We start from the raw sequence: 47490 nt of genomic DNA, 5'->3' as shown, positions 1-47490 counted from the left end.
CATGGATCACTTCTGTATCCATCGCCTCTTTCACTGCACTATAAACCATTTGATGCTGTTTAACCAGCGTTTTTCCCTCAAACTCAGAAGAAACCACAACCGCCTGAAGGTGATCGCCACCCCCTGTCAAATCTTGAACCTGAACCATGGAACCTGGCAATTTCGACTGAATCATTGCCTCAACCTGACCTAGAGTGAGCATACACTTTCTCAATAGACGACCGTATGCTTTATTTTATCGAAAAATTACTGAGCAGAAGACGTCGATTGTTCAGTCGATTCATTTCCGGGTAGAGGAGAATCCACAAATCCCAATTCTAACAACTGCTGATAAGCCTTCTTCCCTAAGTCCCGAGTCGGAGCTTGAGAACGAATAATTTGAATCAACAAAGGGACTGCCAGTTCCGGTTGATTTTGAGCGCGATGCACTAAAGCCAGTTGATAAGTCGCATCATCCCGCATCTGAGCCGTCTGTCGAGCATTATTACGATGTTGATCCGCAACTCGGTTATCAATTCCTGAAAAGCTAGTCGCTAACTGTTGATAAAAATTAGACAACTGATTAAAAACCTGACGAGCTTCTTGTAGTTTGGTAGCAGCTTCAGTGTAATTTTCTCTAGCCACAGCTTGGCTAGCTTCTTCAAGCAGACGCTTACCCCCCTGTATACTCAGAAAACTATCGTCTAATGCCAGAGGACGCATCTCATTGGGGTCCATCGGTTGAACTCCTTCCCCTGAAACCGGATTAGAAAATTCAACAGATTCATCTATCGTTGGATTCTCATCTAGAGTTTCGGGCAAAGACTCCTGAGCCAGAACATTGATCGGCATCAACATCATCCCGAGCGCCCAAACCAAAACAGACCAATGGGCTGTAAAGCGGAGAGGGTAGACAGTTGCGGAAGATTCCATGGCTGAGAGAGCGCAATCGCGCAACGGCAAGTGGGTAAGTAGAAAGAATTTTATCATTTTAGCTTCCTATTTTAAGATTTTTTTAGATTGTCTACGCTCAACCCGCACAAGTTATAGTTTTGAGTGGCTCCGGATTTTCTCCAACGCCAACCGCTAACCATCCAGATTCAATCAGTCTAGGTGGTGAATGAGAATTTAGGTTTAAAAAAAGGTTACTTCATTATGACATCACCGGAGAACTCATTGAATATCAGCACCAGAGAACACAGAGGAATAGGAGTTTCAGAAGAAAAGATCGGTTCCATTTTACAGCGAGGCGGTGAAGAAATGAGCGTTGAGAAACTGCCGAATCGATTCACCGTACAAATGTCAATGGATGGACGAGCCTTAGAGGATTTCTCTCTAGGGGCAATTCCGATGGTTTATACCAGCAACACTCTCCCGGAACTAGAGGAAATCGAAGTCGCCCCCGATCAACTTGATCAAGCCATGGAACTGGTACGACAGTCCGGAAAAGTCGCCTTTGCCAGTCATGTCTACCGAGTAGAAAACGATCCGGGTATGGTCTTTTACCTCAGCGATCAAGTGACGATTCAATTTGATGAGTCTGTAGAGGAGGCGAAGCGCAACTCAATCGCCTCTGCTGTTGGCTTAGAATACCTCAAACCAATAGACGGAGTGGATAACGCTTTTGTTTATCGAGTCACGTCCAAAGCGAGTGAAAATCCAATCAAGATTTCTAATTATCTCAAGTGGAATCCGGAAGTTTTAATCGCTGAACCCAATATTATCGTCCGTTCTCAATCCTACTATCGCCCCGGCGATTCGCTCTACACCAAACAATGGTATCTCAATCACAATGGTGGTTCTTCCCAACTCGGCGTTAACTCTCATATTGGTGTCGAACAAGCTTGGGATGTTACCCGAGGCGTGCGATCAGTCGTTATCGCTATAGCCGATGATTCTGTAGACTTAAATCATCCCGACTTTCAAGGTATGGGTAAAATTGTCGCCCCCCTGGACTTGAAAGGCCGTGATCTTCTACCCATGCCCGAAGCCGCCTCCGATAATCATGGTACAGCTTGTGCTGGAGTCGCCCTGGCTGAAGAAAATGGTCGCGGAGTTGTGGGGGTTGCGCCCGGTTGTGCATTAATGGCAATTCGAACAACGGGTTATCTTGATGATGAATCCGTCGAACAAATTTTTAACTGGGCGATTCAAAGAGGTGCATCGGTTGTTTCCTGTAGTTGGGGGGCGAGTGCGGTCTATTTTCCCCTGTCCCTGCGACAAAGTGCTGCAATGACCAAAGCCGCTAAACAAGGGCGCAAAGGCAAAGGATGTGTGATTATCTTCGCCGCCGGAAACGCTAACCGTCCGATTAATGGTCTTCTCAATGAACAAGGCTGGCCAAATGATGTGATTAAAGGTCAGGTTAAATGGTTAGCCGGATTTGCGGTTCATCCTGATGTGATTGCAGTTTCAGCTTGTAATAGTCTTAATAAAAAGTCAGCTTATAGTAACTGGGGAACCGGAATTTCTGTCTGTGCGCCCAGTAATAACGCCCCTCCAGGAATGTGGCTACCCGAAACCGGATACATTGGTACTCCCCCGACCATTCGGACTTCTTTACAAGGGTTAGGCGTGTTTACCACCGATCGCATGGGTGCCGCCGGGTATGACCAATCAGATTTTACTCCCTATTTTGGGGGAACTTCCAGTGCTACCCCTGTTGTTGCTGGAGTTGCGGCTTTAGTCTTGTCCGCGAACCCCGATCTCACCGCCCAAGAAGTCCGACGAATTTTAGAACAAACGGCGGATAAAGTGGTTGATCCTGACCCCGATCCCCAATTAGGGGTTCGTCTGGGAAGTTATGATCGCAATGGTTATTCTCAGTGGTTTGGCTACGGTAAAGTGAATGCTTATCAAGCCGTGAGAATGGCACAAAGTCAACGAGTGACTTTTCAAAAACCTTCTCGGCGTATGGTTGAAACCAATAATCAAACCCTAGAAATTCCCGATGATAATCCCTCAGGCATTAAAAGCTCGATCATCATTTCTGAAACCTCTCCGCTGCAAGATCTTCAAGTCACCTTAGAAATTGAACATAGCTTTTTGGGTGATATTGAGGTGTGGTTGGTAGCGCCCAATGGGGAAAAAGTGTTACTCCAAAATCGGATGTTGGGTCGTCAAACGCAGTTGCAAAAGACCTATTCACTGCAAACAACACCCTATTTAAGGCAGTTTCTTAATCTTTCACCCCAAGGAAATTGGCAACTTTGGGTGATTGACTGCGCCTTCGGAAATACCGGACAATTAAAACAGTGGAAACTGGACTTAGGGCTTTAGTTCTTGATCAATAATCAAAAATAAATTGCCCCGACTAATTCCTGTTCAAAAGTCGTGAGGTCAGAAGTCAAAATATCCCCACCTCCTGAAGCCGGGCTGTTTCATTCCCGAGTTAAAAATTGCCGAGGGTGATGGGGTGCGGGGGTTAGTTGGGGTGACGGGGGTGACGGGGTGATGGGGAGAGGTATTTTTTCAACATGAAAAATAGCTTTTTATTAATAAAAATCCTCCCTACCTCCGGTCCCTGCCTACCTCCGGTCCCTGCCTACCTCCGGTCCCTCCCAACCTCCCCCTGCACCCAACCTCCCCATCTCCCAACCTCCCCACCTCCCCACAAATCAAGTTTTAGGGTTAGAACGCGCACAGTCCTGCCTCCTGAAGGGCGACTAAAAGCCTATTGCCTTTAGGCAGAGGTAGGTTACAATAAAGGGCTTGAAACGCTAATTGCCTCTGTAGAAAGTGACAGGGGGGAGGGGAAACCATGTCAGATTGGACTGAGATTTCAGGGGGTATAACTGCACCCAGAGGATATCAAGCCTCTGGTATCGTTGCGGGATTAAAACCATCGGGCGCACCAGATTTGGCATTAATATTGTCGGATGTCGATGCGATCGCCGCAGGAGTCTTTACAACCTCGCAAGTTCGAGCCGCCTGTGTCGATTATTGTCGCCAACAACTACAAGCTCGATCCAGTGCAAGGGCGATTTTATGTAATGCGGGACAGGCAAATGCGGCAACCGGAGAACAAGGATGGCTCGATGCGGTCGAAAGCGCCGAAGTCTTAGCTAAGGCCTTGAATATTGCCCCAGAATCGGTCTTACTGGCTTCGACAGGGGTAATCGGTCAACGCATTAAAATGGATGCCCTCAAAGCGGCTATTCCGCAGTTAGTGGCAGAAGCTTCAGAGTCGGGAGGAGAAGCCGCATCCCGTGCCATTATTACCACCGATTTAGTCACAAAATCTATTGCTCTAGAAACAACGTTTGGCGATCGCCCCGTTCGCATTGGGGGAATTTCTAAAGGGTCTGGAATGATTCATCCCAATATGGCGACGATGCTCGGGTTTGTCACTTGTGATGCAGCCGTTTCGCCTCCGCTATGGCAAGAAATGTTGAGTCGAGCCACTAATCGCAGCTTTAATCAGATTACCGTTGATGGGGATACCAGTACCAACGATACTTTGATTGCGTTAGCCAATGGTCAATCTCGTACTCCTGCAATTACAGGGAAAGGGCCAGAAGCAGATCAACTCGAAGCCATGCTCACCGCAGTTTGTGAACATTTAGCCAAAGCGATCGCTCGCGATGGTGAAGGGGCGACTTGTTTGATTGAAGTACAAGTCAGTGGCGCACCAGATGAACCCGATGCTCGTCAAGTGGCGAAAACGATCGTCGGATCATCACTGGTGAAATCAGCAATTTTTGGTCATGATCCCAATTGGGGAAGAATTGCCGCCGCTGCCGGACGGGCTGGAGTCAACTTTAAGCAAGAAGATCTACGGATTCAATTGGGAGATTTTGTTCTCATGGAAAAGGGTCAACCTTTACCGTTTGATCGAGCCGCAGCCAGTCAGTATTTGACACAAGCATCGGCTGGAGAATATCTCAAAAGTGATACCGTTTTGATTCAGGTGAAGTTAGGAAATGGTTCAGGCGTGGGGAAAGCTTGGGGATGTGATTTGAGTTATGACTATGTGAAGATCAACGCCGAATACACGACCTAACCCCTTAAGTCTGTTGTGAAGATGGCTACCCTGATGTTTTCTTAATTCAGTTCAATGCTTCAACAGCAAGTCTTTACTTCCTGTTGTTGCTGTCTGACGAAAACAGACAGGAAACAAACACCGATGACTTGCTGAGAGTGAGACTTAGATCAACGGTTCCATCTCTTCTGTGTTCTGGACAGAAATTGTCTGTGCTAAGTAAGGAGCATTTTTACGGTCGGAGTAGCGCTGGGTATGGTTAACCACTACACCTAAACAGGGGAGATGAAACTTATTGAGTTGAGCTAGTACATTCTCAGTGACAGATTGATGGGTTTTGGCGATTCCGACCACCATAATCAAACCATCGAGATGTCCGGTGAGAAAAGTCCCATCGGTATAGTCTTTTAACTGAGGTGTATCGTAAATTACCAGATCAAACGTCTTCTGAAGTTCATCGACGATATGCCGCATCTGAGCTGAACCTAAGAGTTTAATTGCCCCCGCAGTTGGTGTTCCCGCAGTTAAGGCAAATAGGTTATCTGCCATCGCCGACTGTTGAATGAGAATACTCGGAGCAATGCGGCTATCAGTCAGAAGATTGCTTAGTCCTTTTTGGTTCGGTAAACCTAAGCTTTGATGGAGTTGAGGATGACGTAAGTTGGCATCAACAATTAATACTTTTTGACCCATACTCGCAATGGTTTGAGCCAGATGTAAAGCAACCATGGATTTTCCATCTCCAGACTCAGCCGAACAAACCGCCAAGGAACGTAAAGGAGAATCTCCATAGAGAAAGCGGATATTCGCATAGAGCGCATCAAAAGCATCCATAAATTGAGAGAGCTTCTGCTCTGAACTCCCGAATAAGTTCAGAGCAGATTGTCGTTTCTGGCGGGGAATAATCCCTAAAATAGGCTGTTTGATCGCATCTTTGAGATCATCTATGCTGTAGAAAATATTGTGGAGTTTCTCGATTAAAAGGGCGAGAGCTAATCCAACCGCTAAACCCCCACCTAGACCCATGATTAACTTTTGCGATCCCCCATCACCTTCACCTTCTGTAACTTGGGGTGGAGAAATCACTTCCCAAGGAATATTATCTTGAGCTGAGTCTAGGAGTAGTCTTTCTCGCTGTTCGAGCAGTCGCCGGAGGTTTCCATTTGCGAGTTCAAGTTGTTGTTGTAATTCCGCATATCGACGAGAAATACTCGGGAAAACTTGAGCTTGTTGTTCAAACTGGGATTGAGATTGCTCTAGTCCAGCTAAACGAACTTCAAGCATTTGGATTTGATTGCTGACATCCACAAGCTGTCCAATCAGTTGCTGACGAATTGAACTTTGAAATCCTAAAACTGAAGAACTTGGCGAAATTGTTGAGGAATTTTCGCCTAAAACTCTTTGTGTTTCTTGATCCAGTAATCGCTGAATATTAGCTCGTTGTTGCAGGAGTAATTGCATCTCCGGCGTATTATTATTATAAACCGCAGACTGTTTCGCAATTTCGTTTTCAATTCCTGCTAAACTGGCTAATAATTGAGTTCGGTTGGGAGCTTCACTCAAGGATGAAGCCGCAATCGCTTCATCGGGGTTTAAATTCAGTTTAGCTTGCAAATTGTTGTACTGAGTTGTTAATTCTTGAAGTTGTCTTTGAGTTTCATTTCGTTGAGTCTCAAGTTGGCGAATTTGTTCATAGAGTTCTTCTCCCCGAGTTTGGGGATTAAAGAGTTGATAATCTTGTTGCAAGTTTTGGAGTTGATTTTGATAGCTATTCACCCGTCTTTCTAAGTCCGGGAGTTGAGTATCAATGTATTTTATCCCTTCACGAAGACCACTACTACGCTCCTCTACACTATATCTTAAATACCGTTCAGCCGTTTCTTGTAAGACTAGCTCAATCAAATCCTGATCTAAGCCTTCGTATTGAATTTCCAGAATTTTAGTTTGATCAAAGCGAATATTTTCCCCAGCCAAACGCTCAACGACTAAGCTCTTTTGAATTGTTTTCAGATTAAAGTCGGGATATTGCGTTTGAACCTGAGCAACAATTTCATCTAAAACTTCTGGACTTTGCAAAATCTCTAGCTGAGTGGGATAATCTAAGTTAAATAAATTATCGTTGGGATTTCCCTGGGTGCGGTTAAGTGTCAAAGGATCAGTCAACTTATCGGTTGAAGTTACCGGTTCGACCAACATCTGAAAATTACCCACGTAAGTTGGAGGTGGATCTTCAATAAACTTGTTAGCCGCAATGGTGGCAATTCCAGCTACCCCAGCAATCAAAATAATTTTTCGCTGAACTGTCCTTAACAAGGGGCCTAAACTCAACCCACCGCCAGTCGAAGAAGCTGTCAACTCCTCCGTCTCATCGGCAAATTGTGAAGCCTTTAGATCATCTGAGTCAATTGCTACAGTATCGCGCTGCATAATTACCTAGAACTTTAAATAGCCTTACTCTATCTTAATCGTTGAGCATTTGAATGACAGCATCAAAAGATGCAGTGTGGAGGGTTGAGATTCCCAAAGATCCTCACAATCTTGCGGGAATTACCCATGACAATTCAAAGCGTCTCTTCATAAAAACTTCCCCCCTAATCAACCTAATAATTAATTTCCAAATAGTCTCAAAAATGCACCCAGAGTGATAATATCTCTTACAGGTCTAAAAAATTCTGATGTGGCATCTCCAAAACGACTTAAACCAGATCGGCTGACCACGACAATATCATTGTTCCGTAAAATCGGATTATTTTGATCGTTTATTCCTTGGGCTAAATCAATAGTAATATTCTCCTGAGTCACTGAACCATCCGGATTTAGGCGAATTAATTCCACCTCTTGTTTACGAGCGCGAATATTATCAAATCCCCCCGCCGCGAGTATAGCCTGATTGAGAGGCGTATTGGGAGGGACTTGCAAAATACCAGGGTCTACCACCTCTCCAACGACATTAACATTAATCGCTTCTGGTGCAAAACTAGCAGTTGCTAAAGCTTCTACTTCCTGTGGATCAATCTCTGAAGCTGTCGGAATTACAATCGTATCCCCTTCTTGCAAAAAAGGATCTTGATTAATATCACCAGACTGAAGTAGTTCCCACAAATTAATCTCAGTCGTTTGTAAGCCTGTTCTTGTAATTCGACGGACTTCTACATTCCGAATATCGGCTGAGTTGGTAATTCCTCCAGCAATTTGAATCGCTTGGGTCACTGTCGGCGGATTGGAGTTATCATTTTCTGCACTCACCGTGTAAACTCCCGGACGAAACACTTGACCGACGACAACCACTTGTAACGGCTGATTTTCTGCTGAAACTAAACCCGATGAAACAATTTGACGAATCTGGGAAGAATCAATACTCACTGCTGTCGGGACATAAATACTATCCCCATCGAGTAAAATTGGGTCTTGGTTCAAACTTCCCTGTTCAAGCAACTCTTGCAGGTTTAACGTCACGACTGAACCATTGGGTGTCATCCGTCGAAGCTGAACACGACTTAAATCCGCCGCCTTTGTTAAACCTCCAGCCAACTGAATCGCTTGTGTGACTCGGGGAAGTTGTCCATCACCCCCCCCGGCTTGACCTGGAACTCCGGCCATCCGATAAGACCCCGGGCGACTCACTTCTCCCGAAATCGCAATCTGTACTGGACGAAATTCAATCAAACTCAGAGTAATCACGGGCTGTTTCAATAATGCACGATATCGCTCAGAGATGCGGGCTTGGGCTTGGGGTAAAGTCAGTCCTTGCACTTGAACCGTACCAATTCCGGGTAAGTTCAGTGTTCCATCCGTTGAAACCAGATATTCCCCGCTATACTTTTCAACTCCAAATACATCCAACCGCAGGCGATCACCTGTACCCAGATTATAGGTACTATCAAGTTGGGGTAACTCTGTCGCATTCGGAGTCTGATTGACGGGAGGAATCAACGGTCGATTTTGGGCAAAAACGGGTAACTGTAGATTCAGACTGAGAATCGTATATAGGGTTAAGTTGGTGACAGATATCCCAATCGATTGCATTTGCATTGTTCTTCGTTTCAAAAAATGATTTGAAGTCTACACCCCTATTTTTACTAAATTAGGCTTTGACCTGTTGATAGACGTCCAAATTAAATCGTCGGTCAGTCATTCTGCACATCTGCTGAACTAATATTAACCTCACTCTGAAATCTGACAGAGACATCAGGCAGCCCTCACTTGATCATGAATTTCTATCGAATCCAGTATAATCCTTCTCTTTAGTGATCGTCAGCCCTTTGCTGTGGTATTTCTACAGTGTCAGTTACAGCAATCTTCTGGCCCGGAGCGATCGCATCTGGATTAATCTATAATTTAACTGAGTTACTTTGGCGATTCTATCAAGCTTAGATTCCCACAAGGGAAAGACTGTGTAAAATTTTTTCGAGTTCATTAAAGCTTTTGTAAAGTTCTACAATTCGCTACTTCAATCGCTGATTCGGGGAAATGAGAGTTAAAATTTTACTAGCCAGCATTTCCCAAAATTTACCCTAAATCTATGGATTTATAGAGACAAAGAACGCTAACTTTATTTGATGATCATGGTTCTGGATAAAAACTTCTCTTGTCATCACCAATTTGACCTGATAAAATTTTAAGAGATAGACGGAAACTAGAGGTCAAGCATGAGCGGGTTCTTAATTGTTTTTATTTTGGGAATAACACTAGGATTAGCAATTCCAATTTTGGTCTTTGTTTTTGAATGTTTTTTGGCTGTATTGCCCAATCTATCTAAGCAGTTAACTCCGAATAACTGCCATCCGCGAGTCACAATTTTGATTCCAGCTCACAATGAAGAATTGGGAATTATTGCTACAATTGAACCTTTATTACCTCAGTTAAAGATCAATGATCAAATTATCGTAATTGCTGATAACTGTACCGATCAAACAGCCGACATTGCCCGTCAAACCGGAGTCACCGTTTTAGAACGCCAAAACCCCGACCAACGTGGAAAAGGCTATGCTTTAGACTATGGTTTGCGCTCCTTAGAAACTGATCCGCCTGATGTTTTAGTGATGGTGGATGCCGATTGTAGAGTTGAACCGGGAACAATAGAACAAATTACCCAAAAAGCCTTGGCTACCGGAAGACCCGTACAAGCTTTATACTTAATGGAAATTCCCGCTCAACCCACACCCAAAGATTCAATCTCAGCATTAGCATTTTTAGTCAAAAATCAAGTTCGTCCTCAAGGACTTGAACGCCTTAATTTTCCCTGTGCTTTAACCGGAACCGGAATGGCTTTTCCTTGGTCACTTCTGGGTCAAATCAGTGTTGCCAGTGGTAATATTGTCGAAGATATGCAGCTTGGTGTCGATTTAGCGATCGCAGGTCATCCACCTTTATACTGTCCCCAAGGGCGAGTAACAGGTATTCTCCCTCAACAGGAACAAGCCGCCACCAAACAAAGAACCCGTTGGGAACACGGACATCTCCAAACCATCCTGACTCAAGTTCCGCGACTCCTAAAAGCCTCCCTTCAGCAAAAACGCCTAGACTTATTTGTGATGGCTTTAGACCTGTTTGTACCGCCTCTGTCTCTACTGGTTATGCTGTGGTTAGGAATAACAGTTATTGCTACAATCATCGGAATTTTAGGTTTATCTTGGCAACCTGCTATTTTTAATGCTATTACAGGTGGACTAATGCTGGTAGCAATTGTAGCAGCGTGGTCAAAATATGGTCGAGAGCGCATTTCGGGTTGGACATTGCTGAGTGTACCTCTGTATATCCTCTGGAAAATTCCGCTTTATTTCGGTTTTCTCGTTAAACGGGAGAAAGAATGGGTTAGAACTGAACGAGATCAAGTCGGGGCTAATTTAAAGTAGGGATGGGTTCTATTTCCTCATCAAAAATATTGACGGCTCCACCCAACTCCTGACTCATTAATTGTGATTTGGGAACAGCTAACATTTCCCCCTCTTCTGACACCTGAAACCTGAAACCTGTCACCTTTAAAACAATGAAAATTGCCTATCTTGTTAACCAATATCCTAAAGTTAGCCATAGCTTCATCCGTCGGGAAATCTTGGCGGTTGAAGCTACAGGAATTGAAGTTCAGAGATTTTCGGTTCGTTCTTTAGAAGATGAATTAGTAGACGAAGCAGATAAACAGGAATGTACCAAAACTAAATTTATTCTCAAAGAAGGAGCAATCGGTTTATTTTTCAGTGTATTGTGGGTAATTATCACTCGTCCCTTTCGTTTCTTTTCTACCCTCGGACTCGCTTTCCAAGTGAGTCAAAAATCTGAACGGGGTATCCTCTATCATCTAATCTATCTGGCAGAAGCCTGTGTGATGTTACGATGGGTTTTAGAGTCACAGGTTGAACATATTCACGTTCACTTTGGGACGAATTCCACAACTGTTGCGATGTTTTGTCACGCTTTAGGAGGGCCAACGTATAGCTTTACTGTTCATGGCCCCGAAGAATTTGATCAACCTCAAGCCATTAATTTAACCGAAAAAATCAATCAAGCTAGTTTTGTTGTCGCTATTAGCTCGTTTGGAAAAAGTCAACTGTATCGCTGGTGTGACTACAAACAATGGTCTAAAATTCAGGTGGTTCGCTGTGGAGTTGATCACCTGTTTCTAGACCAACCTCACGTTCCCATTCCCGATGAACCGCGCTTAGTTTGTATCGGACGTTTGAGTGAACAAAAAGGTCATTTAATCCTCGTTGAAGCGGTTAGCCAACTCGCAGCCCAAGGAATTCAATTTAAGCTTGTATTTGTCGGAGATGGGCCGTTTCGCCAACGAATGGAAACTCTGATTAGTCAACTCAATCTCAAAGATTACATCGAAATTACAGGTTGGGCAACAAATACACAAGTTAGAGAACAAATTTTAGCCGCTCAAGCCCTGATTTTACCGAGTTTTGCAGAAGGACTCCCCGTTGTGTTGATGGAAGCACTGGCTCTAGGACGTCCGGCTTTAACAACCTATGTTGCTGGAATTCCGGAATTGGTTGAACCGAATAAAAGTGGTTGGCTGGTTCCATCCGGTTCGACTGAAGCACTGGCCGCAGCCCTGAAAACTGTTTTACAAACCCCTCGTGAACAACTTGAAGAAATGGGTCGATATGGAGCAGAACAAGTCGCTAATCAGCATAATATTACCACAGAAGCCAACAAGTTAGCCGAATTATTTCGTCAGGTTTGCCAATAATAAAAGGTTGATTCTTCTTCTACGCCTTGGATATGAAACTGATGATCGGGTTTCCAGTCTCCGATCTCAAAATCTCGTGAAATAATGCGAGTTCCTGGTTGGAGTTGGTCAAACTGAGGTTTGAGTTTGAGGTTGAGGTGAGGTAACAGATAAACGTAGACAACTGTTGCTTCGCCGATCTCACTTTCAAATAAATTTTGTAAACGAAATTCTACTCGCGGACTCACTCCGGCAATTTTAGCATTCCTGTTTGCTTCTTCTATTCGTTCTGGATCGATATCGATTCCGACTCCTCTAACACCATAGCGCCCAGCCGCTGCGATCGCAATTCGTCCATCTCCACAGCCGAGATCATAAAAGACATCCTGTTGGTTTAAACTGAGTCTATCGAGCATCGCCGTGACTAATTCTGGCGGTGTGGGAAGATAACCAATATCAAGTTTAAGAGAAACCATAAAAATCTAGAGTTTGTCCAATATTCAAGTCAATATTTTGTAGGATTAGAGGATTAGGGGTTAAGATTTAGTCACCTAACACCTGTAACCTGTTCACTGTTTTTAGCCCTATGCTTCCCTTCATCCGCAACGATCTCGCTCAATTTCAAGCTTATGCACCTCATCCGAGTGGAGACTCTGGGAGTCCAGTCGCATCTGAGATTATTTTAGATCGTTTAGATACCAACGAATGTCCTTATGATCTCCCCTTGGAGTTAAAACAAAAGCTGGCTTGGGCGTATCAGCATGAGATTGAAACAAATCGCTATCCGGATGGTTCTCATACTACACTAAAAGATGCGATTGTTGATTATGTCAATCGGGGGATTTCCGATGCTAAAATCCCTGTTAATTCTGCTAATCTTTGTGTGGGAAATGGTTCAGATGAATTAATTCGATCTCTGTTGATTGGTACCTGTTTAGGAGGAGAAGGTTCAATTTTAGTCGCAAATCCGACTTTCTCAATGTATGGGATTTTAGCAGAAACGTTAGGAATTCCGGTTGTAAAAATTGGGCGTTGTGAAGACAATTTTGAAATGGACTTAGCCGCCGCCCAAAATGCTATTGAACACCCGCAAAAAGCACCGATTCGAGTTGTATTTGTGGTTCATCCCAATTCCCCAACAGCGAATGCTTTAACGGAAGCAGAAATTAACTGGTTAAAAAGCTTATCCCAAGACGTTTTAGTTGTTATTGATGAAGCTTATTTTGAGTTTAGTCAAACAACTCTATTGGGTGAACTTCCTCAACATCCAAATTGGGTGATTTTAAGAACTTTTTCTAAAGCCTTTCGGTTGGCGGGGTTACGGCTTGGATATGCGATCGCGCATCCTGATTTTATTGCTATCTTAGAGAAAGTGAGACTTCCCTATAATCTCCCCAGTTTCTCTTTAATTGCGGCTGAATTAGCGTTGAGTTATCAAGATCAGTTATTAACTGTCATTCCTGAAATTCTGGCTCAACGTCGTTTGTTAATTGATGCCATTATTCAACATCCCCAGTTAAAAGTTTGGCCGAGTAACGCCAATTTTGTTTATGTTCGTCCGAAATCTGTAGAGTCTGAAGATTATGCTCACGATACTGATAAAATTCTAGATCAGATCCTGCAAAAACTCAAGTCTCAAGGAACATTAATTCGTCATACTGGGGGCGGATTACGCATTACGGTAGGGACACCTGAAGAAAATCAGCGTACAATAGAACGGATTAATTTGCTTTCAGTCTATTCCTAGAAAAATTGGGGCGGAAACCTCGTCCTTTAGTGAAAAAACAGAAACAAATCATCTAGACAAATCAGATTAAAATTATGCTAATAATTGTAACAATTTCCGGTGCCTTCCTATACCTTAATTCCCGAAAATAGACTGCTATAATAAAAAACCCGCATCGCTACCTAAAAGAACTCAGTTCGAGATTTAAAGGTTATGATGCTAAAACTGAACGGACATCAAAAACACCATCCGTGTAAAGTTGTCTGTTCAGAAATTTGTTGTACTCTAAATTCATCTATGATCTTATGGCTGTCTCTCCATCCAAACCTCAACGTTCAATTCAAGCTTGTAATTGGCCGATTGCTCAACTTCCGGGGTTAACCTCAAGCAATCAACAGCTTCTCAATGAGAAATGTGAAATTACCACAACGACTGAACTTCTGCAAAAAGGCCGCACCCAAGCCCAAAAAATGATGCTCGCGAATGTCTTACAAACCACCCTACGAGAAGTCAGTAAATGGGTAGCGATGGCTGATTTAGCGAGAATTCCCAGTGTCGGATGTAAATATTGCGGACTGTTGCTTCATGCCGGAATTGGCTCAGTCACTCAGTTAGCACAAATGCCTGTTCACCGACTCCACCAACAAGTTCTCCGTCTGCACGTGATCACCATGCAACGGCGCGATCTTTGTCCGTCTGTAGCTGTGGTGCAACGATGGGTGCAGGAAGCGCAGTCGTTTTAGACCGATAAATCGGGGCTAACCCAACACATTATACTTGAGTGAACCCAAATTTTTCGCGTTTGGGTTGCCCACAATTTATCCGATTTTTTATTCCCTTTTTCCTGACTTTTCAGATCCAAAAATCCCTTAAGAACTGGCTTCTGTATTTAATACCCCATTGAGAAAAATATCCGCTAAACCTTCAGCAATTTCCTGCATTGCTCTAGGATTTGCTCCGGGTTCAATTAACGTCGTGTAACTAAATCCAGCCACCGCAAACATTCCCAAAAACACCTGAGCAACAATTCGAGGATTCATCGGACGATAAGCCCCTTTTTCCATCGCCGTCTCAAAAAAAGCTTCCGCAACATCCGTCATTTTAGCAATCACTTCCGACTGAATGCGATCCCGCAATTCCGGGTGAAATTGAGCCTCTAAAAAGCAAACCCGCATTAAATCTGTATTTTCGTGTAAACTTAACATTCGACGGCGCATCACTTGCGCGACCGCTTTATAACTGCCCATTTCACTCAATTCAGTCAACAAGTCGGTGAGTATTTCAATCCATCCTTCCGTCGCCACTTCAATTAAAATCGCCTTTTTGTTGGGAAAATGGCGAAAGATTGTTCCTTCAGCAACACCTGCCGCCTGTGCTAAATCCCGAGTTGTTGTGCCATCATAACCTTTATGGGCAAATAATCGCTGTGCCGCTTTTAAAATCCGAGCCGAAGTTTCTGTTTCCAACTGAGGAGTATGATTTAAAGTTTTCATCGTTTAATCGTTAAATATCTGATGATTTGTCGAAAGAGAGATTTGGAACCGTTATCAGTGGCGGTAAGTCTAGATCGCATGATACCGTTCCCACATTCAGCCCATGGGTTCTGTATTCTCAAAGCCTGAGTTTGCTGTATTAGCCTATCATTTGTGATCCAGCAAAATGCTTAAATGACAAAACTCTTCATGCTTTGAATGTTAAAATTCGTCTGAAAGTATTTCCTTACGAGACTGAAGCCTATGTTTCCGAGTTGGCGTGTTCCCCTTTGTCTTCAGCATATCCCAAGCACCCGAATTTGGCGGGGATTTGTTGGCACCCTATTGATCGGTTTATTGTGGGGATTGTCTACAACCCCTTTACTTGCTGATCAAAATCCCACCCGTTCGGGCGCTTCCATTCAGCCCTATCTTGATCAGGTGATGGATGAGGTGAGTGAGTTTCGTCTTGATAATGGGATGAAATTTATTGTTCTTGAACGCCATAAAGCCCCGGTTGTTTCGTTTCTCATTTATGCGGATGTGGGCGGCGCAAACGAACCGACAGGTCAAACGGGAGTGGCTCATTATTTAGAACATTTAGCTTTTAAGGGAACAAAGCGCATCGGAACAACGAATTATCAACAAGAAAAGCCTTTACTTGAACGCATGGATCAGCTTTTTGAACAGATTCAAGCGGCTGAAAAACAAGGCAAATCAGAACAAGTTTCTCAGTTAATGACTGAATTTGAAACGGTGCAAGCTGAAGCTTCAAAGTTTGTTAAACCGAATGAATTTTCTCAAATTGTTGAACGAGCGGGTGGTGTGGGATTAAATGCCGCAACTTCTACCGATTCAACCGTTTATTTTTACAGTTTACCTGCAAACAAACTAGAATTATGGATGTCTCTAGAATCGGAACGTTTTCTTGAACCCGTTTTCCGAGAATTTTTTAAAGAAAAACAGGTAATTTTAGAAGAAAGACGACTCCGAACTGATAATTCGCCTGTCGGTCAAATGATTGAAAAGTTCACCGCAGAGGCGTTTAAAGTTCATCCTTATGGTCGTCCGGTTATTGGTTATGTAGAAGACTTAAAGGCGCTGGATCGAGACAATGTAGAGGATTTCTTTGAGAGTTACTACGTTCCTAATAATCTCACCGTTGCGATTGTGGGTGATGTTTATCCCACTGAAGTCAAACAACTTGCTCAAACTTATTTCGGACGCTACAACGCCAAACCTGAACCGCCAAAAATACAACTTGTTGAACCTCCTCAACAGGAAACGCGAGAAGTAACGATGAAATTGCCGTCTCAACCCTGGTATTTTGAGGGTTATCATCGGCCTGCATTGTCTCACCCCGATCATGTAATATATGAAACGATCGCCAGTATTCTCAGCAATGGTCGCACCTCTCGCCTCTATCAAACTTTAGTCGAAGATCAACAAGTGGCTTTAGCGGCAGAAGGGTTTAGTGGTTATCCGGGTGATAAATATCCCAATTTAATGTTATTTTACGCTCTGACTGCTCCCGGTCACTCTGTTGAAGATGTAGCGGTTGCCTTGCGAAACCAGATCGAAAAATTGAAAACTGAACCTGTTTCTCAAACGGAATTAGAACAGGTAAAAACCCAGGCAAGGGCGAATTTATTGCGATCGCTAGATTCTAATATGGGGATGGCTTTTGCCTTACTTGAATATGAGGTCAAAACCGGAAATTGGATGAATTTATTCCAACAATTGGATGCCATTTCTAAGATTACTCCGGCTGATATTAAACGGGTTGCTCAAGAAACATTCCGCCCGGAAAATCGCACGATTGGTAAATTATTATCCCAAGAGTCTTAGGCTTAACCTGCCAAAAATTACTCTCACTCACCTATCTATTCCCTATCTAAACGATTTCGACGACTCATCAATTATGCAAGCCCAAGCCAAATTTAACCTAAGAAAATCAAAACGATATCTATTCGGACTGCTATTCGCCACGATGTTGTTAATTATCACCTGGCGTTCTCCGGCAGTTGCTTCAACCGCCAAACATTACACTGAACTGGATTTTCCGCCTTTACCTGAAATTCAATTACCCGAATATACCCGCTATCAACTTGATAATGGAATCACCGTTTATCTAATGGAAGATCGGGAACTTCCTTTAATTGGAGGAACCGCATTATTTCACACCGGAAGTCGATATGAACCTGCCGATAAAGTTGGACTGGCTAGCTTAACGGGAGAAGTCATGCGAACCGGAGGAACAGTTGATCATACCGCAGATGAGTTAAATCAAATCCTCGAACAAAAAGCCGCCGCTGTCGAAACTGGAATTGGTACAACAGCCGGAAGTGCAGGTTTTAGTGCATTGAGTGAAGATTTAGAAGAAGTTTTTGGACTGTTTGCAGAAGTTGTCCAAAAACCTGTTTTTGATGCTCAAAAATTGGAATTGGCTAAAAATCAACAAAAAGGTGGAATTGCCCGGCGAAATGATAGCCCCGAACGCATCGCTGGACGAGAATTTCAGAAGTTAATTTATGGCAAAGATAGTCCTTATGCTCGTACTGTTGAATATCAGACCCTCAATAATATTCAGCGAGAAGATTTAGTCGAGTTTTACCAGAAATATTTTCACCCCGAAAACATGATTTTAGGGATTTCGGGTGACTTTGAAACGGATAAAATGAAAGCATTAATTGCTGAAAAATTTGGCAACTGGAAACCCGCAAAAATGGGAGAAATTCCACCTGAACCCAACACAACTCAAGCTCATCAAGGGGGAATCTATTTTATTAATCAACCTCAATTGACTCAAAGTTATATCGAAATGGGTCATATCGGAGGAGAGCGAAATAATCCCGACTATCCCGAATTAATGGTGTTAAATGGGGTATTAAATGGGTTTGGTGGACGGTTATTTAACCAAATTCGCACCAATCAAGGGTTAGCTTATACCGTCTATGGTATTTGGAATGCTAATTATGATTATCCCGGTGTTTTTATTGCGGGTGGACAAACTCGTTCTGATGCGACTGTTGACTTTCTTAAAGCCGTTCAAACTGAGCTTTCTCGAGTCCAACGTGAACCCGTTAAACCGGAAGAATTATCCTACGCTAAAGAGTCAACCCTAAACTCCTTTATCTTCAATTTTGAATCTCCCGATCAAACCTTGTCTCGCTTAATGTTGTATGAATTTTATGATTATCCTCAAGATTTTATCTTTGACTATCAACGTCAGGTTGAAGCCACAACAGTTGAGGATATTCAACGAGTCGCTCAAAAATATCTCAAACTTAACAAAATAGTGACTTTAGTCGTTGGAAATGAAGCCGAAATTCAGCCCCCGCTATCGACTTTAGATAGTGAAACCAAAATTACGGCGATTGATATTAGCATTCCTGAACCCAGTTAATCACTGAAAAGATTGATCGAGTTATACCCAAATCATTCAATTCATCGGTTATTCATCAGGGGAAACAAGGTTTGCGCTCTAAATGTAATCGCAGCTTAAAGTTCACAGTATTGAGAGTAGAAATAATCTGACTGCTTTGTTGTTTATCTGTTTTCTAGCTTTCCTATGCCATCACCTATCGGACATTCATTGGCGGGTATTTGTGGGTATATTCTCGTCCAACCTCATATCCCCAAATATCAGCGACTTTCCTGCTTATTTACGTCCGTTTTTATTGCCAATGCACCGGATTTAGATTTCTTACCAGGAATTTTTTTGCAAGCAGATCCTGGAATGTTTCATCGTCAAGCAACTCATAGTTTGATTGTAGCAATTATTGTTGGTGTCTTAACTGCTTTAATTGCTCGATATCTGAAATTTAAACACTGGAATTGGTTCGGTTTATGGACAGGGGGACTCTATGCGAGTCACATCTTTCTGGATTTAATGGTCGCAGATGATGCCCCTCCTTTTGGAGTACAATTGTTTTGGCCGCTTACTTCCGATTATTTCATTTTACCCTTGACTATTTTTGGCGGATTTAACTATGGAGGTTCTGGATTATTTGGCTTTTTGTTTTCCCTTTTTAGCTTCCAAAATCTGATTTTTGTTTTACAAGAAATTGTGATTTTAGTCCCCTGTATTTGGTTTGTTTGGTACGGACAAAAACATCTCATAAAAAAGCCTACCTAAAAAGATAGACTGTTTTTTCTAGTTGATGACTCTTTTTCAAAACATTAGGAATCGGCTTGCAATTCATCCAAACGTGCTAAAACTTCTTCACTATGAATTGCAGGTCGAACTTTCACATATATTTCTCGGAGTTGACCTTGGGGATCAATAATAAAACTATGTCGCATTGAGAAAAAGTTTAGCCAAGAACCGTAAGCTTTACTCACACGACCATCGGTATCTGCAAGTAAGGGAAATTTTAACCCTTCTGAATCACAAAACTCAGCATGAGAATCAACATCATCTGCACTAATTCCCAAAATTTGTACATTTCGATCTAAATATTTGGGAAGATCTTGTTGAAATCTTCGCGCTTCTAATGTACATCCTGAGGTAAAATCTTTAGGATAAAAATACACAACCACCCACTGACCTTGATAATCAGAAAGAGAAATTTCTCCATCTCCGGTATTTGTGGGTAATGTAAACTCAGGAGCGGGTTGGTTTATGGTTGGTAGGGTTCCCCCCAAAGCCAACGCTGGAGACGTGATATTGAAACTCAAGACCGCCAAACAAGCGGCTAGAAATAAACGGATTAAGGTTCGACGGGACATGATGACTTAAAATGGGAAGGTACTTTACATAAGTTTACACAATTTAGGAAAATAGACTCAATCCTAATTTTGCGGTTGATCCTGATCTTGTCTTTTAATGATTGAAGGAACTTAATTGCTCTAGTTCCGGTCAAGATGAAGGCGTTAACCTCTGGAAGTTAATATTTTTACCACTTCTGAAGGCTAAACAAATTGACAACTTTAATTGCAAACAATTTACCTTAAAAAATGGAAGATCTACCTGTATTAACTGGCTCTGCGGTTGCGATTATGATTATTAACGGACAACCCGTTGTTATTCAAGTTAATGGTGATAATGCTCCGATTACGGCTGGAAATTTTATTGATTTAGTTGAGCGAGATTTTTATGATGGGATTTCATTTCATCGTGTCGCTCGTGAACCCAATCCCTTTGTTGTTCAAGCGGGTGATCCCAATAGTCTTGACCCCAATTTTCCAGAAAATCAGCTTGGAAGTGGCGGTTTTATTGATCCAGTAACAGGTCAAGAACGGACAATTCCCTTAGAAATTTTGCCTCAAGGTGCCACAGAACCGATTTATGGTCAAACCTTTGAACAAGCTGGAATAACTGTTCCTCCTGTATTACCAAATACTCAGGGAACTATCGCCATGGCGCGTACAAATGACCCGAATTCTGCCTCCTCACAATTTTTTATTAATTTATCAGATTCTGACTTTTTGGATGGAAATTATGCCGTTTTTGGGGAGGTCATTCAAGGGTTTGCAGCAGTCGATCAAATTCAACAAGGCGATCGCATTCAAGATGCAGAAGTTGTTGCGGGAATTGTTTCTAGTCGAGAGTCTGCTGTTATTGCCGATCCTCTATTGTTAAACAACTTTATTAATACGGTTAATCTTACCAGTTTGCCTTTGAATTTCTCCTTGTTTCCTAATGATTTTGATGCCGACAATCAAGTGACAATTACCCCAGAAGATGCTCAACAAGCCACTTCAGGGATTTTGTTGCGCGGGGGTAATGATCAGGCGACAGGTTCATCGATTGCTGATGTGATTAATGGCAATCAAGGGAATGACACGATTAGCGGAGAAGGCGGAGATGACTATATTTTTGGGGGTCAAGATAACGATCTCATTAATGGTGGTGATGGTAATGATATTGTCAATGGAAATCGCGGACAAGATGTAATTTCTGGGGGGAATGGAGATGATTTTATTCGCGGAGGACAAGACAATGATGTTTTAAATGGAGACGGAGGAAATGATTATTTAATTGGGGATTTAGGATCGGATACAATGACTGGAGGAGTCGGTGCAGATACCTTTATGTTAAGAGTCGATGAATCGGCTGGAGTCAGAGATTTTAATGCCGTTGATCGGATTGCTGATTTGAACGTCGGTGAAGGCGATCGCATTGCGATTATTGGCGATATTAGTGCTTCAGAACTTAGCTATAATATTGTTCGGCAAGATACCTATATTTTCCGGACTAATGGAGACTTTTTGGGCATTGTCCAGAATGTTCTTCCGGATGCTGTTCAAAACTCAGTTGTTATCGTTTCTCCGAATGATTTAGGTTTGACAATTGGGTAGAGATTGGGTAAACTTAGTATAGATTTAAAATCACATCTAAGTTGATAATTTTTTGCTTTGGTTTGACTTCAATCTACATTCGTGGGTTGGAGTCAGATGGCTGATAATCCCAATAAATTAGGTGAAATCATCAGATATCGAAGTCGGTTGTCGTCCATAAAGAGGATTGAGAAAAGGTATGAATCTTCAGAAATTGGTCATCATCCTATTCTTGGCAATTGGATTAATATTCGGGGGAATGACTCCGGTTCAAGCCTCAAATTCTCAAGCTCTCAATCGACTGATAAAAAGTAAGTCTTGTAAAACATTTCTTTGGAAAACCTGTGATTTTAGAAATGCCGATTTGCGAGGTTTAGCATTATCTGAAGTCAAACTTTCAGGCGCCAATTTGAGAGGGGCAGACTTAAGAAATGCCGTCCTTAAATCTGCTGATTTATCCGGGGCTGATTTAAGAGATGCTAAACTCACAAAAGCTAACTTATTTAGAGCGAATTTACGTCGGGCTAATTTAGAAGGGGCTGATTTGCGAGAAGCGGGGTTGTGGGCGGCAGATTTAACCTTAGCAAATCTCACTCACGCTAACTTAGAAAACGCTAATTTATTACAAGCAAAACTGTGGGGAACGAACCTAACCGCAGCTAATTTAAAGCAAGCCAGTTTACACGGTACTAATCTTCAATATGCAAATTTAGCACATAGTAACCTCAGTAATGCTGATTTGCATAGCTATTATTTTAGAGAATCTCAAAACATCACAAATCTCAGTAATGCTAACTTAGAAGGTGCCAACTTAAAAGATACAAATTTGAAAGGTGTCCTGATGCGAGGTACAATCATGCCCGATGGTCATATTAACGAATAGGGACGTATAATTCTAGTCAGGCTGAGAAAACGTTACAATTTGTTAGGAAAGATAAACTGTATTCTCACTCATGCTCGACAGCCTCCAAACCGAACTCTATGAAATCGCCCAATATGCCAACACCCTCGTCAAAACCCAATTAACGCAACTCAGTTGGGTGAGTGTGGGGATTATTTTATTAGCGGGCTTGCTGACTAGCCTCACTCCTTGTATGCTATCTATGCTACCGATTACCATCGGCTATATTGGCGGCTATGAAACCCAAAATCGCCTACAAGCCGCAGCCCAATCGACTTGGTTTGCGTTAGGATTAGCGACAACTTTAGCAGGTTTAGGAATTCTCGCAACAGTCGTCGGACAAGTTTATGGTCAGATTGGTATTGGCTTACCCATAATTGTTAGTATTGTTGCGATTTTAATGGGGTTAAATTTATTGGAAGCTTTACCGATTCCCCTACCTGCTCTTGATACAATGGAATGGATACCTAAAAACATTCCCAATGGTGTTCGTTCCTACTTTTTAGGACTGACTTTTGGTTTGGTCGCTTCTCCCTGTAGCACTCCCGTTTTAGCAACATTGTTAGCTTGGGTTTCGACTTCAAAAGATTGGGTGTTAGGCGGAGTTTTTCTCCTGGCTTATGCGGCTGGATATGTAGCACCTTTAGTCTTAGCAGGAACCTTTACAGCTAGCATCAAAAAACTGCTTTCTCTACGGCAATGGTCAGGTTGGATTACTCCTGTGAGTGGAGCGTTATTAGTCGGATTTGGTGTGTTTTCGCTGTTATCTCGATTTGTTCCGATAATCTAGCCCAATATTAAAATACAGAAAAAATCTCATAAAATGACAGCAAAAGAATTATTTTTATCTAAACTTTCCGACTGGGGAACAACGCCTGTAAAAGTTTTGCAGAAGGAAATTTTACCCGTTCTAGCCAACTTAAGATTAGCAATTGTATTATTACTCGTGATTGCGGTTTTTAGTGTATCTGGAACCGTTATAGAACAGGGTGAATCTCTGGAATTTTATCAAGCAAATTATCCAGAAAATCCTGCTTTATTTGGGTTTCTGACCTGGAAAGTTATCGCATTAATTGGCTTAGATCATGTTTATCGAACTTGGTGGTTTCTGACGCTGTTATTACTGTTTGGGAGTAGCTTAATTGCTTGTACGTTTACTCGACAACTCCCTAACTTGAAATCTGCCCGACGCTGGAATTATTATCAAAGTCCGAAACAATTTAAAAACCTCGCATTAAGTGCAGAAATTGAAACAGGTTCTCTAGAAACGCTGAAAACGCTATTACAAAAACGTCGTTATCGTATCTTTGAAGAAGATCACAAACTCTATGCCCGCAAAGGATTAATAGGACGTATCGGGCCGATTATTGTTCATGCTAGTATGATTTTAATTTTAATCGGTTCTTTAGTGGGTTCTTTAACCGGGTTTATCGCCCAAGAAATTGTCCCCAGTGGAGAAACCTTTCAAGTTAAACGGATTATTGATGCAGGGCCATTTGCCGCCTCTCAAGTTCCTCAAGATTGGTCAGTTAGAGTTAATAGATTTTGGATTGATTATACTCCAGACGGAACAATTGATCAATTTTATTCCGACTTATCAGTTATTGATAATCAGGGTTCAGAAGTTGACCGTCAAACGATTCATGTCAATAAACCCCTAAAACACAACGGTGTCACCTTTTATCAAGCAGATTGGGGTATCGCTGGAATTAAGATTCGGATGAATAGAAGCCCGGTTTTACAACTGCCAATGGCACAATTAGATACAGGCGGAAATGGGCGAATTTGGGGAACTTGGATTCCCACAAAACCAGATTTGAGTGCAGGTGTTTCCCTTTTGGCAAGGGATTTACAAGGAACGTTATTGTTGTATGATAATGAAGGTCAACTGGTGTCAACCTTGCGCCCTGGAATGTCTACTCAAGTCAATGGTGTGACCTTATTTGTAGATGAAGTGGTTGGAAGTACCGGACTTCAAATCAAAGCAGACCCCGGAATTCCGATTGTTTATTTGGGGTTTGGGTTGTTGATGGTGAGTGTATTAATGAGTTATGTTTCTCACTCCCAAATTTGGGTTTTAGAAGCGGATAACCGTTTGTATCTTGGGGGAAAAACCAATCGGGCTAAAGTCGTCTTTGAACGAGAAGTGATTGATATTTTGGATGAAATTCAACCCACATCCGACAACGAAAAATCATCAGAAACCGCCCCCGTTTAACCAAAATATGGAATACAAAATCCCCCTAAATCCTGTGTTCCCAATTCTGGGGAGGCTCTGGGGGATAAAGCATTGGTCGCAAATATTTAAGTATTTTATCTAAGTTTTAACCTAACTTTCTCCCAGTTCTGGCTTTCTACGTTTGGGAGGAATTTTACTCGAAATTTGATGAAGATTCCAAACTTGTTTAACCTGTTGTTTGCGCCAATGTCGAATAATTTTGAGGCTAGCAAAATAGGTCAAAATCCCACTTGTTATCCCCATGACAAAACATCCAAATAATAAACAGATGGCAAATTCTGCCCCAACTGCTAAAATATCTTCTATTGAGTGTAAACTTTCCCAATCCTCAAATAAGGGTTGTTGAGAACCGAGCAACAATCGTCCAAGTTTGTAGGTAAATAGATAAATCGGTACATAAGTTAAAGGATTACTCACCCAAGTTCCTGCTGCGGCTAAGAGTTTGTGACCTCGAAACACCACGGCCAGAGAAACACCCATCAAAATCTGTAAGCCAAAGAAAGGAAACCATCCCGCAAACACGCCTAATGCTAGCCCTCTCGCCAAATATTCCGGTCTTCCCTTCATCGCCATGACACGTCGATAGAGACGGCGCAGCCATCGTCCACAATATCGATAAAGAAGTTTAAATCTTCGCACTACAGACTTCTGTAATTGGCGTAGTGAGTTTTTAAACCGGAACACGGGTGATTTCTCCTGGTTTTTACTGCTCTTATTTTAAGAAAATTCTCATTATTCTGCCAGTTCACCTTATACATTTGGGTAACGTTCTGCAAACTGCTCTGTAATCAATGAGACTATAGAGAGAATACACTACTATTTACCTTGATTCCGAAGAATTCAGCGCTCAGGAGTGAACATAACGTGCCAATATAGTATAAGTCCAGTCCGAAATTGACCGATTATGGGTAAACAGCGAGTTCTCTCAGGCGTTCAACCAACCGGAAACCTTCATCTCGGCAACTACTTAGGCGCAATTCGCAACTGGGTTGAAGGTCAAAGTCAGTATGATAATTTCTTCTGTGTGGTCGATTTGCACGCCATTACCGTACCGCACAACCCCGCCACCTTAGCGACTGATACCTACACCATAGCAGCTTTGTATTTAGCTTGTGGCATTGATCTAGAGCATTCTACTATTTTTGTTCAGTCTCATATTAGCGCTCATAGCGAGTTAACATGGTTGCTCAACTGCATTACGCCGATTAACTGGCTACAAGATATGATCCAGTTTAAGGAAAAAGCGATTAAGCAAGGCGAAAATGTCAGTACGGGTTTGCTTGATTATCCGGTGTTAATGGCTGCCGATATTTTACTCTATGATGCGGATCAAGTTCCTGTCGGAGAAGACCAAAAACAACATTTAGAATTAACTCGGGATATCGCCGCGCGGTTTAATCATATGTTTGGTCAGGATGAAGAAGAAATCCTCAAAATCCCTGAACCGATGATTCGTACTGAAGGCGCCAGGATAATGAGTTTAACCGATGGGACTCGCAAAATGTCAAAATCAGATCCTTCTGAGTTGAGTCGGATTAATTTACTTGATCCTCCAGAAGCCATCACCAAAAAAATTAAGCGTTGTAAAACGGACTCGGTAAGGGGTTTAGAATTAGGAAATCCGGAACGACCAGAGTGTAATAATCTCTTGATGTTGTATGGGATTCTTTCTGGTAAAACTAAAGATGAAGTTACAGCCGAATGTCAAGATATGGGTTGGGGTAAATTTAAACCCTTGTTAACCGAAACAACAATTGAAGCCCTCAAACCCATTCAAGAACAGTATAAAGCGGTAATGGATGATCGCACTTATTTAGACTCTGTTCTCAAAGACGGTCGAGAAAAAGCAGAAGCAGTGGCGAATGCAACGTTAAAACGAGTGAAAACAGCATTGGGTTATTCGACTCCGCTTTAAGTCGCAACACACTCAAACCAATGAGTTGATCAAATGAGAAGCATCTCGGTAATTTTAGAGGTGAAGCCGAGTTTTGAGCAGAACAATCAAACCCTAATTAATCTAACATTCACAATCAATTAATGAATTATTTTCGTACAGCCTGTACAACCCCCGGAGAATTTATTATTACCGCAGAAATTGCACCGCCAAAAGGGGCGAATCCGACTCACATGATTGAGATGGCAAACACTCTAAAAGGTCGGGTTCATGCGGTTAATATCACTGATGGTAGTCGCGCTGTTTTGGGGATGAGTTCGTTGGCGTCTGCTATTATTTTAAAAAGTCATGGCATTGAACCCATTTGTCAAATGGCTTGTCGCGATCGCAATCGAATTGGTTTACAAGCCGATTTGTTAGGGGCGGATGCGTTAGGAATTCGTAATATTTTAGCCCTCACAGGTGATCCTGTTAAAGCAGGAGATCATCCGAAAGCAAAGTCAGTTTTTGATTTTGAATCAGTACGATTATTAACCGCAATTCAAAAGTTAAATAACGGTACAGATTGGAATGATAAAGCGTTACCCCATGGGGCGACAGATTTATTTGCGGGGGCTGCGGTTGATCCCCAATCTCCCAGTTTGTCTGGCTTAAAAAGTCGATTTGAACGCAAATTAAAAGCCGGGGCGCAGTTTTTTCAGAGTCAATTAATCACTGATTTTGACTGCTTGGATAAGTTTATGACCGAAGTTGCAGCAGGCATTGACCAACCGATTTTAGCCGGAATATTTTTGTTAAAATCTGCTAAAAACGCCCGATTTATTAATAAGTATGTTCCCGGTGTGAATATTCCTGAATCAACAATAGAACGCTTAGAAAAAGCACCCAAACCTCTACAAGAAGGGGTGATGATTGCAGCAGAACAAGTGAAACTTGCTCGTCAACTTTGTCGGGGCGTTCATCTGATGGCAGTTAAACGAGAAGATTTGATTTCTAAAATTTTAGATGTAGCAGGAATTCCACCCTTATATTAACCTGCTATAACGCCTTTTAATTGTGAATTGGAGGAGATGGGGAGATCTTGACTTCTAACTTCTGAATCTGAAATACAGAAAATAATGCTACAGATACTTGATCTCCCTAAATCCACCTTAAAAAAGAGGGAGTTAGTGACATTATTAAAGAGAAACAGGATTAGAACGACTCTAGAAATTACGATAACGTTTTGACTTCGACTTCTAGCCAAAGCTCTAACTGAGTGAATAGAGGTTCTAATTGAGATTTGAATTCAAGCCAGAGATTTGCGTCTTTTAGAACTTTGTTAGCTTTTTGTAAACTTTTGGCTGCATAACTTTTGTCGGGTTCGTCTTCCCGAACTGCTTCTTGAGCATTTTCTAGGTAATTTAGAGCTTTTTCCTGCTGTTTTTCGGGTAAACCTGAATTTCTAAAAATCGTCTCAATTTTCTGGATTAACGCTATAACTTCTGTAATAGTCAGTTGTTTTTCAGGGTTATCTGAATTGAAGTTTTGACTTTGAGTTAGGTCACGTCCGGCTTGACCCAATTGAACTTTTGAAAAAGTCCCGCCACTAAAGTTCATTGATTGAGATTTAGGTTGTTCAGACATAAATTGATAGGGTGAATTATCTGTAATTTTTTGTTCTTTTGTTTTCTGAATATCAGAATTATAACGTCGAGGTCGATATCGAATTTTTGGGGTTTCTGACTCCGGTATTCCTTCTAAATTTAGAGAACCACTAGCGAACTCAAAACATTTATCATAGGATTTTCCTGAACCCAAAGCCTCATAAAATGCTGTCGAGAAATTAATCGCTGCTACATCTCCAATTGCTTTATTCATCCCCACAACACAATCAATATATTGATGAATGACTTGGGCTTGTTCCTCGCTGTAGCAAGCATTGAGAACAACACATTGAACTTCAGTTTGAAACTGTTTAAAAAGTTGGGCTAAGGCTTCACTACTGACAAGTTTAGTTTTGCCAAAATCATCTTCTAAAACGAGTCCATCACTCCCTGAACCATGACCCGAAAAGTGAACAATTACAGGTTCATAGTCTAATAATGCTCGTCGTAATTCTTTGACTCGAACCGCTGACTCACTGACAACTTCAAACTGTTCTCGATTTTTTGACTGTTTCAATGCTTCTTTGATTTCGCGGATTTCTTCTCCTAAACGTAACTGAACAGAATTTTTGGGATTGGATAATAAAATCAGTATTTTCTTCATGGTTTAACCTCTTTGATGTCACGAGTTTAGTTAGAAATACTGTCAGAATTTAGTACAGTTCCACACTTGGAACAAAAGTTAGAGTCAGATAGATTTTCATGTTGGCAATTTCCACAAATTTTATTAGAGACTGATTCGGGTTCTAACGCCTCAACGGTTTTTAAAGTCTCAACTTCTTCTGAATTAACCGGATTTAATTCTTGTGTAGTGGATGAATTAATTAGGTCTATTGACTGAGAAATCTGAACTGAACTTTCTGGAACTTGTTCCGGTTCAACTTGGGCAAAATGTTCGAGTAGCATCCGGTGAATAAAGATATAACCGCCCCCAACTTTTTGCAGGAATATTAGTTCAGTGGCGTAGTCTAGAAAACGAGCATAATTCCAGGGTGCAACACCTTTTTTGTAAAGCATTGAACGCAGAGTAAAGTGTTGAATGACAGCATATCCTCCGCCAAAAGCTAGCCCGATTGTTAGACCAAATGGTATAGTCAATACTAAATATTCCCACGTGATACCATTAGAAATTTGCTCTAAAATCTCTACTATTTCAATACCTAACAATCCTAGTATTCCTGCTACTATAGCTATAATTAGCCCAAAAAATAGAGCATTAAATGCTGATTTCTTTAATCCTTGATTGGCAACCTTTTTAACCTCTATTTCCGCTCCTTTTAATCCTTGAATAAGACTATATGATAGCCCGAAAATCAGCCCGAAAATCAGCCCGATAGTCAGCCCTTCATTCCACTGTCCACTCTGCCCTACACTCTGCCCTACAATCAGCCCGATAATCAGCCCGATAATCAGCCCGAAAATCAGCCCTTTTTTTATGCTTTTTTTGAATTCTTGACTCGACCATTTTAAACTTTCAACCGTTTTAATTTCCCCTCCAATCAGCCCGAAAATCAGCCCGAAAATCAGCCCGATAATCAGCCCGATAATCAGCCCGATAATCAGCCCGAAAATCAGCCCGATAATCAGCCCGAAAATCAGCCCGAAAATCAGCCCGAAAATCAGCCCGAAAATCAGCCCTGAAGCTAACGCACTAATAATCCGATAAAAGATACGTTCACCCTTTTTTTCTAACCAAGTAAACTGTATTTTCTCAATCAAAAACACAGTTTGAGACTCTTGCACCATCCGCGTCGCCAGCCAGGTCAGCCAATATTTAGTTTGCTCTGGCTTATATTTGTTGTTTTTAGATCGCCCATGACGATCAAACATTCCCTCAATATAAGTCTCAAAAAGATGGCGACGACGTTCTTCAATGGAACCGAATTGCTGTAATTTTTCAACAGAGAAACCTTTGTAAGCCATGCTGACAATACTGAGCGTCAGGGGAGATTTCATCATCTCTTGCATGGCTGTATCTTGTTGCAATAGGGTTTTGACTCCCTGAAGTTGTTTCCCTGCTTTGTCTATATATTGATTAATATGTTCTGAGGTTAGAGGTTGAACGCAGATAGCACCCCGCACTTGTAGACGATTTGAGAGGGCTTGATAGTCTTTAATTCGACTACAAACCACCATCTCCGTTAGTCCATACTCTTTCAGATTCAGAAATTGGTTGATGGCTTCTACACAAGCTTCTCGATGTTTGGCTCGCACCTCATCCAAACCATCCAGTAAAAGTAATAATTGTTGGTCTTGAACCCATGCTTTACCTAGAGACTTGGAAACGCCATAGTTGCTCTGAAGTTCATCCACCAACCAATCGGCGATTTTTTGCTGCTTTTTCGCCCAAGAAGATAAGTTAAAAACAACAGGTATTGGCCGATTCAAATTGTCCGAAGTTCGATCAATTAAATCCCGCGTTAATTTCAACAATATCGTTGTTTTTCCGGCGCCCGGTTCACCCAAAATTAGCAGCGTTCGCCCCTCTCCCATGCGATTAAATGCAGTAGTGATTCCTCGACTTGTAGATAAAGGTTTTTGTGATTGCTCTGGAGAGATTTGAACATTACTGAAACGACGCTCTACCAAATCTGGTCGTTCTTCCAGTCCGAGGTCAATTATCGCCTTATTATGCAATGACTTTTCTAAAACATTCTCTACCCAAATCTCTTTAACTTGGCTCAATAGTTTTTGTCGGAAGCGATATTCTTGTTGGGTTGGGGGTTTTACTTCTCGACGAAACAAACCCGCAATACTGATACCTTGATAAACTGTCGTAGTCTGAATTAAATCTCGTCCAGCTTGACCAACTAGACCTTCGACGGAAGCCGAACCGTCAAAATTTAATCGTTGGTTGGGACTGGGTTGTTGACTCATAAGTACCTTATCTTAAATGGACACAACTGATTTTGACGATTGTTCCGGGATTTTATGTGAGAATATTTTAATTATCCTCCTTTGATTTTGACGATTGTTCCGGGATTTTATGTGAGAATATTTCAATTATCCTCCTTTATCTCTTGAAAACAATGGCATTTTGTATCAATTGTGACTTTAAAATAATTAATTTAGTAGGCTGCTTGAGTGATCGTCCTCTCCATGTCCGCCCCTCGTCAGTTTTTGCATTTTTTATACAATCATTGAATTTGTGTTGTTCAATATTGGTATAGCGTCTTGAAGTGGCGATCGCAGGAGAGATAGTCCCCAAGATCAATAGACAGGTAGCTACTGCAAGTGTTGCTGTCAAACGAAGTTTACTCTAATTAAGAAAGTTCATGATCATTTTTGATGTTAGGTTTATCTGTTGGACTGCAAATAGAACATTTGCACTTAGCTTCAGAGTTGGGGTTCTGAACCTCTCTAAAGCTGTTGTATCGAGAATATCGAGATCAACTGTACACAAGCAAATCAAAAATAAAAATGCTGAATTCCCCTTGAGTATTGAATTTGAACAATAGGGGAAATGATTTCACTTCGGGGAATACCCGAACTTTTCACCCAATTTTTGATAAATTTTTCAAAATTAGCAATTTTTAAGGCATTTGGACATTCTTAAGACCTGTCTGCAAAGTTAATTTCCGACAGTAAAGCCACCATACAGAGATACATCCAAGAAAGGTACTCACCCATCGATTAGTTTTTTACCTAGCCAAAAGTACAGGTATTACTGACCCGGGGTTAGGGGCTATCCAATCAACTTAGACTTTTCCGACTATTACTTTTTCAGTTGACTTATTATTGAATTGTTACTAATCTAAAAAAAACGATGCAATGGTATAACGAACCGCCCCAATGGACAGAAGATCAAAATAAAATTCAAGTGTTGTCTGGGGCTAAAACCGATTTTTGGCGAACAACCCATTATGGTTTTATTCGGGATAACGGTCACTTTTATTATCAAGAAGTTTTGGGAAACTTTACCGCAGAAGTCAAAATTATTGGAGAATATCAAGACCTCTATGATCAAGCAGGGCTGATGATTCGTCAGGATGAAAACACCTGGTTAAAATGTGGGATAGAATTCGTTAATGGGGTACAACAGGCGAGTGTCGTTGTGACTAGAGATTATTCTGACTGGTCAGTGGTTCCTTTATCTCAAAACCCGGAATGGATCATTTTGCGGTTAAAACGAAATGCAGAAGCCGTAGAGGTTGAATATTCTCTCGATGGCGATCGCTATATCCTGCTACGATTAGCCTATCTGAGTACCCAAGAAAAGCTACAAGTTGGGTTGATGTGTGCCTCACCAGATGGAGAAGGCTTTTCAGTCACCTTTGAAGAATTGAAGTTCTCTGAGTTGAGTTGATCTGCGAGTCGTTGGCGAAATGATTTCGAGATTTTTACCACCATACAGTTAAAAATGATAGTGTGATCAGATCCAAGCCTGAACGACTCGTGTTAAAATCTAGTCGAGATAGGGAGTGGCTTTTCCTAACCTCAGAGCGTTGAAATATTGCCGGAGAAGATGTAACGGTGATATGGCGCTCAGGTTAAAGCATTTGACAAGCAGAGCCAAAAAACACCAAAAGTCAAAAACGAGATCCTTCTGCTGTCGGGCAGCCAGTGGAAGTCAAATCAAAATGCCTGTGGACTCGGTCTGACGGGGGCTAGATTTCTCTGAAGTCTAGTCTAGTTAAGAGAGGTTGAAGCAAGAATCTCCAAGCAAGCGCAAAACTTGTCGGTGAGAGTGTCAATAACTAACTAACAAGTAATTCACAAGGGAGGATATTGAATGGCTCAAGTGGTCGTCGGGGAAAGCGAACAGTTGGAGTCAGCCCTGCGTCGGTTCAAACAGAAAGTCTCTAGGGCGGGTATTTTTGCAGACATGAAAAAGAACCGCTATTTTGAAACACTCGCCGAAAAACAAAAGCGAAAGGAAATAGCCAGACATAGAGAACGTCGCAGAATGCGGAACTCTCGAAAACGGTTTGAACAGGTTCGTTAAAATCTCTGAGATGGAATGATCATCCAAACTCAATTGTTTGATTTGCCCTCAGATGTGAAATCGAGAAGAATATGCAAAACATTCGGATGCTCAACTTCAGTGGGCAAAATATTTGCGTTCTCATTTCGATTTGAAAGAGGGCGAGTCGGTTCTTGATGTCGGCTGTGAAGATGGAAAAATAACTGCGGATGCCAGCAGATTCTCTCTACCAGGAAAAGTCGTCAGAATCGATAGTTCTTCCGAAATGATGCCTATGCAGCACAGAGTTATCCGCTATCTGAGTCTGCAAATCTTTCTTTTGCCTGTCTCGATACGCGATCACTTCGGTTCACTGCCGAATTTGATGTCGTATTCTCCAACGCTGTGCTGCATTGGGTTGATCATTCTCCAGCCCATAACCCTAAAATGATTAATGTTAAACCCGGAACACTGGATGATATTCGTTGGCTGCAACCTGTGGGCAATTGATGGACTCGCAGCACTCAAAAATGGGTGATTTTGAGTGATCAAATGCTCAATTATGAAGCACAACCCCAAGATTACTCAGAACTGTTTGAACTATTTTACGATCAGTCATAAAAGTTAGTCAAACTTTAGTAGCTAATATGACTTCTTTTAATATTCATTTTAATCTTATACTAGAGAATCTCATCTTTTTTGTACTGGCAACCTCCTTTCTAGGAATTGTCGGTTGGGCGTGGAGAAATGCCAAGCCTTATAGTTTACCGACACCCTTACCGGGATGGTTTAAATTTTGGTTTGGTACGGTGCAGATTTTAGGACTATTACCTCCTTTAGTTGTGATGCTAATTTGGGGAGTTTGGGGAGACTATCCCCTTGTCTTCAGTGTGTTTGCGTCCTATTTTCTGATGCTGGCTTTACAAATTCTAACTGAGTATTTGACCTTGAGAAAATTTCCCTCGGTGGTCTGGGTAATGGTGCCTTATTTATATTTACCTTATCGAATTTATCAATTTTACGAAGGTTTAACTCTATTGGATTCTGAATCTGAATTATTTTGGGTCCGAACCGTATTAATTCTTGAAATCATCCTCTGGATTGGAAATTACGCTTTAGATTTAGCCCAACTTCCTCGGCTATTTCGTTGGGAAATCTCAGAAAATCAACAAACATCTTGAGTGAAAAATCTTCTGAGGATCAGTTTGAAGTCTTCTGACAACGAGGACAAAAATGAGCCGACCGCCCTGCCAATTTTAAGCGTTCGATAGGCGTTTGACAAACTCGACAGGGTTGACCCGCTCGATTATAAACCCAAGCTTGTCCTGCATAATTGCCGTTTACGCCTGCAACATTAAGGAAGTTACGAACCGTTGTTCCACCCGCATCAATAGCCGTTTTTAGAACTTGAACCAGTTGGGCGTGTAGGGTTTCAATTTGTGCGGGTGTTAGTTCTGCACAACGAGTCGTTGGTGATATTCCACTCAGGAATAGAGTTTCATCAGCGTAGATATTCCCCACCCCCGCAACCAGTTTTTGATCGAGTAAAGCCGTTTTAATCGGGCGCTGACGACGGTAAAATTGAGTGGTGAGGTATTTTATCGAAAATTCCTCTGAAAAGGGTTCATGCCCTAATTTTTGCAAGCCTGTGACAATCTTTGAGACTTCGACATTTGGGGGAATTCCCCACATTTGACCAAAAGTGCGTTGATCAACAAAACGAAGTTCTTGTCTATTCGGAAAAAACAATCGGACTCGCGTATGTTTGCTGAGAGGTTCATCTTGACTCACCCACAACAGTTGACCTGTCATTCGTAAGTGAACCGCTAAACCACCATTAGAGAAGGTTTGTAAATCGGAAAATTCTAGGTTTTGGGAATCGTCAGAATTGGGGTTAAACTGCGTCGAGAATTCCGCTAATAGATATTTACCCCGTCGATACCACCCGGCGATCGCTTGTCCCGATAATCCGGTAATAAACTCATCAATAGAAACAGGGTGAGCAAGAGTACGTTTCAGTAACACTTCCCCACCCTGAATAGTTTGGTTGCGGGACACTTGATTTAGGCCCCGTTTAACCGTTTCAACCTCGGGTAATTCAGGCACAGACTAATTTTCTGTTCCTGAATTGGGATCACCGACGACATGGAGTTGACCACTACCTTGACCGATGAAAGGCGAGTAGAGGACACCAGAATGGGTGATCGTGAGGTGAGACTTAACCACTACTTGACTTCAACCACTTCACTTTCGGCGAAGTTATTGGTGTTGATGCCGGAGTAGTTTACTTTCTCAAAACGGACAATCACGGGGTATTTGATACCGCTTTTGTCAACGGAAGCGACAGTACCGACTTCTTGAAACCAGTAGGACTCTTTCCGCAAAATACGAACTTTAGAACCACGTTGAACCATTAGCTTATCTTCCTCGTTTCTAAATTGATGAATAAAGCCTTGTATTGTTCAGGGTACTACTGGATCTGCTATCTCAGTGCAATTGAGTCTTTAAGTTTTATTGCTGATGTACTTTTACTCTACCCAATGCACTCGCACAAAATGGGCTGAACGACCCCACAAATCTTGCTCAATGGAGGTTTCATCCACTTGTAAGTTGAAGGGAATAGCAGTGGTCAGATATCGCTGCGCCCAACTCCCTAGTTCAGGAGCAAGCTGAGTGGCAACCCCGGCGGCAACCCCTAACCCTAAAAGTTGTTCAATTGGCCCTTTGGGTAAAGCAAGGTTGATTCCCATCGCTAACCCTCCCGTCAGCATCATTCCCACAGACAGATTAGTGCCGCATCGGGGATGAACAGCCAGATGCCATTCTCCGGCTGTCAGACGTTGCTTTGCTGTCTGTACCGCTTGTCTGAGTCGGCTGGTCTGAACCCGTCCGTAGAGATAAAATCCTGCGGCGGTTGACATTCCACCCAAGCGATCTTCTTCTCCAGAGATGCCGCCATTTGCCCATTCACTCAACACCCAAACGGTGGCGTGTTCGAGTGCATGAACTTGTCGAGTGATCAAAATCTCTTTCACACCCGGAACAAAGTTCAGTTGATGCAGAAGATCTCGATCTTGGGTTGCACTCGGCGCAAACTCAAAAGGAAATGAGTCGGTTGAGGTTGAATGTGATGTCGCAGTTGTCATCGTTTAAAGTTCTCCATCATGTCAATTGGCAAGCCCAAGTCCGTTAAGAAGGATTCTCGACTCGCTTACCATCTCTAAAAGTTCCGGGTAGTCGTTTACCTGCCGTATCAATTAGAGTTCCAGGGCCGTGAGGAATACCGCCGCGAAATTCACCTTCATAACGGAGTCCATTCGGGAAAGTACAAGTGCCTTTACCGTCGAGGGCTTCATTAAAAAATTGTCCTTGACAACGGCTACCATCTTTGCGGGTAAAACTTCCCTGACCAAAGGGCTGTCCGGCAAAGAATTCGCCTTGGAAGCGATCGCCATTGGTGTAGATAAATTCTCCCCGACCATCGGGTTGACTGCTGGTTTGTCCGCTACCGACCTCTCGGACAATTTGAAACTCTCCAACATAGCGATCGCCATTAGAGAAAATCACAGTTCCGTTGGTAATATTGCCATCTTTAAAGACACCAACAATGCGGGCATCATCGGAAAAAATGAAGACTCCTTGACCATTAGGCAAACCATTGCGAAATTCACCTTCATAGCGATCGCCATTGGCATAGACATAAATGCCTCGTCCATCCGGTCTACCATTGACAAAACTACCTTGGTAGTTGTCACCGCCTTCATAATTACACTTGACTGAACCGGTCGGCAATTGTCCTTCACAGACGGGAGGGCGTGTGTTTTGTTCTTGAGCGCTTGCCGGAATAGAAGTGAAGATCTCAACTCCCATTCCGATACTCGCTGCGATTAAAGTCAAAAATCCTAGCTTTTGAACTAAGCTAAACATAACTCCTAGTGCGGTTGAATTTTTTTATAGTTTTTGACAGACAATCAAGGGGAAGTTCGACTTGAGCGGATGTTGGGGAACAGCCCTGATAAACTTACCCCAGCTCCCTATATTCCCGGTGTAAAGATTGACTCTCATTCGAGTTTAAATGATTTCTACTGTAGTCACTTTTAGGAGGGATGATCAGGAGTTTCAGACAGACTTAGGAGGGCTGCATAAAATTTAGCTGCTCGTCTGTTGGTTCAAATGTACCCACTTCTACAGCAACTTCGACACCATTTTGCTCAAAAATCACAATCGGATCACTACCGACATTAAATTTCACTCGTTTGACTAATACCTGTCCATTGGCGATTCGTTGTCCGACACTCACGTAGCGACTGGTGGGTTCAGTGGGGGCTTTTAAAATGATTCGGGTTTCGTCACCCACTTGCATCACACCTGTGACTGAAATGGCTCTGGCAATCTCTACCGAAGGCGGAGGAGGAAGTACAGGAGTAGGTGTTGTGGGAGTAGGTGTTGTGGGTGCAAGTGCTGTTGGCGGAGGTGTGGGAGGAGCATTGGGATCACGCCATCGGGGTAGGGGTTCGGTTACAGGCAGCTCGGGTAAGGTCGGCACTTGAGCAACAGTCAAATTCGGAATTTGGGGGGGTTTCGGAGGCGGGGTCGGTAAAGTCGGCGAGGTCGGTAAAGTCGGCGAGGTCGGTAAAGTCGGCGAGGTCGCTAAAGTCGGCGAGGTCGGCGAGGGTTGAGCTGGTCTGCCCGGTTGTCGAGGCCCTCTGGGTGTTGTGCCTGGGGTGGCTTGCTGAGTTCCGGCTTGAGGTAGACGTTGAGCGACTGGGAGTTCGGGTAGGGAAGGCACTTGTCGCCCGGTGAGATTTGGAGAAATCGTTCCTTGACCTTGATTTCCATTTGTCGTTTGCGCTTGGGCGGCAGCAACAGTCCACTGAGGAGGGACTGCGGCAATCGGAACATCTGGAATTGTCGGGACTTCTCGGGCGGTAAGATTTAGAGACTCTGCGGCATCTTCTGGATCTGGAGTTCGCTGAACAATCTGAGGGGTGAGTACACCAAACGGATCGCTCACCGATTGATTCGGGACTCCTGCTGGGGCTACGGCAGTACCGTTTCCATTGGTACTCCCTTTAAGCTGAAGCAATCGTTCTTCGGGTTTGGTAGACTGAATTAAACCTGCTCTGGCAGCAGTTTCTTCTTTTTGCTGTTCGACTAAAGGTTCTTCAAATGCTCCTTTTTGGGGGTCTTCGGCGGTTTCTTGTTCGTCTGTTTGTTCGGTTCCTTCTGTTGCTGTTTCGGTTTCGGCGGGTGAGCTTTCTGCTGAGGGAGTTTCTGTTGTCGGTTCACTCCCTTGTTCTTGAGAACCACATCCACCCGTCCAAATTGTCAACAATCCTAATGCGACCACTAACCATATTTTACGCATTGCCCGTCCCTGAAACACGTTCTGTAATAATTTTAAGGATAGCCAAAGTCTAACCGATTCAGCCAATTAGTCACAGTTCTCCAGGATGCAAGCTCCCCGAGCTGCTGTGACCGTTGGTCAATTTATAGAAATTTAACAAAACTGTTCTCAGAGTCAACTGTTTACCGGACGTTTCCGTGTTAGGCGAACGCCGACCAAGAAACAGTGCTTGCAGTTAACCGCGTGCTGCGTCAAATCGCAAAGGGGTGATCAGGAGTCTCGGACTGGAGAGATACCCACAACTCAATCGGTTTGATTGGCAGTGACATCCTCCCCTCCTAACTGCGAAGCGCAGTATAGAAGGGGCTTCCCAACTTCGCAATTGAGAGTTGCTGCCTCATAGGACTTGCATCCAAGTATCCTCCGCAGCCAGCAAACGCTAGTCCAAGCGTCTGTTTTACCCGATTCAAAATGTTAATTCCAGAGTTCCAATCTCGGTCGATAACTAACTTGCAGTGAGGACAATTATGAAGTGAACTACCTACGCAGACGCTTCGCTTTCTAGCGTAGGCTTCCAGCTTCTTGATCAACCTTGGTCGAAGCATCATTAGATTGATCATTGATCGGAAGTTGCCGCACAGAGGACTTTCGTCCTTTGGTTGGTCTTACACTTTCTCCACTGGCAGTCACCCCCGTCCCAGGGGCGAGGAATTGTCGATCTGGGTCTGCCGCGATAACTCTCAATCCCTCATCTCTGATATTGAGAGCCGCGTTGATATCACGATCATGTTGGGTGTGACAATGATTGCACTCCCAGTGACGAACATCGAGTGGCAGACTTTGAACAACATTCAGACAAACATTACAAGTCTTTGAGGACGGAAAAAACCGATCTATTTCCAGATAGGTTTTTCCGTCCTTTTTTGATTTGTAATCAACAAAGTTTAAGAACCTTCCCCAACCACAGTCGCTGATTGCCTTGGCTAGATTGTGGTTGCGTACCCTTGCGGGTGAGCCAGTCGCTTCAAGTCGGGTTCCCCGCCCAACGCGCTGGCTCACCATGCCCTTTACGTTGAGATTTTCAGCAATTATGACTTGATTCTCGTTCACAATTTTGCGAGACAGTTTATGCAGGAAGTCTTGCCTCGCAAAGAAGATTTTCTCGTGCGCTCTTGCTACCAATTTCCTGGCTTTATTCCGGGAATTGGAACCTTTTTGCTTGCGAGATAATTTCTGCTGCTTTCGCTTTAAATTACGTTCATGTTTTTTAAAGTGCCGAGGATTTTCGTATTTAGACCCCTCGCTTGTAATCAAAAAGTGGGTGAGTCCCAGGTCTAATCCTATCGCTTTTCCTTCTTCAGAAGTCTGCGGTTCAGCTTCTTCGTTCTCAAATAAAATTGAAGCGTAATACTTCTCCGTTCTTGTCTTTGTTATTGTGACTGTTTTGATATTGCCATCAAATTTTCGGTGAATATTGGCTTTGATTTTGCCAATAACAGGAAAACTTAAATGACTGTCAACAATCTTGACGTTCTGAGGATACTGGATCGATTGCTTTTCATGGCGGCTCTTAAATCGAGGGAACTTGGCTCGACCTTCAAAGAAGTTAACAAAAGCTCTGGAAAGATTTAAAACAGACTGCTGTAAGCATTGTGAATAGGTTTCCTTTAGCCAGGCTGTTTCTTCTTTCTTTTTTAGAATTGGTAACTGTTTCTTCAGTTGCATTCCTGAGATTCCCTTGCCTGTTTCTTTATAGGCTTGGTTGTTCAGCTCCAGGCAGTAATTCCACACCCATCGGACAGAACCAAAAGCTTTTGTAAGAGCTTGTTTCTGTTCATCTGTTGGATATAGTCTGACTTTTGCTACGTTTCTCATTATGCAAATTAGAGCGAATGCAATTTATTATAACTCAATCTGGAGAATTAACAACCTCAAGGGCGATTCATCCCACACTGAAACGCAGTGTCAGGTGTGGGGCTTCTCGCTGTGAAGCTAATTCCTTAAGGGTCTTCTCAACCCTTCCACCACAACCAGAACACTCGATACTCGTGCCTCTAGGGTCATCTCCAATTGCCCACTTACCGCGTTTTACCACCACTGCTTGCAGGATATTCAGGAAACTTCCCCAGGCTGCATCCAATATCGACTTAGCCAATCGGGTTCTTGCCAAGCCCTTAATGTTCAAGTTTTCAAACGCTATCAGGTCGTACTGGTCACACAGCCTGTGAGCGACTTGATAATGAAACTCTTTTCTCTGTCTGGCAACGTGCAAGTGAAGACGAGCAACTTTATTAGATTGCCGCTGGTAGTTTTTAGAGCCTTTCTCCATTCTTGCCAGTTGCCGTTGTTGACGAGCTAACTGTTGTTGAGACTTCCGGTAAAATTGGGGAATCTTTACAGCTTGCCCGTCAGATGTCGCTAAAAACTTCTCTAAACCAACATCTATGCCAACAGCAGACTTAATTTCATCTAGATTTCGGCAGGAGACCCACGCCATAAGTCTGAGTTGGCGATGGGAGGAATGCCGACCAAAGCCATGTCTCACGGTTTTTGTGCTAAACTGTGAAACATGACTGAAAAAGCCTACCGACACCGTTTGTATCCGACTTCTGAACAGGAGAACCTGTTGAGGAGGACGTTGGGCTGTGTGCGATTGGTGTACAACAAAGCACTAGCAACACGCACTGAGGCGTGGTATGAAAAAAAAGAACGAGTAGGCTACTCTCAAACTTCTTCAATGCTGACAAGCTGGAAAAAAGAGGAAGAATTAGACTTCTTAAATGAAGTGAGTTGTGTTCCACTTCAGCAAGGATTAAGGCACTTACAAACTGCGTTCACTAACTTCTTTCCGGGTCGGGCGAAATACCCGAATTTCAAGAAGAAACGTAATGGTGGAAGTGCAGAGTTTACGAGCGTCAGCCAAAAAGTTTAAAGAGGGTCAAGTCTATATTGCAAAGTGCAAAGAACCTTTGCCTATTAGATGGAGTCGTCAGCTTCCCAAAAATTGTACACCATCTACCATTGCGGTCAAATTAGATCCGAGCGGGAGATGGTTTGTTTCTTTGAGGATTGATGACCCAACGAATCAGAGATTAGAGCCTGTCAAAAAACAGATAGGAATCGATCTTGGAATCACCAGTCTGTTCACAACTTCCGACGGAGTTAAAGTTTCCAACCCCAAACACTTTGACAAACTATATAAAAAACTCCGACTCGCTCAAAAGTCTTTAAGCCGAAAAACCAAAGGTTCAAAGAATAGAGAGAAAGCTAGAGTTAAAGTAGCTCGTATTCAAGCTAAAATTGCCGATACTCGTCGTGACCATTCGAGCAAACTAACCACCCAACTAATTCGTGAAAATCAAACAATTGTAGTTGAGGACTTGGCTGTGAAGAACATGGTTAAAAACCACCCTTACGGGTGAGCCAGTCGCTTCAAGTCGGGGAACCCGCCCAACGCGCTGGCTCACAAGTTAGCTAGAGCAATCAGTGATGCTAACTGGGGTGAACTTGTCCGACAACTTGATTACAAAGCTGAGTGGTATGGACGAGAATTAATCAAAATAGATAGATGGTTTCCCTTAACAAAGCGATGTTCTAACTGTGGATACATCGCCGAAGAAATGCCATTAAACATCCGGGAGTGGGATTGCCCAAAATGTGGGAGACACCATGACCGAGATATTAACGCTTCGATAAAGTGCGATTCGTTCAGCCTAAACCTGGAAACAGGGGGACGGCTGGCTTCAGTTAAGTAACCCATACAGGGTGGAGTACGCACTTTAATCCTTAACTGATGACAACTTCATAATCTTATAGGTGAGTGTAAGTACCCTAGAAAACACAAGTCCTATCCCTTTGGTACTAGGGTGAAAACATATTCTCTAGGGTAGCGACTAGCCATCAATCCCTAAAGCGAGAATAAAAGCAGAAAGTAACCACTAGCCTTAAGTAAGTTACCTGTGAGTAAGTCACCATGAATAACGCAAGTGAAGGATATGTCCGAATCACCGTTAATGCGAACCAGCGAAACAAGGCTGCGCTGGGAGTCCCAAAAGGGCATAGTACAGAGCGATAAGAGAGTTTTTATCGACTTATCAGTACCACTCTAAAACTCGGTGAAAAATATCCATTCTAAAGTGACAAACCAAAGATTATGAGGAACGAAGTAACCCACCTGTTCACTCTCATTGAAGGTCGATTTGATGAGTAGTCAGCTAAGACGTAACTTCTATCAACATGATAGGTAGCAGTTGGGAAAGATTGAGTCAGAAGCCAAAGCCTTATGGTAATGATGAGGATATGCTGACGGACTCACGGTTTGATGAAATGTAGAGGTACAAGTAGGATTAAAATGCCTAAAACAGATTCAAACAAGAAGACTGTAGGATTAATACTCGGACATGAATCATCTGAGGATATCAACGCACAATTAAATTGGGCAATGATTGAATGGGATAATTTAGAAAAACGAGTATATAAGGTCCAGAAGCGCATCTACAAAGCGTCTAGTCGTGACGATGTTAGGACAGTTCGCAGACTCCAAAAACTTCTAATCTCATCCTGGTCAGCCAAATGTTTAGCGGTGCGTCGGGTAACACAAGATAACCAGGGAAAGAAAACCGCAGGTGTGGATGGTGTTAAATCACTAACCCCAAAACAACGGTTCAACCTGGTTAATGAATTAAAACTAGGGTCTAAAGTGAAACCAACTCGTAGAGTTTGGATACCCAAACCAGGGAAGGATGAAAAACGACCTCTAGGAATACCGACCATGTATGACCGTGCATTACAGGCACTTGTCAAGATGGCTTTAGAGCCTGAATGGGAAGCAAAATTTGAACCAAATTCCTACGGTTTCAGACCAGGACGCTCATGCCAGGATGCTATCGGAGCAATATTCTCAGGAATTAAGCAGAAAAGCAAATTCGTTCTTGATGCCGATATTTCTAAATGCTTCGATAAAATCAACCACGAAAGATTGTTAGAGAAACTCAACACCTTCCCAACACTCCGCCGTCAAGCAAGAGCTTGGCTAAAATCAGGAGTAATGGACGGTAAAAAGTTATTCTCAACAGAAGAGGGAACCCCTCAAGGTGGTGTTATAAGTCCATTATTGGCAAACATAGCACTACACGGAATGGAGGAAGAAATCAACAAACTAGCTGACACCTTCAATATGAAGCGACCTGATGGAACTCAACTAAGTAAGAGAGACAAAAGGAAATCAGTTAACTTCATTCGCTATGCGGATGATTTTGTGATACTCCATGAAGAACTTGAAAAAATCCTAATCTGTAAAGAGCACATATCTAAGTGGTTAAAGGATATTGGATTAGAACTTAAGCCTAGTAAAACTCGAATAACCCACACATTGAAGGGTATAGAAGAGGAAAAACCTGGATTCGACTTTTTAGGATTTCACATCCAACAGTATAAAGTTGGAAAATACCAATCTGGTAGAGTGAAAGATAAGAAAGAAGGAAAAGGGAGATTATTGGGTTTTAAAACCATCATAACCCCCAGTAAAGAAAGCCAAAAAAGACACTACAAAAAGGTAGCAGAAACGATAGAGAAATATAAGGGACAATCCCAAACCATTTTAATATCAAAACTCAATCCTATCATCAGGGGTTGGTGCAATTACTTCTCTACCGTAATAAGTCAAAAGGTATTCGAGAAACTAAACCACCTAATGGTATGGAAACTCATTAAATGGGGGATAAAACGTCACCGAAACAAAGGAAAAAAATGGGTTTACCTCAAATATTTCCGAAAAATAGGTAACGACAACTGGACTTTTGCAACTAATAGGGAAGGTAACAACCCTATGATATTACTCAAACACCAAGAAACGGAAATAAAACGCCATATCAAGGTTAAAGGTAATGCAAGTCCTTATGATGGTAATCTCATTTATTGGAGTACAAGAATGGGCAAACATCCTGAAATGCCAAAAACAAGAGCAACCCTCTTAAAAAGGCAAAAAGGAAAATGCGCCCACTGCAATCTGTTCTTCCGTGAAGGGGATGTAATAGAACTCGACCACATTACACCTAAATCGAAAGGTGGAAAAAATGAGTACAAAAACTTACAACTATTACATCGACATTGCCACGATGAAAAGACCTTAACAGATGGAAGTTTGGAAAGGTCTGGTAACAAAACTGACTGTAAAAGTGTCATACCAAAACCACTATGGAACATCCCAAATAACTACATTTGGATTGACGATATGCTGGTGACGACGTACTAATGACAAAGCTCATTAAACTGAGGAGCCGTATGATGGGAAACTATCAAGTACGGTTTTGGAGAGCAGTGGAGGGGGCGACCTCTTCACTGACTTTAATTATTTTGGCGGCAGGACTTGCCGTGTCAGCGCCAGTCGCTCATGGGGTTTCCCCCATGAGCGCGCTGGCTTGCCTGTGGAGCGACCGTAAGAGCCGAACAGAGTAAATCTGTGAAGCCCGGTGCTAAGAAGCAGGAACTCAAATAGTTATATTTGGGAATCCCGCGCCAAAAACAAAGTGTTGGCGTCGGGAGGATGTCAACTACTGGTAACAGGTCAGGAATTGTCCCATCTTCCAGTGAGAAGCTGACATACCAACCATCAGCCTTCCTAAGTAATGTGGCTTGCTTAATTGCAAAACCGTCAGGGATTGGACGATGCAGGACAACTTCAATCTCGCCAATCTTCGACAGCTTCAGGATATTGCCTGTTAGATGTGCGCCTGCTTTTGGGCAGTTCACTCTAGGAAAAGTAAACGAGCAGATGTCACCCCGCTTCTTAAAACGTGGGCGACCTCCTCGCTTACCATTCTTATCGGGAATTAACCAACGCTTACTCGCTTTGTCCAATCTCATCAAGTTCTGCTGCTGGCAGTCGGCATAGATGTTTTTGTATTCAGGAAATAGCTCTTTAGTTTGTTTTAACTCTGATGCTTGTGAGTAATAATCAACTTTTTCGGGGATATCACCTATCGGTTCAGAAACAATACTGCATCGGTCAAACTGGCATCGAGTACGTCGGAGCCAATCGAGTCTTTGACCGAGTGCGTAATTATAGTGCCGACGCAGCAACTCTCCCCTGACTTCCATTGTGGACGCCTGCTCGAGAGTTGGCTTGAGACGGTACTGATAGGTGATTATCATGATCACATGGAATTAGATTGGCATAGCTGAAAACTCAATATTCAAGCATTGAGTCTTGAGTAGAGGACGATGATTTCAACTGGAGTTCTATTTCTCCTAATCTCTAGTTATATATCCCTAATTCTACAGGAATCGCTAATTTTTTGTGTCTTTTGTATCAGTATTCAACTGTTTTTTGAGAGCGTCGATGGTATGATATCGATGACACCACTTGTAGATAGGATAACTTTGCATGGCACCAGTGTCTGTATCTCCCGTTGTACTCATCATTCTAGACGGCTGGGGCTATCGTGAACAGACGGACGGAAATGCCATAGCGGTAGGTAATACGCCTGTCATGGATAGTCTATGGACTGCTTATCCGAGAACACTAATTCGGGCTTCGGGAAAAGCAGTGGGCTTACCAGAAGGTCAGATGGGAAATTCTGAAGTTGGTCATCTTAATATCGGAGCGGGGCGCATTGTTCCCCAGGAATTAGTCAGAATTACGGATGCTGTAGAAGACGGTACTTTGCTTGACAATCCAGCCTTAGTTCAGGTCTGTCAAGAAGTTCGAGAGCGAGATGGAAAATTACATTTAGTCGGCTTGTGTTCTGATGGTGGGGTTCACTCCCATCTTCAGCATCTACTAGGATTATTAGATCTCGCTCAAAACAAAGGCGTTTCTCAAGTTTGTATTCATGCGATTACCGATGGTCGCGACACCAATCCTAAAGATGGCATCAAAGCACTTCAGCAAATTCAAGACCATATCAATCAAATCGGTTTAGGACAGATTGTGACTCTCAGTGGTCGTTATTATGCGATGGATCGCGATAATCGTTGGGATCGCATTCAAAAAGCCTATTTTAATATGACCGTCGATGGGGAAGGAACCGAACTCTCAGCCGTTGAGGTTTTACAGCGTTCCTACAATGAAGGAATAACCGATGAGTTTGTCATTCCGACTCGTCTGAAACCCGGAACGGTAGAAGCTGGAGATGGAGTTATTTTCTTTAATTTCCGCCCAGATCGAGCGCGACAATTAACTCAAGTCTTTGTCGATCCCAATTTTAACAGCTTTGAACGAGAAATCATCCAACCCCTAGCCTTTGGGACTTTTACCCAATACGACGCTAACTTTCCCGTTCTTGTGGCTTTTAAACCCCAAAACCTCAATAATATTTTAGGAGAGGTAATTTCCGCTCACGGTTTAAAGCAGTTCCGCACCGCTGAAACCGAAAAGTATGCCCATGTCACCTACTTTTTTAATGGGGGTTTAGAGCAACCCTTTGAAGGGGAAGATCGAGAGTTAATTCCCTCTCCGGCTGTGGCTACCTACGACCAAGATCCAGAAATGTCCGCAGACGAAGTGACGGATGTAGCGATTGAGGCGGTGGAAAAAGGCATTTATTCGCTGATGGTGATTAACTACGCTAACGCGGATATGGTGGGTCATACAGGGATGATCGAGGCTGCCACTAAAGCCGTCGAGACTGTGGATCAATGTTTGGGACGTTTAATCGAAAGTATTAATAAAGCGGGTGGAACAGCAATTATTATCGCCGATCATGGCAACGCGGAATATATGCGCGATGAACAGGGTAATCCTTGGACTGCTCACACCATTAACCCCGTGCCGTTTATCTTGATAGAAGGCGAAAAGCTAAAAATTCCGGCACATGGTACGGATGTTCATCTCCGAACAGATGGCTGTTTAGCGGATATGGCTCCCACAATTCTCGAAATTCTCAAACTTCCTCAACCGGAAGAAATGACCGGACGTTCGATGATTTTGCCTGCGGGTTTTGAAGT

Annotated in this window: 37 protein-coding genes and 3 pseudogenes; 22 read left to right on the top strand and 18 right to left on the bottom strand. The window is 42.7% G+C overall.

The window, feature by feature from the left end:
• On the bottom strand, nt 1-202 hold a 202-nt coding region (locus tag L8106_RS25095), incomplete at its 3' end, for a BolA/IbaG family iron-sulfur metabolism protein (RefSeq protein WP_009787324.1).
• A 44-nt stretch (nt 203-246) separates the two neighbouring features.
• Complete coding sequence (locus tag L8106_RS25090) at nt 247-912, bottom strand: hypothetical protein (RefSeq protein ID WP_009787323.1); 666 nt, start codon at nt 910-912, stop codon at nt 247-249.
• Nucleotides 913-1134: 222 nt separating this feature from the next.
• Between L8106_RS25090 and L8106_RS25085 the strand changes: the two genes are divergently transcribed.
• Nucleotides 1135-3258 (top strand): S8 family serine peptidase, encoded by a 2124-nt coding sequence (locus L8106_RS25085; protein WP_039897197.1) that lies wholly within the window; start codon nt 1135-1137, stop codon nt 3256-3258.
• Between the two features lie 481 nt (nt 3259-3739).
• Entirely contained in the window at nt 3740-4981 is a 1242-nt protein-coding gene (gene argJ / locus L8106_RS25080) for a bifunctional ornithine acetyltransferase/N-acetylglutamate synthase (RefSeq protein ID WP_009787321.1), read from the top strand.
• A gap of 144 nt (nt 4982-5125) precedes the next feature.
• Here the strand turns inward: argJ and L8106_RS25075 are convergent, their stop codons facing one another.
• Nucleotides 5126-7387, bottom strand: coding sequence for a polysaccharide biosynthesis tyrosine autokinase (locus tag L8106_RS25075; RefSeq protein WP_009787320.1), 2262 nt, complete (start codon nt 7385-7387; stop codon nt 5126-5128).
• A gap of 180 nt (nt 7388-7567) precedes the next feature.
• Entirely contained in the window at nt 7568-8992 is a 1425-nt protein-coding gene (locus tag L8106_RS25070; protein WP_156803821.1) for an SLBB domain-containing protein, read from the bottom strand.
• A gap of 617 nt (nt 8993-9609) precedes the next feature.
• On the opposite strand from L8106_RS25070, the gene L8106_RS25065 reads away from it, so the two are divergent.
• Both L8106_RS25065 and L8106_RS25060 read left to right on the top strand, forming a co-directional pair.
• On the top strand, nt 9610-10815 hold the full coding sequence (locus L8106_RS25065; RefSeq protein WP_009787318.1) for a glycosyltransferase family 2 protein: 1206 nt from the start codon (nt 9610-9612) through the stop codon (nt 10813-10815).
• A gap of 134 nt (nt 10816-10949) precedes the next feature.
• Nucleotides 10950-12155: a glycosyltransferase gene (locus L8106_RS25060; protein WP_009787316.1), complete on the top strand. Its 1206-nt coding sequence runs from the start codon at nt 10950-10952 to the stop codon at nt 12153-12155.
• On the opposite strand, the gene L8106_RS25055 is transcribed toward L8106_RS25060, so the two are convergent.
• Nucleotides 12140-12610, bottom strand: a complete 471-nt coding sequence (locus tag L8106_RS25055) for a cyclopropane-fatty-acyl-phospholipid synthase family protein (protein WP_009787315.1) — start codon at nt 12608-12610, stop codon at nt 12140-12142. The two genes, L8106_RS25060 and L8106_RS25055, sit on opposite strands and share 16 nt — an antisense overlap.
• A gap of 110 nt (nt 12611-12720) precedes the next feature.
• On the opposite strand from L8106_RS25055, the gene L8106_RS25050 reads away from it, so the two are divergent.
• Nucleotides 12721-13881, top strand: a complete 1161-nt coding sequence (locus tag L8106_RS25050; protein ID WP_009787314.1) for a histidinol-phosphate transaminase — start codon at nt 12721-12723, stop codon at nt 13879-13881.
• A 284-nt stretch (nt 13882-14165) separates the two neighbouring features.
• Entirely contained in the window at nt 14166-14603 is a 438-nt protein-coding gene (locus tag L8106_RS25045) for a DUF4332 domain-containing protein (protein WP_009787313.1), read from the top strand.
• Between the two features lie 126 nt (nt 14604-14729).
• On the opposite strand, the gene L8106_RS25040 is transcribed toward L8106_RS25045, so the two are convergent.
• The gene (locus L8106_RS25040; protein ID WP_009787312.1) at nt 14730-15353 is read right to left on the bottom strand and encodes a TetR/AcrR family transcriptional regulator; all 624 of its coding nucleotides are present in this window, start codon (nt 15351-15353) and stop codon (nt 14730-14732) included.
• A 243-nt stretch (nt 15354-15596) separates the two neighbouring features.
• On the opposite strand from L8106_RS25040, the gene L8106_RS25035 reads away from it, so the two are divergent.
• From L8106_RS25035 to L8106_RS25025, 3 genes are all read left to right on the top strand, one after another.
• The gene (locus L8106_RS25035) at nt 15597-17180 is read left to right on the top strand and encodes a pitrilysin family protein (RefSeq protein ID WP_009787311.1); all 1584 of its coding nucleotides are present in this window, start codon (nt 15597-15599) and stop codon (nt 17178-17180) included.
• Nucleotides 17181-17253: 73 nt separating this feature from the next.
• Nucleotides 17254-18738, top strand: a complete 1485-nt coding sequence (locus L8106_RS25030; protein ID WP_039897194.1) for a pitrilysin family protein — start codon at nt 17254-17256, stop codon at nt 18736-18738.
• Between the two features lie 165 nt (nt 18739-18903).
• Nucleotides 18904-19470 (top strand): metal-dependent hydrolase, encoded by a 567-nt coding sequence (locus L8106_RS25025; protein WP_009787309.1) that lies wholly within the window; start codon nt 18904-18906, stop codon nt 19468-19470.
• Nucleotides 19471-19514: 44 nt separating this feature from the next.
• Here L8106_RS25025 and L8106_RS25020 read toward each other — a convergent pair whose 3' ends face one another.
• On the bottom strand, nt 19515-20063 hold the full coding sequence (locus L8106_RS25020; protein WP_009787308.1) for a peroxiredoxin: 549 nt from the start codon (nt 20061-20063) through the stop codon (nt 19515-19517).
• 228 nt (nt 20064-20291) lie between these two features.
• On the opposite strand from L8106_RS25020, the gene L8106_RS34365 reads away from it, so the two are divergent.
• The 4 genes from L8106_RS34365 to L8106_RS25000 all read left to right on the top strand — a co-directional run bounded on the left by L8106_RS34365 (nt 20292) and on the right by L8106_RS25000 (nt 24733).
• On the top strand, nt 20292-21635 hold the full coding sequence (locus tag L8106_RS34365) for a peptidylprolyl isomerase (RefSeq protein WP_009787307.1): 1344 nt from the start codon (nt 20292-20294) through the stop codon (nt 21633-21635).
• A 178-nt stretch (nt 21636-21813) separates the two neighbouring features.
• A complete protein-coding gene (locus L8106_RS25010) occupies nt 21814-22497 on the top strand; it encodes a pentapeptide repeat-containing protein (protein WP_009787306.1) in 684 nt (227 codons plus the stop codon).
• 70 nt (nt 22498-22567) lie between these two features.
• Nucleotides 22568-23305 carry a cytochrome c biogenesis protein CcdA gene (locus tag L8106_RS25005; RefSeq protein ID WP_009787305.1) on the top strand — a complete coding sequence of 246 codons (738 nt, stop codon included), beginning with the start codon at nt 22568-22570 and terminating at the stop codon, nt 23303-23305.
• Between the two features lie 33 nt (nt 23306-23338).
• Nucleotides 23339-24733 (top strand): cytochrome c biogenesis protein, encoded by a 1395-nt coding sequence (locus L8106_RS25000; RefSeq protein ID WP_009787304.1) that lies wholly within the window; start codon nt 23339-23341, stop codon nt 24731-24733.
• Nucleotides 24734-24844: 111 nt separating this feature from the next.
• Here the strand turns inward: L8106_RS25000 and L8106_RS24995 are convergent, their stop codons facing one another.
• Nucleotides 24845-25438 (bottom strand): DUF2062 domain-containing protein, encoded by a 594-nt coding sequence (locus tag L8106_RS24995; protein WP_083798479.1) that lies wholly within the window; start codon nt 25436-25438, stop codon nt 24845-24847.
• A gap of 220 nt (nt 25439-25658) precedes the next feature.
• Here L8106_RS24995 and trpS point away from each other — a divergent pair, with 220 nt between their 5' ends.
• Both trpS and L8106_RS24985 read left to right on the top strand, forming a co-directional pair.
• Nucleotides 25659-26669: a tryptophan--tRNA ligase gene (trpS, locus tag L8106_RS24990; RefSeq protein WP_009787302.1), complete on the top strand. Its 1011-nt coding sequence runs from the start codon at nt 25659-25661 to the stop codon at nt 26667-26669.
• Nucleotides 26670-26791: 122 nt separating this feature from the next.
• On the top strand, nt 26792-27682 hold the full coding sequence (locus L8106_RS24985) for a methylenetetrahydrofolate reductase (RefSeq protein WP_009787301.1): 891 nt from the start codon (nt 26792-26794) through the stop codon (nt 27680-27682).
• Nucleotides 27683-27860: 178 nt separating this feature from the next.
• Here the strand turns inward: L8106_RS24985 and L8106_RS24980 are convergent, their stop codons facing one another.
• Together L8106_RS24980 and L8106_RS29990 are read right to left on the bottom strand one after the other, a co-directional pair.
• Complete coding sequence (locus L8106_RS24980) at nt 27861-28898, bottom strand: CHAT domain-containing protein (RefSeq protein ID WP_009787300.1); 1038 nt, start codon at nt 28896-28898, stop codon at nt 27861-27863.
• Between the two features lie 26 nt (nt 28899-28924).
• Nucleotides 28925-31171 carry an NACHT domain-containing protein gene (locus tag L8106_RS29990; RefSeq protein ID WP_009787299.1) on the bottom strand — a complete coding sequence of 749 codons (2247 nt, stop codon included), beginning with the start codon at nt 31169-31171 and terminating at the stop codon, nt 28925-28927.
• Nucleotides 31172-32060: 889 nt separating this feature from the next.
• Between L8106_RS29990 and L8106_RS24970 the strand changes: the two genes are divergently transcribed.
• The 4 genes and pseudogenes from L8106_RS24970 (at nt 32061) to L8106_RS24960 (ending at nt 34378) form a co-directional block, all read left to right on the top strand.
• Nucleotides 32061-32600, top strand: a complete 540-nt coding sequence (locus L8106_RS24970; RefSeq protein WP_009787298.1) for a DUF1349 domain-containing protein — start codon at nt 32061-32063, stop codon at nt 32598-32600.
• A gap of 426 nt (nt 32601-33026) precedes the next feature.
• Entirely contained in the window at nt 33027-33239 is a 213-nt protein-coding gene (gene rpsU / locus L8106_RS24965; RefSeq protein WP_009787297.1) for a 30S ribosomal protein S21, read from the top strand.
• A 282-nt stretch (nt 33240-33521) separates the two neighbouring features.
• Nucleotides 33522-33707 (top strand): annotated as a pseudogene (locus L8106_RS34640) (hypothetical protein); the annotation flags it as partial.
• A gap of 137 nt (nt 33708-33844) precedes the next feature.
• Entirely contained in the window at nt 33845-34378 is a 534-nt protein-coding gene (locus tag L8106_RS24960) for a hypothetical protein (protein WP_009787295.1), read from the top strand.
• 19 nt (nt 34379-34397) lie between these two features.
• Here L8106_RS24960 and L8106_RS24955 read toward each other — a convergent pair whose 3' ends face one another.
• The 7 genes from L8106_RS24955 to L8106_RS24925 form a co-directional block, all read right to left on the bottom strand.
• Complete coding sequence (locus tag L8106_RS24955; protein ID WP_009787294.1) at nt 34398-35303, bottom strand: DNA-formamidopyrimidine glycosylase; 906 nt, start codon at nt 35301-35303, stop codon at nt 34398-34400.
• Nucleotides 35304-35422: 119 nt separating this feature from the next.
• Nucleotides 35423-35611, bottom strand: coding sequence for a photosystem I reaction center subunit IV (locus L8106_RS24950; protein ID WP_009787293.1), 189 nt, complete (start codon nt 35609-35611; stop codon nt 35423-35425).
• Nucleotides 35612-35725: 114 nt separating this feature from the next.
• Nucleotides 35726-36343, bottom strand: coding sequence for a DUF6391 domain-containing protein (locus tag L8106_RS24945; RefSeq protein WP_009787292.1), 618 nt, complete (start codon nt 36341-36343; stop codon nt 35726-35728).
• A gap of 43 nt (nt 36344-36386) precedes the next feature.
• Nucleotides 36387-37124 carry an MORN repeat-containing protein gene (locus L8106_RS24940; protein WP_009787291.1) on the bottom strand — a complete coding sequence of 246 codons (738 nt, stop codon included), beginning with the start codon at nt 37122-37124 and terminating at the stop codon, nt 36387-36389.
• A 202-nt stretch (nt 37125-37326) separates the two neighbouring features.
• A complete protein-coding gene (locus tag L8106_RS24935) occupies nt 37327-38565 on the bottom strand; it encodes a hypothetical protein (protein WP_050779176.1) in 1239 nt (412 codons plus the stop codon).
• A 540-nt stretch (nt 38566-39105) separates the two neighbouring features.
• Entirely contained in the window at nt 39106-40419 is a 1314-nt protein-coding gene (locus L8106_RS24930; RefSeq protein WP_009786370.1) for an RNA-guided endonuclease TnpB family protein, read from the bottom strand.
• Nucleotides 40420-40486: 67 nt separating this feature from the next.
• A complete protein-coding gene (locus L8106_RS24925; RefSeq protein WP_009787289.1) occupies nt 40487-41041 on the bottom strand; it encodes an RNA-guided endonuclease TnpB family protein in 555 nt (184 codons plus the stop codon).
• A gap of 72 nt (nt 41042-41113) precedes the next feature.
• On the opposite strand from L8106_RS24925, the pseudogene L8106_RS24920 reads away from it, so the two are divergent.
• A pseudogene (locus L8106_RS24920) lies at nt 41114-42299 on the top strand (RNA-guided endonuclease InsQ/TnpB family protein).
• A 596-nt stretch (nt 42300-42895) separates the two neighbouring features.
• Nucleotides 42896-44797 carry a group II intron reverse transcriptase/maturase gene (ltrA, locus tag L8106_RS24915; protein ID WP_156803820.1) on the top strand — a complete coding sequence of 634 codons (1902 nt, stop codon included), beginning with the start codon at nt 42896-42898 and terminating at the stop codon, nt 44795-44797.
• Between the two features lie 299 nt (nt 44798-45096).
• On the opposite strand, the pseudogene L8106_RS24910 reads toward ltrA, so the two are convergent.
• Nucleotides 45097-45696: pseudogene (locus L8106_RS24910) on the bottom strand (RNA-guided endonuclease InsQ/TnpB family protein); the annotation flags it as partial.
• 232 nt (nt 45697-45928) lie between these two features.
• Here L8106_RS24910 and gpmI point away from each other — a divergent pair.
• A partial coding sequence (gene gpmI, locus L8106_RS24905) for a 2,3-bisphosphoglycerate-independent phosphoglycerate mutase (RefSeq protein WP_009787284.1) occupies nt 45929-47490 on the top strand: 1562 nt, incomplete at its 3' end.

The sequence above is a fragment of the Lyngbya sp. PCC 8106 genome (assembly GCF_000169095.1).
GTDB lineage: Bacteria > Cyanobacteriota > Cyanobacteriia > Cyanobacteriales > Microcoleaceae > Capilliphycus.
This window is presented reverse-complemented; position numbering and strand designations above follow the sequence as displayed.

Excerpts from the sequence above, each read along its gene's own strand:
- L8106_RS25090 (WP_009787323.1), bottom strand. The coding sequence starts at position 912 with ATGGAATCTTCCGCAACTGTCTACCCTCTCCGCTTTACAGCCCATTGG.
- L8106_RS25085 (WP_039897197.1), top strand. The coding sequence starts at position 1,135 with ATGACATCACCGGAGAACTCATTGAATATCAGCACCAGAGAACACAGA.
- argJ (WP_009787321.1), top strand. The coding sequence starts at position 3,740 with ATGTCAGATTGGACTGAGATTTCAGGGGGTATAACTGCACCCAGAGGA.
- L8106_RS25075 (WP_009787320.1), bottom strand. The coding sequence starts at position 7,387 with ATGCAGCGCGATACTGTAGCAATTGACTCAGATGATCTAAAGGCTTCA.
- L8106_RS25070 (WP_156803821.1), bottom strand. The coding sequence starts at position 8,992 with ATGCAAATGCAATCGATTGGGATATCTGTCACCAACTTAACCCTATAT.
- L8106_RS25065 (WP_009787318.1), top strand. The coding sequence starts at position 9,610 with ATGAGCGGGTTCTTAATTGTTTTTATTTTGGGAATAACACTAGGATTA.
- L8106_RS25060 (WP_009787316.1), top strand. The coding sequence starts at position 10,950 with ATGAAAATTGCCTATCTTGTTAACCAATATCCTAAAGTTAGCCATAGC.
- L8106_RS25055 (WP_009787315.1), bottom strand. The coding sequence starts at position 12,610 with ATGGTTTCTCTTAAACTTGATATTGGTTATCTTCCCACACCGCCAGAA.
- L8106_RS25050 (WP_009787314.1), top strand. The coding sequence starts at position 12,721 with ATGCTTCCCTTCATCCGCAACGATCTCGCTCAATTTCAAGCTTATGCA.
- L8106_RS25045 (WP_009787313.1), top strand. The coding sequence starts at position 14,166 with ATGGCTGTCTCTCCATCCAAACCTCAACGTTCAATTCAAGCTTGTAAT.
- L8106_RS25040 (WP_009787312.1), bottom strand. The coding sequence starts at position 15,353 with ATGAAAACTTTAAATCATACTCCTCAGTTGGAAACAGAAACTTCGGCT.
- L8106_RS25035 (WP_009787311.1), top strand. The coding sequence starts at position 15,597 with ATGTTTCCGAGTTGGCGTGTTCCCCTTTGTCTTCAGCATATCCCAAGC.
- L8106_RS25030 (WP_039897194.1), top strand. The coding sequence starts at position 17,254 with ATGCAAGCCCAAGCCAAATTTAACCTAAGAAAATCAAAACGATATCTA.
- L8106_RS25025 (WP_009787309.1), top strand. The coding sequence starts at position 18,904 with ATGCCATCACCTATCGGACATTCATTGGCGGGTATTTGTGGGTATATT.
- L8106_RS25020 (WP_009787308.1), bottom strand. The coding sequence starts at position 20,063 with ATGTCCCGTCGAACCTTAATCCGTTTATTTCTAGCCGCTTGTTTGGCG.
- L8106_RS34365 (WP_009787307.1), top strand. The coding sequence starts at position 20,292 with ATGGAAGATCTACCTGTATTAACTGGCTCTGCGGTTGCGATTATGATT.
- L8106_RS25010 (WP_009787306.1), top strand. The coding sequence starts at position 21,814 with ATGAATCTTCAGAAATTGGTCATCATCCTATTCTTGGCAATTGGATTA.
- L8106_RS25005 (WP_009787305.1), top strand. The coding sequence starts at position 22,568 with ATGCTCGACAGCCTCCAAACCGAACTCTATGAAATCGCCCAATATGCC.
- L8106_RS25000 (WP_009787304.1), top strand. The coding sequence starts at position 23,339 with ATGACAGCAAAAGAATTATTTTTATCTAAACTTTCCGACTGGGGAACA.
- trpS (WP_009787302.1), top strand. The coding sequence starts at position 25,659 with ATGGGTAAACAGCGAGTTCTCTCAGGCGTTCAACCAACCGGAAACCTT.
- L8106_RS24985 (WP_009787301.1), top strand. The coding sequence starts at position 26,792 with ATGAATTATTTTCGTACAGCCTGTACAACCCCCGGAGAATTTATTATT.
- L8106_RS24980 (WP_009787300.1), bottom strand. The coding sequence starts at position 28,898 with ATGAAGAAAATACTGATTTTATTATCCAATCCCAAAAATTCTGTTCAG.
- L8106_RS29990 (WP_009787299.1), bottom strand. The coding sequence starts at position 31,171 with ATGAGTCAACAACCCAGTCCCAACCAACGATTAAATTTTGACGGTTCG.
- L8106_RS24970 (WP_009787298.1), top strand. The coding sequence starts at position 32,061 with ATGCAATGGTATAACGAACCGCCCCAATGGACAGAAGATCAAAATAAA.
- rpsU (WP_009787297.1), top strand. The coding sequence starts at position 33,027 with ATGGCTCAAGTGGTCGTCGGGGAAAGCGAACAGTTGGAGTCAGCCCTG.
- L8106_RS24960 (WP_009787295.1), top strand. The coding sequence starts at position 33,845 with ATGACTTCTTTTAATATTCATTTTAATCTTATACTAGAGAATCTCATC.
- L8106_RS24950 (WP_009787293.1), bottom strand. The coding sequence starts at position 35,611 with ATGGTTCAACGTGGTTCTAAAGTTCGTATTTTGCGGAAAGAGTCCTAC.
- L8106_RS24945 (WP_009787292.1), bottom strand. The coding sequence starts at position 36,343 with ATGACAACTGCGACATCACATTCAACCTCAACCGACTCATTTCCTTTT.
- L8106_RS24940 (WP_009787291.1), bottom strand. The coding sequence starts at position 37,124 with ATGTTTAGCTTAGTTCAAAAGCTAGGATTTTTGACTTTAATCGCAGCG.
- L8106_RS24935 (WP_050779176.1), bottom strand. The coding sequence starts at position 38,565 with ATGCGTAAAATATGGTTAGTGGTCGCATTAGGATTGTTGACAATTTGG.
- L8106_RS24930 (WP_009786370.1), bottom strand. The coding sequence starts at position 40,419 with ATGAGAAACGTAGCAAAAGTCAGACTATATCCAACAGATGAACAGAAA.
- L8106_RS24925 (WP_009787289.1), bottom strand. The coding sequence starts at position 41,041 with ATGGCGTGGGTCTCCTGCCGAAATCTAGATGAAATTAAGTCTGCTGTT.
- ltrA (WP_156803820.1), top strand. The coding sequence starts at position 42,896 with ATGCCTAAAACAGATTCAAACAAGAAGACTGTAGGATTAATACTCGGA.